The sequence below is a fragment of the Vibrio sp. K4 genome (genome assembly GCF_051122595.1).
Lineage (GTDB): Bacteria > Pseudomonadota > Gammaproteobacteria > Enterobacterales > Vibrionaceae > Vibrio > Vibrio owensii.
On the sequence record NZ_CP178582.1, the window covers coordinates 1 to 46,222 of the forward strand.

A 46,222-nucleotide genomic window follows, 5' to 3' on the forward strand; every position below is an offset into this window, starting at 1 on the left:
ACAGGGGATTTATTGGAAAACGGAAAATATCCTACGTTAAGGCTTCTTGTACGACTTTAAATCCACAGGCCTTAATGACCTAAATCTTTTCGGTGATAACTTGGTATTGGTGCGCCATATGTAATCACCACTGAGGTTAATATGTTCCCAACCAAGTGGCGATAGGTGAGCAATCAGATCTCCATCCGCTTCGATACCTTTTCGTTTAAGGGCCTCTATAGCTCTTTCTATATACACCGTATTCCATAATGTAATTGCTGCTGTAAGTAGAGTCAGTCCACTTGCTCGATAGCTTTGATTCTCAAGTCTTCGATCTCTTATTTCCCCAAGCCGATGCATAAAAACAGCTCTAGCAAGAGCATTACGTGATTCACCCTTATTCAAACCAGCTTGTACTCTGCGGCGCAAAGCCGGATCTCGAAGCCAATCAAGCATGAACAACGTTCTTTCTAATCTGCCAATTTCTCTTAATGCTTTAGCTAATCCATTCTGTTTGGGGTAACTAGCCAGTTTTTTCATCATCAGAGAAGCGGTGACTGTCCCTTGCCTAATTGATGTGGCAAGACGCAATACCTCATCCCAATGTGGCTCGATATCTTTTGGTTTCAAACTTGTTGGAGAGATAATGGATTTAAGTCCTGGGTATTGCTCCGGCTTTCCTTCTATATACAAGCGCTTATCATGAAGATCTCTAATTCGTGGGGCAAAGGCAAATCCTAGTAGATGCATTAAAGCAAAGACATGCTCTGTGAAGCCTGCTGTATCGGTGTAATGCTCGGCTATTTCAAGGTCACTTTCGTGATAAAGCAATCCATCAAGCACATGCGTTGAGTCTCTGACTCTACTGATTACCTTCGTGAAAAAAGGACTGTATTGATCTGAAATATGAGTATAAATCTGGACACCAGGCTCTTGGCCGTATTTAAGATTAACTTGACCTGCATAACGCCCATGGTTACCTACTCGAAAGTTTTGCCCATCAGAAGACGACGTTGAACCATCTCCCCAAAAAGTAGCCAGCGGACATTTTTTCTGAGCGTTGACGAGCTCAGCTAACGCTGACGAATACGTTTCATCCCTTATATACCAAGCCTGTATGCCTTCCAATGATGTTTTAGTTGTGCCTGGGCAGGATTCCGCCATTTTTGACAAACCTAAGTTTATGCCATCAGCGAGAATTGTCGTCATTAACAACTTCTTGTTCCTTGGCTTTCCATGCCTATTTTTAAGGTGAGTGAAGTGGTCAGTAAAAGAAGTCCAACGGTCTACTTCATCTAGTATCTCAGTGATTTTAGGGTGTGGCAGCATGCCGTAAACTAAATCAGCATAGGACGATACCTCTGGAGGGACACTGTTATCAAGAGGAGTGACTTTTAACCCTCTATCTGATACCTCAACATCTGGTAATTCACCAATCATAGCTAGCGTGTTGACTTCCTTTAATCTGGATGAAAGCAAGGCTATTCTGGACTGATAATACTCATGGAAATTCGTTGATACCGATAAAGGCAGTTGTTCATTATCTCGAGCTTTTTCAAAGTCTTGATATGGGGTTAGATAATCATCAAAATTTTTATAACGTCTTGAACCACTTACCCATATATCACCTGAACGTAATGCGCCTTTAAGTTCATTTAGAACGCAGAATTCGTAATACTTTCGATCAACTCCGGAAGGTGTCATCACCAGTTTTCTCCAGTTTTCCGGAATGAAGTCCAGTGGAGCTGAAGCGGGAACTTTTCTGAGCTGCTTTCTGTACATGTGTGTGAGTACATCTAAAGCACTCTTTAGTTGCACTGCACAAGGAGCTGCACTGAAATGCAAAGTAGACAACATTCGTGGCGCATATTTTCTTAATGTGCTGTATTTATCTATGATTAAGTGGAGAGGATCATAATTGTCTCTTTTCGCTAGGCTTTGAGTTTCTTCAATACTGGTAACGAACGCTTCCCAAGGAAGAATGTCTTCAATAGCCTCGTAAGGATCTTGACCAGACTGTCGCGCATTCAATAGTGCTTCACCTACTGATATGTATTGGCGTAGTTTATTCCTGATAAGTTTGCCGGATTGTTGAAGCCGCTCTGCTTGTGAATATTTTGCCTTGCTGAAAATACTCCCTAGTATTCGTTCATGTAGCTCAATGATCTCATCAGTTAATGTAGCTCGGGCTTCTTCTAGTACACAGACTAATGTTGCATATCGCCGTTTAGCGGAGAACTTGGCCAGATCTCTGCTACTCATCTTTTTCCCTTCACGTGCCAATTTTAATAAGCGATTTTGATGAACGCTTCTTTCTATCCCTTTTGGTAAAGCTATATTCTGTATGGTCGTTAGTCGATCGATATGTCGTAAGACACTCTTTCCATTTGCTGTCCCTGGCGGCTGCAACAACCACGCTAACCGTGAAGGTCGTCCCCCTTCGGATACGAGAAGATTATCAAGCGCATCTCGATGTTTCTGAGTTAAAGAAGTAGTGAGAGAAGAAAATACCGCTTTATCGGCAAGAGTTGTGGTTTCAGCTAATGTGCGTTCAATAACTTCAATTGTGGGAAAAATTATATGGTTATTATGTAGCCATTCAAGCATCTCTTCAGCAAGAAGAAATGCACGTTCTGTTCGCATTGCGTGGGGTAGAAGATGATTGATACAATCCTGTTTTCTCTGCTTGTTAAAGGGATTCAAACCGAGATAACGATATAGCTCTGCTAAATGTTCCCAGCGAGTTTCTTCTCTTTCTGCGTATTTCCCCCAAAGGTCAGAAGACAAGGACAGTCTCATCGAAACTCTAGATGCAATGCCCCCATGGGGAGGGTGCTGAGTATCAGGAAGAAACCCAGGCCCACGCAAGTAACAAAGCATGATAGCAAAGCCAAATCGGTTTTCTGATTTACGATGCTTGTTTATCAAACTGATATCTTGGTCGCTAAGGAAGCTGATCCGAGTCAAGATAATATCGTCATCAGGTATCACTAGCAGGTTTTCTTTTTCCTCGATACTCAATATTTGTCGTCTCGGCATAACATCTTCCTAACTTATTGGAGCTTGATAGAAAATACATGTACGAAACTGTTCGGTTTCGTACCCCTACCATATAATATGTACTAAACTATACCAAAGTAATTTCGTACACCCTTTGTAATTAGTACTCCCTTTTCGTACAGGAAAATGAACTATGTCACGTGTTTTTGCCTATTGTCGAGTGTCCACTTTAGAGCAAACGATAGAAAACCAACGGCAAGAAATTCAAGCCGCAGGATTCCATATAGAGAAACGCCGTATCATGGAAGAAAGCATCAGCGGCTCTGTTGCGGCAAATGAACGTCCTGAGTTTTCTCGATTACTCGATCGATTAGAACCAGGCGATGTGCTTGTTGTGACCAAATTAGATAGATTGGGGCGCAATGCTATGGACATCCGAAAAACTGTCGAGCATTTAGAAGAATTAGGTGTCCGTATTCATTGCTTGGCTTTAGGGGGCGTAGATCTAACAAGCTCGGCTGGAAAGATGACGATGCAAGTTATTTCCGCTGTGGCTGAGTTTGAGAAAGATCTACTTGTTGAAAGGACTCATGCAGGAATAGCTCGTGCAAAATCTGAAGGTAAGCGGTTTGGTCGCCCTCCATCACTTAACAAAGAGCAACAACAGGAAGTTTGTTTACGAATAAAGAACGGAGAAAGTATTAGTTCTATCGCTCGTGTATTCAATACAACAAGGCAAACCGTTATGAGGGTTCGTACAGCCAATGCCCTAATTTAACTTTGATTAGGGCTCTTTATCAGCGTTTAATGTCTCGATTTTATGTACATCAAATGAATACCGGTGGGGGTTATCTTAGTCAAATCCCGACTGTACACATACCCATATTTTTCTAACAAGTCGATAGAGTGATATGTCCATCCAGCAGCAAACGCCACACCTGCTAATGCAAAATAAAGACTAATTTTGTTAGCTAACTGCATAGCTCTTTGAGAATAAAGCTCATTGATTTTTTTCCCGTATAGCAACGCTTTAGGTGTCATAAAAAGCACACACACTAAAACCCCAAAAACACCAACAGGAACCCACAAAGTAATAATGGAGACTTGCACAGTATCGGCTCGATTCAATAGATCAAGGTAATCCAGATAAACCCCATAAGAAGGATAAAGCCAACACAGCAACATTAATGAAATAAAAAACAAGCCAGCCAAACGGATTTTAGTTTTATATCGCACCTTCTAACCTTTCAACTATCGTTTGAGAAATTTTGTATTCGCCCCAAGCCCATTCAATTAGAACATATGTCGCTGTTACAGCAATTGCACCGATAATTATGGGTTGACCTAAGAAAGCAGCAGCAAATAAGGCGGCTTCACCAACTGCGCTCTGGAGCATAAATTTGAACATGTCAGAGCCAACATTGCCGAACCAATCCACTAGGTGATAATCATCCTTAAATATTAAATCGGTTGTGGCTATGCTGGCCGATACCACAAACGTTAAGGCTCCGGCTCCTTTAAAGTTTGCAGCCCTAGATTGAGGGCTAAAGCCAGCTTGCATCGACTTAAACGAGTTAAGCGGATATTTTTTCCCATCCATATTGATGCGTGTACCATTCACAAACGCATGTTTGAGCCATGATTTCACTGTATTGATACTCATAGCAAGAGCAGCAACGTTTTTACCAGCATCAAGCCAAACGTTATGCAAAATTTTATGAGCATCCTCAAGATCAACAATCATTACATGCTGATGGTTCTTCGCCATTTCTTCTTCAAGAGAGCATTGCAAACCAATAGAATCACTCAACGCCAGCTGAGAGGCTAAACCTTCCGTATGTACGGGGATCCCGTAGATTTCAGCAATACTTTTGCCTTCAGCGTATTGCGAGGAGTGTTTCTGAGCCTCTTGAGAAGCCAATAAACTGTCACTGACATACGCATTTTCCTGTTGCACCGCTCTCTTTTGGCGCAACTCTTCTGCATCACGCTCCGCTAATGCCGCCTTGACTCGCTCGATGCGCCTGTCCACGTCCGGTTCAATCACTTTTCGTCCACCTTGCCAAAGCCCAAGCGATTTGCCGTATTGTAGATGTTTCTCTCTAGTTGCCATATGTACTACTCTCACTCCACTGACAGAGAAGAGAATAACAGCTAAAGCGTCGGGGCAAAAACTTGCTCAAAAGTTATAAATGGGGTTTGAGGTCCAACGGAACGAAAGTGTACGTTTAGAGGGTTATCTATCTGTATTTAATGAAATTTATTATTACCTAGCGCCTTTTCTTTATATGCACTACTATTTATAATAATTGAATAGCTTGAGTGGGAATATGGACATACAAAAGGCATCGAAAGAACTTTTATCCAATGCTCGACTACTTCCTAGACATACATTCACATTGTTCCGTAATGACGTCAGTCAGATCGTAAACCAACTCGACTCCTTGGAACGTTACATACAAAGTAGCGAAAACGCCTCACCTGAAAATGATTCTATTCAACTTCGCTTATCGGAAGTTCATTTCATACTCAGCGAATGCCGATACCATCAATTTTGTACTATCGTCATTTACTTATTGATTATCGTTTCTTTTAGTGCATTCTTATTCTGGATTTAGGCCTTTTTAAACAAAGACTTAGTTTGAGTCACTTTCATTTAACACTTTATATACTGTCGAGCGTGCAATGCCCAGTTGCCGCGCAATGTCAGTCGCTCCTACGCCTTGAGTATACAAATCGTTGAGCCGTTTTCGATCTACTGTTCGTTTACGCCCAAACTTAATCCCTTTCAATTTCGCTTCTATTCGCCCTTCATTGGTTCGTTCTAGTATTCGGTGGCGGTCAGCTTGGGCAACTGCAGATAAGATGGTGACCACCATCTTTCCCATTTCACCTTCAGTACTGATCCCATCATCTAGAAACTTGATGGCAACACCCATCCCATCAAATAATTTGATCAAACTGATCATGTCTGCTGTGTCACGGCCTAGTCGGTCCAGCTTCTTGACCAAGAGAACATCACCTTCTTCCACTTTCATCTGAAGTAATTCAAGCCCCTTTCTCTCATTGTTGCTGCCGGATGCCTTGTCACTAAAAATTCGGCTCGGCTTCACGCCAGCACTTTTTAGAGCCTTGAGCTGAATATCGAGGGATTGTTGACTGGTCGATACACGAGCATACCCAAATAATCTCAAAATCGTCTCCTATATCGAATAGTGGACAATATGTGTCTACTATCTCACTTTGTCGATTAAATAGACACTTATAAGTATCTGTTTTATGGTGTCTGATAAATTATAACATTTCGGACAGTTGCGAGATTGTTAAATTTTCAGTTTGTAGGAAAAGAATATGCCAGTCGATTTTTTGACCGAGGAACAAAAGCAAAACTATGGGTGTTATGCCGCCGAGCCAAATGATGTTCAATTAGCTCGTTACTTCCATCTTGATGAGCGCGATCTGGCGTTTATCCAGCAACGTCGAGGAAAGCACAATCGTTTAGGGATAGCATTACAACTGACCACGGTTCGGTTTCTTGGAACATTCGTTACCGACTTAGAGCCGATTTACCCCAGTGTGAAACAGTTTGTCGCCAAACAAATTGGGATCCGTCATCCGCAAGTGATCATGCGTTACGCTCAGCGTCCCACCACTCACCGAGAACACACCTTTCTAATTAAAGAGCATTACGGCTATCGAGATTTTGGTCGTTTTCCTTGGTCTTTTCGCCTAAAGAGACAACTGTTCGCTCGAGCATGGTTGAGTAATGAACGTCCAGGACTCATGTTTGATTTTGCTACTGCCTGGCTACTTCAAAATAAGGTCTTGCTCCCAGGCGCCACAACATTAGTTCGCTTGATTAGTGAAGTTCGCGAGCGAGCACAGAAAAGACTCTGGAAGAAGTTGGCCGCACTTCCCAACCAATGGCAAAAGGCTCAGTTGCTGGCGCTATTGGAAGTGCCTGAAGGTCAACGCTTATCACAACTTGAATTACTAAGAAAAGGCCCAACCACCATTAGCGGTCCCTCCGTTCTGAGTGCACTCTCTCAATATTCAACCTTGCGTAGTTTAGAGATCTCTAAACTAAATTTTACAGATCTCCCTCTCATACAACTGCGTAACTTGGCTCGCTATGCGGGGATGGTTTCAGTGAAGTATATTTCTCGAATGCCAGAGGAGCGAAAGCTTGCAGTACTGACAGCTTTCGTCAAAGCGCAAGAAATTATTGCTTTGGATGACGCCATTGATGTACTCGACCTCTTGATCACTGATATTACACGCGAAGCCAAAAAAATCGGTCAAAAAAAGCGACTCAGAACCTTAAAAGACCTTGACCGAGCAGCCTTGTTGTTAGCAAGAGCTTGCTCTGTTTTGCTTGACGAAAAAACCGGTGACACGGAACTGAGAACGTCGATATTTAAGCGAGTTTCAGAAGAGAATCTGCTTGAGTCTGTTGAAAAAATCAATGAGCTCGCTCGCCCCCAGAACAATCATTTTTATGACGAAATGGTTGAGCAATATGGGCGCGTTAAACGCTTTTTACCGACGGTTCTAGAGGAGCTTCATTTCTCAGCGGTTGCCGCTGGGGAGAGTACACTGGAAAGCATTCATTACCTTGCCGAGCTGAAAAAGACAAAAAGACGTTTTCTCGACGATGCGCCTGAGCACATCGTTAAGACATCATGGAAAAGGCTTGTATATGACGGGGATGGTCGTATCCAACGCGCCGGTTACTCTTTGTGTTTCTTAGAGCGTCTGCAAGATTCACTCCGCCGCCGAGACGTCTGGGTGACAAAGAGTGACCGTTGGGGTAATCCTAGAGAAAAGCTCTTAAATGGTGAAGCGTGGCAAGCTCAACGAGTGCCCGTTTGTCGAGCTCTTGGCCATCCAACGAACGGTCATGAAGCTATGCGGCAGCTCGCGCGACAATTAGACGATACATGGAGAGAAGTCGCTGACAGATTTGATGAAAACACCGAAGTGAGTATTTGTACCAATGGTAAGCACCCATCATTGACCATTTCGAATTTAGATAAACTTGAAGAGTCTCTGTCATTAAAAACTCTGAATCGCCGAGTAAAGCAGTTGATCCCGCCAGTAGACTTAACGGAGTTATTACTCGAAGTTGATGCTTGGACAGGCTTTACACAGGAATTTACCCACGTTAGGGAGTCCGAGGCAAGAGCGCAGGGGTTACACATCAGTGTATGTGCGGTATTGATGGCTGAAGCTTGCAATATCGGTCTAGAACCATTGATCAAATCGAATGTGCCAGCCCTAACTCGGCACAGATTAAGTTGGGTTAAACAAAATTATTTTCGAGCAGAAACATTAACTAACGCGAATACTAGGTTAGTTAATTTCCATATAAAACAACCATTAACAAATGCTTGGGGTGACGGAAATGTTGCTTCCGCGGATGGAATGCGTTTAATTTCCTCAGCAAAAACAGTGAATGCAGGTCCGAACCGGAAATTCTTTGGTGCTGGACGTGGGATCACTTGGTACAACTTCATCTCAGATAAATATTCTGGTTTTCATGGCATCGTCGTGACAGGAACGTTACGAGACTCACTTTATGTATTGGAAGGAATACTGGAGCAGCAAACAGGGCTCAATCCCATTGAGATCATGACAGATACCGCCGGAGCGAGTGATATTATCTTTGGTTTATTCTGGTTGCTAGGGTTCCAGTTCTCCCCACGGTTGGCGGATGCGGGAGAAGCGGTATTCTGGCGAGTAGATAAGTCTGCTGACTACGGGCCGCTAGATGATCTAGCTCGAAGTTGTACGGATCTTTCAAAAGCTGAAGAGCAGTGGGATGAAATGATGCGAACCGCTGGCTCATTGAAGCTCGGCACTATTCGGGCATCCGAGCTGGTTCGGTCTTTGCTCAAGAGCAGCCGTCCATCAGGTTTAGCTCAAGGCATTATGGACGTTGGCAGAGTGAACAAAACCTTGTACTTGCTTAACTATATAGACGATGAAGATTATCGCCGTAGGATCTTAACACAGCTCAATAGAGGAGAAGGTCGGCACGCCGTCGCTAGAGCGGTTTGCTATGGTCAACGTGGAGAAATTAAAAAGCGCTATCGAGAGGGGCAAGAAGATCAGCTAGGTGCTTTAGGTATCGTTACCAATGCCATCGTGTTATGGAATACTCTCTATATGCAGGAAGCATTAGATTGGATGCGGTCCAATAATGAAGAAATTATAGAAGACGATATATCTCGGCTATCCCCACTAATATACAAACATATCAATATGTTAGGTCATTACACATTTACCTTGCCAGAAGACTTAGAGAAAGGAGAGTTAAGACCTTTAAACCTTAATAATAGTGATAAATATTGAGTCGATATGAGAAAGATAAATTACGTCTTATCAATAACTTAACCCTCTAAACGTACACTTTCGTTCCGTTGGACCTCAAACCCCGTTATCGTCGAAGCAAAGGGCTGTGTTCGATGAACTGGTCGTTTCAGGACTTGTTGAGTTTCAAGAAGGAGATGACCAACCAAGACTCTCAAAGAGTGCTAAACAGTTGCTCACTCTCAATTCTAGCGCGGGGCGATATTTGTCCATGCCTGATTATGCAGAGCTCCAAGAGGCGCTATTTGTAGCGAAGGAAAAGCTGTTGATCGCACATGATGTAGCTCATGACTCTCAAACCGCTAAGTTTTTCCGACTTCGCCTAGCGACTATTCTGCAACAACATCTGTATGTATTGCGGATCAGCTTGGAGCAAGATGGGGTTTGTTACCCGCTGATCAAAGTCGGAATGACAACTCGAAGCATAGAAGAGCGAACGCCGGAGATCTGCCGTGATTTAGAGAAGTTTGGTCGCATACAGAATATTGAAGCGCTTGGGTTCTTTCATCACTTCGGAAGCCTAGAAAAGCGTTTGTTGAAGTTGATGCAACCACAACAACATAAACTAGGCTCTCTAACTGAATACAGTGACCTATTAAGTATTCCTCCACACTTACTAAACGAAGATATTCGCAACCTTGGTAAACGCAAGGTGAACGGTCACGAATGCTCTGTTACGTACCGCCATCACCAGAGAAAGGTTCGAGGCGGCCAGCGTCGTTCTCAGTTGCTCAATGATCAGCACTTGGGTCGGCCAAGCAAAAAAGCAGATACTCTACTGGAAGATTACCCCGATGTGGTCAGGGCTCATGAGAACGGGCTATCGCTTCGGAAAGCGAGCGCGGAAACTGGCCATGCTGTTAATACTGTTCGAAAGGTCTATGACGTTCTCAAAGCAATGAGTTGATGCTATTACGCTATGCTGCAAAGTGAGCGTTTTGATAGTGAAGTCGGCTATTTTCCATATGAACCATAACACCCACTTAAAAGAGCCGTTATGATGGCTTAATAGCGATATTTATTGGAAGTTAGGTGTCTAATGCCACATAATTTTTTGGATAAAAAGAAAAAGCCGTTGAGTTCTTCTGGGGGAGGGTACAAGCCTCTGCATGATGAAGAGGCACTAAAAAAACCACCAGTTCGAGAGGAAACGGTTAGAGAGCGTGCGGCACGTCAGCGACGAGAGCGTCAAGCCGAATTAACCTTTACCCAAGAAGACTACGACCGATGGGCGAGGAACCGTGAACGCGTCATTGCTGAGCGTCAACAGGTCACTTTTGAACTTGGTTGGATGCAATCGCCTGTAACACAGTCACAGAATGAACTGTGGGAAAGTCTTTTCACCTCAGAAACCACGGAAGAACAAAAGCAAACCATCAAACAGTGCAATGTTCATCTTAACGACCCCGTCCGTCAGGGGGAAATTGTTCTACTCCCTACCACGCAGCCACAAACATCAGAAGAGCAACGTTTGCTCGATAAATGGTTAGAAGAAGCCAAGATCGCCAGCACAGAGTTAGGCAAACTTCTGGATGAGGAAGTGGCCACCCTTAACCGTCATTTTGAACTTTTCTCTCATCAATTGGATGAAAGAATTCGCACAGATGGTTTGCCGACGGATTTTTATGCTCAAGTAGGTACAGGTGTTGGAGCAACGGCGGCACTTGTCGAACAAAACCTAAAGAACATCCAAAACGTACTATTAGAGATCAACAACCTCTATGTTTCTCAAGTTGCAATGGCGACTCGTACTGGAGGGATGGGGATGAATTATGGTGCATTCGTTGCTGACCGTGCTGATCTGTTTAAAAAGCTCGATGGCTCATTTGCGATGTTGTCCAAGCGAAGTGTTCAACTCCCTATTTACACGCAAATCAAGCGTAGTCTCAAACTCTCCACTAAGTCCGTCATTCATAATGCGGATGAAATCTTAAAAACAGGCTTTGTGAAAGAGCTTGGTAAGCGCATTGGCAACATTGCGATAGGTATTTCTGCTGCAAGAGGTTTGGGTTATGTCGGTTTAGTGGTTGGTGCAGCCAGCGGTATGAGTAGTATCTATGAGGCATGTAAGGTCGATAGTTCAGGGGATTGTGGTAAGACGACGACTAGAGAGATCGCTGGATTTATTGGTGGTTGGTATGGTGGAGTTAAAGGCGGAACTGCTGGCGTTGGAGTCGCGATTGCCTTGGCTATTGGTGTGACAGCTTCAGCTCCTGTTCTAGCGATCGCCACAATAGGTGGCGCAGTTATTGGAGGCGCCATTGGTGGTGTTATTGGATCTACTGCCGGTAAAGCTGGCGGTGATCTTGCTTATGATATCTATGAATGGGTGGTTGAATAAATGTCAAACGCTGTTTGGTGGGAGTTCTTTATCATGATCCCCGCAGCTATTTTTGGGGGATATGCCATCATTTGGGCAGTACCGGCTGTCATTATGAATGCAATCGTATCTTTAGGTAGCTTTAAGCACATTATTTTTATGGATAAGCAATTAGCGAAAGACCTAGATAAATATTATGACGAAAAAGGCTATATGCGCCCGAAGTACCAGCTATCTTGGGAGATTGGCAGTCGTTGTTTTGATTATTGGTTTAAATACCCATTCATTCGTAAGCGTTCAACAACGAATTCAACTAAATTTAAAGTATTTATGTGGGTTAATGCGTTAGGAATGTGGAGCTGGGTCGGTGTTTTTTGCTTTGGTTTAATAGGTAAATTATTTCATATAATTTAACTTAAATTCTTAAGTGCGAACTCAGTCCTTACTCGGTGAATAACGTCAAAATGTCATTGCCATTTTGACGTTATACTTCTTTAGATGTGTCCTTCCAACCGTTGCCATCGTCATAGCGCGTGAGTTCTCTTTCCATTAAGTCTTTGATCTCTATATATCGAGTGTCATCAGGAGCATGGTGAGACGCTGAGCGCTTTGCGGCCGCTAGATTCTTCATGAAGATGCTTTCTTCCTCAATTTTCTTCTCTTTCGCATTGAAGTACGTAACGTGAAAAGTTGGCATAGAATTGGTGTCCTTTGTTCGTGTGTCGCATACGTTTCTGCTGCATTACACCCGATAGTTAACGGGATGTACTAGGATATGCGCTTGATGTGTCTGGGCATTCCACTCCTTCATTTCAGCAAGGAACAGGCCGTGATGGTTGATGGACTCGATGAGCTCTGGTGCGCGTTCTAATTGGATGAGCATGGACAGTGGTGCCACTTGTTTATGCTCTTGATCAAAGCCGTGTTCGATTTGCTCTTCAATCATGTAAAGAATACCAGGTTCTGCTTCGCTGCCTTCTTCAAACAATCGTGACTCGATCCCTTCTTCGTCGTATAAATGCACCAGTAGGTTATACAACTTTTCAGCACCAACAAGTTTCGTTCGATTGGCTTGTGAGTTCAGATCATGCAATCGCATCTCTAAGTTTCCCCCTTGTTTTCTCGCCACATTGAGCATCAGCTTAATGTCTTTTTTGATGTTGGCTAAGCGTTTATCTTTTAACTTAGGTTTTAAGTATTTGATGAGAATTTCATTGCGAGTTTGCACCGGCACGTGGCGATTTGTCGTTGATACTTTACTGAGTAGGTGGAGCAGGGCGTGAGTGACGGTATCGTGAAGGTTATGGTAGTAGTCAAAATCTCGTTTGATTTGCATCGCTGTGTTTGGTTGTTTTATACATGATGTGAAATATGGGTGCTCGTTGGCCAGTCTCTTAACAATACTGAATCAGGGAGAAGGATCCTGTAACCTTCTCCCTGTCCAGCTTACTTCACTTCGTAGGCGAGTTTTGCCAGAACATTTGTATTCACGGTGTGGTACTCAAACTCACACAGTGAGTCGCGTACTAGCCACAACGCGCATAGCGCGGTAATACAAACAGTGATAAGCCCTAAAAGAGCGTATTTTTTATTCGGCATAACTTGCCTCCAGTTAGTGAAGAGGCTAGTATTTGTATTGTCTGATACATATACGTTGCCTCGTTTGAATTTATAGTTCATTCGGGGCTTTGTATTTTCTACCACTTACAAAACAGGTTTTGCTCATGGTAGAAAACCAAGAGCACCCAGCGACATTCTAAAGCTTTTCGGCTTCTCTCTCTATCCTTTTGTTTTTCAATCCCGTTTTAAAAATATCCTCTCTTAAACGTACGCATACGAATAAGAATTGAATTATTTATCCAGCTAATCGATGCTATGGTTCTGGTGTGTCAAGAAAGTATCTTTGTGTTTGTTCTGGGGCCGTTGTTGGAAAGAACAACATACTTTCGTAATACAGTAGGAATCTTGGGCGTTACCGCAAGCGGTCGGGCTTTTCGTCGCTTCGCTTCTCGTGCCGATAACTTAACTCAATACGAGCTGGCTAATACCAGGTTCATACTTCACTTGGTATTAGCCGGCTCTGTTCGTTTAAGTTCCTGTCACCCAATCCCATAACGCAACTTCGCTATGCGTCTGAGGCGACGCGCTGCGCCTCGTTCCTCGTTGCAAAAAACATCTTTCGTTTTAGCCTGCTAAGTGGCTGGTAATCGCACCTTACCTTCTCGTCAGTCATGCCGTTTCCTATGTGAGTTCCCATCTACGTCTCGTTTCTTCCTGTTAACCATCCTCAATCAGACCCTAAATGACAAGGTAAGGCAGAGCCGCTTCGCGCCCTTGTCATTTAGAACCATGCTTGAGGGCTGGACAGTCAGACGACGACGAAGATGAAAACTCAAACAAACATAGGAAACTTCACCATGACTGACTCAAACGTAATTTGCTCAACCATCACTAAGCAGCCTAAACCGACCAAGTTCTCGGACTTGGAGCCGAAGGCCAACTCTAAAGATGAGTTTTTAAAATCTTTTACGAGTCGTAAGTTACGTAAGAATGCGAAAAAGAAAATCGCTCAGTTACTTGCTTATGCTGACACCGTAACGCTAGAAACCCAATCTATGGGTATGGATGATTGTTTCCGTCACAATGAGCCAGTATCCATGCCTAAATCGGATTTTTGGGCGTGGTATGAGCGTGAATATTCGGACATGGTGATCATGTTGACAGTACAAGATGGTGTATTAACGTGCGCGAAGTTTTGCGACTGCATTTATCACTTTTCAAATGATGTGGTGATGACTTTCTCTCTAGAAAAAGAAGAGGTAGAGGAAGAAAATTCAAAGGTTGAAAAGCTTATGTTTACCTTTGCGCAAGTGACCGAAGCTCTAGAGCAAGGTTACATTTCACCACTTAATCACGACCAAAAGCACCCAGAGCCAACCCCACCAACGGACGACACCAAGACCCGCAAAGTTAGCAGTCTTGGCGATTATCAAGAGCGCATCGAGAGCAAAAAAGAGCGTTTAGAAGCGCGAGCGGAAAAAGCACAAGCACAATCTAATACCCGTTTTGAAACCGCTCACCAGTTGGGGAATGTTCTACCATTCGGACAACCAATTCTTGTTGGCCACCACAGCGAAGGTAAGCACCGTCGTTTGATTGAAAATATCGATAACAACATGCGCAAATCGGTTGAGGCGCAAGATAAGGCGGACTATCTAGAAGCGAAAGCGGCAAGTGTAGGAAGTGCAGGGATAGCGTCAGACGACCCAGAAGCGATCCAAAAGTTAAAAGATAAGCTGGCGAACCTTGAGCGCAGTCAGGAAATGATGAAAGCCATTAATAAGGTGATCCGTTCAAAGCACATGAGTAACACAGACAAAGTTGAGTACATGATACAAACTCATAAGCTCACCGAAAAACATGCAGCAGAGCTACTAGAAGGGGACTTTTGCGGTCGAGTGGGTTTTCCAAGCTACGCACTACAGAATAACAACGCAACCATTAGAACAACGAAACAGCGCATCGAGGAACTAGAAAAGCTGCACAATGAAGCGCCTTTAGATGATGCTGGCGAGGTAGAGGGCGTAAACTGGACGCTTTACGAGGAAGACGGGCGCATCAAATTTTCGTTTGATGGTATCCCATCGGAAGCGGTGAGAAAGGTGCTTAAATCTAATGGTTTTAAATGGTCACGTTATTCTAAAGCATGGGTACGTAAAATGACGGGGAACGCCGTGAGAGTGACGCAGTTTGTTGTTGAGGGACTGAAAGAAATGTAGTGGTCATATCCAGCCTTCGGGCTGGATTTTTTGCGAGCGCGGCTCATTCTTCGCCGCGTACCCAAGAGCCTATCGGCTTACTCGTACTTACTCACAAGCGGTTGGAAATAATCAATATGTGGTGTTGTCTCTAGTTGCAACTATCACTAGATGTTGGGCTTGAATTGGGCGTTACCGCAAGCGGCAAGGCTTTACGCTTGTATCTTCCATCTATGGACTAAGACCGTCATCGTCCCGAAACGTCACAAGTGCCGCCCCTGGTCGTGTCGCTCTACAGCCCCTACCTGAAAGGATATCGCTGCAATCCTAAACGCCTACGCTATGCGTCTGAAGCGACGCGCTGCGCCTCGTTCCTCGTTGCGAAAAAACTTTCACTTTAGCCAGCTAAGTGGCTGGTAAATCGCGCCTTACCTTTTCGCCAGTCATTGGTTTCCTATGTGAGTGTTCAACTCCGCCTTGCTTCTTCCTGTTAACCATCCTCAATCAGAACCTTATCTGCAAGGGTATATAAACGCTGCGCGCCCTCTGCAGAGAAGAACCATGATTGCGGAGTAGACAGTCAGGCAACGACGAAGATGAACACTCACTGACATAGGAACCCTGCCATGACTGACTCAAACGCAATTCGCTCAACCATCACTAAGCAGTCCAAAGCGACCAAGTTCTCGAACTTGGAGTCGAAGGCTGCCTCTAAAGATGAGTTTTTTAACGTGGCAAAGGGTAGCGATATTCGCCCGTATGAGCTTGTGAATGCAGGTTTTGAAATGCAGGACTTTAAATTTTTTTCGGCTGACTTTGAAGGGGTGCGCGAGCGTTTAAATGACTTTGTTGTGACTGACGAATCAACCACTTTTGACAAGGTTTATCGGTTTGAACGTCTGCCTTTTTGATAGGGCAGATACAAAAACGCCTTAGCTCCAACTTGCGACAGAAAAAGCTAAGGCATTTCTTAATTACTTACATAGGTATAAGCATGAAAAATGTAAACGAAAACAACCCTGATGTAAACACCAATACAGAGGAAAACTACACCCCAAACGCAAAACCTTTTGATTTTGGTCGTTTGGTCATGACTCGCGGCATTGCGAACATGATGCAAGAACAAGGCATTTTCGACGGGGCGTTGTTGCCGCTGCTGCTCCGTCATGCTGTAGGTGATTGGGGGGATGTTTGCACCGAAGACAAGATCGCTAACGATGAAGCCACGCACAACGGGTTGCGTGTGGTTTCTGCTTACCAGCTTGGCGGTGAGAAAGTCTGGATTATTACAGAGTGGGATCGCAGTGTGACCACTGTTTTATTCCCTCACGAATATTAACCGATAACAAAAACAGGCGAACCACTGCGTGGTTCGCCTCTAGGAAGTGACGATGATTACCGTTCAATGGTGGAGTGAAGAACGTCAGGCGTACTATTGTACGTGGGACGGCTCAGGTAGTGGCTACCTGAATGAAGAAGATTTGAAGTACGAGCAAGGGCGTGGAGAAGAAATTATTTGGGAATGTTCCAGCGTATAAGCTGTGCTGATTTTTAATCGCCGCGCCCCACTTCGTGGGGCGTCAATTTCACTAAGACACGGACTTACCCACAATTGGCGTGAGAGTAAATCCGGAGGTCTCACGTTCCTCATGATGGATAAGTCCGTGTCTCTTGCCTACCCAATTGTTGTTTTTGCGCCGTCCCCGCAAAAATGCTTCGCACAAGCAACAATTTTCCTGCGGAAGGCTTGTTGGTTGGTAAAGAGTAGACGTTTGCACATATACACATAAGGACAACTGGAGACCGCTAGGGAAAATCTCCAGTCCGATTGTGGGTATGTGTGAAGGTCGGAAGGTGTGCTCCAAACGAACTATTTTCTTATTCATTTGTTACCAGAAAACTACGCTGGTTCTAAAACGCTAAAGCGTAGAATACGCCCCCAATGCTTGCCCCAGTGACCAGTGCTGTTGCTAAAGTAAGCGTGAGCACTTGAGCAAAAGTGAGCGCTTTTTTAGTGCTTAATTTTTCATCAATGACCCGTTTAATGTGTCCAAGTTGCTGCACCTGACCAGTAGAAATTTGGTTGCTAATGGATTTATGAAAAGTGTCTTGATTGTCAGTAACCGATTGCTTGAAGAGGCGTTGCGCCTCTTCAATTTCGTTCCGCAGTTTTCTGGTGTGATGTTCGACTTCACTGGTGATATCGAGAACACGATTTGTCTTTTGCTGAAAAGAGGCATCATACTCACGAGGTACAGATTTAAGGGCTTCTGATAGCGACAAAATTTCTTCTCGAATGTCTTGAAGTTCCATGACGGTTAAGAGTTTCGTTAGTTTTGGGTAGGGTACTCCTTCACTCATGATGCTCACTCCTGCAAATCAAATAATGACGTCAGTTTTTTAAACTCGATATCAAGCTTTTCATCCAATGACTTCGCTAAACGGTGACATGATTTCTTTAAAGACAAACCAGAGCGCGTGTCTTTATCTTTAGCTTCACGAATGGCCTTACGGTAATCTGTATCATCATTAACAGCTTCATGGTAAGTCGTTTCCATGAGGTTAATTAGCGTGAACACTTCTGAATCAGGAATAATGACGCATTTGCGAATATTGTTTGTGGCGGTCTGTTCAAGTGCGCCAGATTCTAGCAATACATTAAATTGACTTTCTAGTGGTGCGGATGAATCCACACGGTTGAGTAATACACCGATACGTTGCGGTTCAATATCCATGTCATACAATTCAAAGATGGTGTTTACGGTATCTTTTTGTTGCTTAATGTCTGGTGTTACTGGCAGCAAGTAAATATCAATATCTTCATGAGCACCGATATTTTCTTTGATGCCTTTAATGAAGTTTTCGATGTTAGACGAACCGATATCAATAACGGCTTTATCGAGGATATCAATTTTCTCAATGACGTTAGTCATATCTTTAGCGGCTAACTTCTCACCTGTTGAACCATCTTCATTAATGGTTTCAACACGAATCAATTCAGAGCCTTCAATACGAGGTAAAAGCAGAGTATTACAGATGGTACTTTTACCAACATTACCAGAATGATTGAGAACGGCGATTTTGATGTAATCCATAGGATGAATCCTTGTTTATTTCTTTACTTTGAGTGCACTAAAGAAGCGTCTTAGCGCACTGGAATTAGGGATTTGATTTGCTCTAATCCACTCTTCAACATCGAGAGTGGAATAACCTTCACTAACAATGTCTCGAACTAACGTTTCGGAGATATCAGGCATAATCATTTTCCACTCGACGATATCTATCGACGAAGCTGGCTTATGAGCCTGTTGAGGTGATGCTTTTTGTTCATTTGCAGATGAACAGGATGCACTTTTACTTTCTGACGAGAGAGAAGCGGTTTTACTTTCGTCATTGGCGCGTTTTTTCTTTGCTCTCAGAAGTAAGTTGTGAAAGTGCGGCAAACTAATACCAAGCTCTAATTTTTGGTGAATGAATTGGTATTGAACGCCACTGTTCTTTAATGAAACAATCTCGTGAACATGCTTTGTGAATGAAGATTGCAAAGAATAGCCTTGCTGTTCAATTTCATTTTTTATATCAGTTTTTAACTTATTTAATGGTTCATTCATGGTATTGCTTTAGCTTTGCTTTATTTTTGTTGAATAAATGATTGTCGTTTGCTTCGGTAATAGTGAGGTTTTGGCTTCATTGCTTTATTAGTGTCCAGAAAAACGTTAGAAAAAGCTATAGTTCTGCTAAATTCTCTAGGGTCACTTTGACCCTAGAGAATTCCACAGGCACGCGGTCGAATGTATACATTCGCGTACTTAGGGGATAATATCCCCTAATACCCCTTCGGAACTCTACGAGTTATTCATGACAAAAGAACTGGCGACTGTTCATGTTCAAGCAAAACTGACTCCAACAGAATATGAACCATTTAAAAAGATTATTGGAATAACGGGATTAAAAAAGGCGACGTTATTTAGAAAGGTGATATTGTCTAATAAGAATAATGTGGTTTGCTTAAACCAATCGGCAGAGGAAGAAGAAAGCCGGAAACGGATGCTATTTCTTGCTAACAAAGCGTCAAATAACATTAATCAGTTAGCGAAAAAGCTTCACCAAGCCTATCGTGGCGAGGTGGTTAGTGAACGCAACTATATAAAAATCATGAATGATTTAGTGGGGGTACGTTCTGCTTTTGAGAAAGGCATCGATAAATGCTAGTTCGCGTTCGTGGTGGTAAAGATGGTATTGCCGAGTATTTACGTGATGGAATGAAATCTGACCGTGAACAGCATAGGGATGAACTAGATAAACGGATCTGTATTGATGGTGATTTATCATTAACAGATACTCTTATTAAAGACATGGCTAAAACGGATAAACCAGAGAATTATCTGCATGTTACTCTTAGTTTTGCTGAACGTGATATTGATGAAGAAAAAATAAGAACGATTTATGATGATTATAAAAGTAACGTCATGTCAGCTTATTTACCAGAAGAATACAATATCTATGCTGAAATACATGTCCCTAAAATAAAATCTTATACTGATAAAAGTACAGGGGAAATGGTAGAACGATTTCCCCATATTCATATGGTGATCCCTAGAAAGAATCTTTTGGATGGAAAAGACTTGAACCCAAGGGGATTGTTTCGTTCAAATTTAAAATATTTTGACGCGATACAAGAAAAAATTAATCATGAACATGATTTAATTTCTCCATTTGATAATCAACGTGTTTTCAAAATCGATCAATCAAAATTATTGGCCAGATACAAAGGCGATAATTTTAAAGGTGCCAATAACGAACTGAAATCGACATTATTTGATGCGATACAAGAAAAGAATATTTCGAGTATGGCGGATTTTAAACAGGAATTAGCGAATTACGGTGAAGTGTCAGTGGGTAAAGCTGGCAAGCCTGACGAATATTTAAAAATCAAACCTCATGGCAGTTCGCGTAATGTGCGCTTAACGGATCAATGCTTTCAACCTGACTTTATTGAACGCCGAATTTTAAAGCGTGAAAAACCGACTCAAGAGCAAGTCAATGACTTAGTTGACGAGTGGGTGAATGAACGAGCGCATGAAGTGAAATACATTCATGCTGGCTCCCCCAAGCTGCGTAAGCAGTATCAATCTCTCCCTAAAGAACAAAAGCGAGCCTTTTTAGATGGACAACGAGAACAACATTATCGACGATTTGACCTTAGCACCGGAACCCGACTTTCTGACCGAGCAGAGCGACCTATCCGAGTCGTTAAGCGAAGCCGAACTCATGCCCCAAGTCGAACCACAGAGCGCCACGGGGATATTTCAACGCGCAGACGGACGAGTGATCGAGAGCTTAGTGCTTCACGAACTGCCGCCAGAAGCGTTGCCAACCGTTCCAACCGCGTGTCAGGTGTGCCCCAATACCATGTGGCTACAGCAGGACGACAACGGCGAACTGGTTCTACAGAACTACTGCACAATCATGAATCGCATCATCTGGCAGAGCAACAATCCCGTCGAAGTCCTCAACTGCGACGGACTGGTGATGAACCTCGAAGATTAAAACGCTTCTCTACAAAACGTAGATTAGAAAAAGGGCTGCCAACATCATTTAATACCACGCCTCAAGGTTTGCCTCGTGTGTCTGATTTAAAGAGCAGCCATCAACCACGGAAAAGTCCGCCTTCTAACAAGGCTTCTCTTCCTCGTGCTCGCCGTCTTCCATCTCGATTGAAGTTACATCGTCACGCCACAGCGCCGCATCATACTCTATCAGCCGTTAGACGCTTGCGTGCGGATGCGCAGCATAGTGAGTCGTATGTCACGCAATTGATTGAGGACCACAAGGAGTACAAGCATTCACAAGATGAACTGGCTCGCTTTCGCCAGATACGGCAGCACTTGAAAGCGAATGTACTCCTTGATCATCTTTCCGATACGCACGGATTAGTTAAAGACCATTACCGTCATTTCAAAGCCAAAGATGGATCGGCGCGGATTAGTACGGGAAAACGCGCCTATAACGTCAGTGATTTTTGTACTCAGCATATGGGAATGAGTTGGGAAGAGACGAAACCCATTTTAAAACAGTTGTATGGTCAACAGCGCCATCAGCAGCGTGTACGTCATGAGCAACACGCGATCAATTCCATTGTGTTTGTCAGCAATCAAGTGACGCAAGGGTGGCGAAGTCGTTCTCCACTGGATGAGTCAATTCGTTTGCTTAAACACTTACAACGTAAAGAACGATTTGGAGGGCTACCGATGCCATTATCCAGCTTAGAACGATTTAGAACACCAGAGACGCAAGAGAATGCGATCCACTCAGGTAAAGAAGAATTCAGTTTGACGGAAACGGCCAAACGGATCATGAAAGCGCGAGAAACGGCTGCGCAACTGTCATTGACGATGAATGATTTGGTGGCGAGTAAGAATGAGAAAAAACAGTATGTGGATTTCTCAGATAAGAATACGGGCACGAAAATATTTCGTGATACGGGCGAGAAGTTGGTGATGCACAGTCGCAAACCCGATCTCAATCATACGGCGGTGGCGCTGACATTAGCGGCGGAGAAGTTCGGCACGGTCAAAATCACAGGGACAAAAGAATTTAAGCAGCAAGTGATGGATGTGGCCGTGAGCAAAGACTTGAACATTGTCTTTGCAGACAAAGCGATGGAGGCGGAGTTTGTGCGCCGCAAAGAAGAGTTGAAGCAAGCGAGTGCGGTTGAACATTCAACGGAACAAACGAAGTCTACCTCAACGGCAGTAGATGAAAATAATGCAATGGAGAAAGCCCACGTTAATCTGGCATCGTCTTCTGGCAATGAGACTTCAATACCTGATCGTCCGTCTACAAAAGAGGAAGTGAAAGAAGAACCGGTTACTTTGGTCGCGCATGGTCAGGCGCCGTATCAGCACAAAGAAGGGAACAGTCAAAGCTACTTTGTTGAATTGAGTAATGGTGAAACGAAGTGGGGCGTGAAGTTGAAAGACGCCATAGAAGAGAGTGGGGCGCAGATTGGTGATGAAGTGTCGGTGTCTAAAGCTGGCACAAAAGATGTTGAAGTGCAGGTGAAAAAAGAAGATGAGCAGGGCAACAAGCTCCCACCAGAGACGATATCGACACAACGTAATGAGTGGGTGGTTGAGGTTCAACGTTCGTCGGTTGAATCGAGCGTTCAAGCTGGTACTCAAACGGCATTGAGCATGAGCGAAGAGATCAAAGCGTTACGAAATACGCACCAATGGTCACAAAAAGCCCTTGCAGAGCAATTGGGCGTTTCATCATCGACAGTTGGTAAGTGGGAACGTGGTCAAGCGGAACCAGCGCAAGAGAACATTGAAAAACTGGAACAGTTGAAAGGGCGTGAGGTGGCTCAAGCGGTAACAGAAACCAACGTTTCGGATGTACTCAAACCTGCCACTTTCGCGGTGGATTATGGATGGGATAAGCTCAGCGGTAAAACCAGCGTGACCATAAACGGCGAAAGTCCAAATAAATTTGAGAAGACAACGGTGGAGCGCATCATTCGCAATGATCCGTTCTTGAAGCACTACAGCGTGGATGAAGTGCAGTTTGGGTTACTCGACCGCTCGAAAGCAAAAACCACTCAGCCCGTACCTAAGACGTATGACGTGAATGCGAATGTGGTGGAAGAGGTGAACACCAAACAACAAGGAATGAAGCTCAAATAGTTTTTCCAATACTGAAACGAAAAAAGCCCCAATCCGAAAGGATAGGGGCTTTTTAGTCGATAATGATTTTAGTCATTATCGTAGTCGTCTCGCAACGTACCGATGTGTTTGTCCCCTCTGGCATTCGAACCATCAGGATTTGTAATCACTACGCTTCCTTCTGGTAGGCCGTAGACTTCTTCAATATTTTCCTCAATAGTTGCAATATCGGCATCGGAACGAGCCTTTCTTTCTCGTGGCATAAGATTACTCTACGTGAATAAATTGGATAATTAATTTCGCATAATTCAATATCCAATACCAATCCTTTGAATAACTTGAATGACAAGGTGATTATTGGCTGGATGTACCCAATGACGGTTTGGCAGAGTTAAAATCTGGTCTGCCTTTGTGGTCAAAAAGCATGGTGGTGCAGTCTGGATAACCAGAGCAGCCCCAAAAATACTTACCTTTACCGCGATTGGTTTTACGGCGGATAAGCCCTTTGCCACATGTAGGACATTTGTGTTGGCTGACGACAGGTTTTGCGCGTGGCGTGAAATCTGGCTTGCCTTGCTTATCAGGGTACGCTTTCTCGCACTCAGGGTAGCCTGTGCATGACCAAAACTTGCCGTGTTTCCCCTGTCTTGGCACAAGCGGTTTACCGCAGCTTGGACAAGGGACAGTGTTAGCCGTGATATCAATGCCGTTTTTATCGAGCGCTTCAATGCGCTGCGCAATGTAGCTGTCTACCTCTGCAATAAACGCTTCAACGGTAAACTCGCCCGTTTTTATTAAGGCTTGCTTTTCCGCCCACATCGCAGAAATATCCGGTTGGGTGACTTCTTTAGGCAAGGCTTTGCAGAACTCTTGTCCTTGTTTAGTGGTTTTCCACACTTTTTCAGAATAGCCTTTTTCTTCCACAACACTAATGAGATTCGTGTTAGCAGCAAGCTTGCCTAAGATATCGGCGCGTGTGGCTTCGGTTCCGATGCTGCCACGGTCGCTGCTGTCTTTGTCCTTGGCTTCGAGCTTGGCGCGAAGCTCAGGGTTTTCAATGAAACTGGCAGCGCGAGTCATAGCTGAAAGTAGCGTTGATTCTGTGAAGTATTTCGGCGGTTTGGTTTTCTTCTTTTCAATGCTAGTATCGAGACAAGCCGTTGGCGTGTTGGATTTTAAGGACGATAAATCAAACCCTTGCGAGCTATCCGTTTCTTCTCTTTCTGCAGAATGAAGCACTTCCCAACCTTGCTCAACTAACACGCTTTGCGTGGCGCTGAACTGATGCCCCTCGACATTGAACATCACCTTGGTTTTGTCACGCACCGATTCAGGGTAGAACAATCCAATAAAGTAACGGGCAACCAAATCGTAAACCTGTTGCTCGTCTTTGCTCAGTGCGTTGCCATTGCCGCATTTGGTGGTCGGTATAATGGCGTGGTGCGCCTCAATCTTTTCGGTATTGAACGCTTTATGTTTGCGGCTCATATCGACGTGTTGAGTCGCATCAACCAATCCTGGCATGGTTACTTGAATCGCTGCCAGAATATCACTGCTTTGATAGTAATGTTCGTCAGACAAAAAGCGGTTATCAGTACGCGGATAAGTGAGTAACTTATGCGTTTCGTACAGGCTTTGCATGATATCGAGCGTTTGTTTGGCGCTGTAACCAAACTGCTTAGCACAAAGCTGTTGTAACGTAGACAGGTTGAGTGGTTGAGGTGGTTGCTTCTTCTCAGGTTTTGTCACCGCTAACGTCACCAGTCCCGATTGCCCCTTCACTTTCTGTTGAAGAAAGTTGGCGTGTGATTCAGAAATCAGGCGCTTTTTATCATCCACTTGGTCGTCGTCGGTGGTTTGATACTTGGCTTTCACCGAATGGCCGTTGCAATCAAATTGTGCGTAAACATCGTAATAGAAGCTTTCGGTGTGGTTTTGATTGGCAAGGGTACGAGCGTTGACGAGACCTAATACCGCACTTTGCACACGTCCCACGTTTAGAACGCCGTAGAAGCCTTTCTCACGCCCTTTTAAGGTACAGGCTCTTGTTAGGTTATAACCGAAGCTTTGGTCGCCCACCGAACGAGCAAGGGCGCTCATGCCTAATGGTACGTATTTCTCGTTAGGCTCCATGTTGGCTAACGCTTTTTGTACAGGAGCAAGGTTTAAGTCGGCCACCAGTAAGCGAAGAACCGGTTTGGTGTTCCCCGCGTAGTTCAACACTTCATCAACCAACAATTGTCCTTCATCGTCAGGGTCGCCAGCGTGAACGATGGTGTCGGCTTTTTTGATGAGGTTGAGTACGGTTTGTAGTTGCTGCTTGGTGTCAGGTTTCCCTTTGAGCTTCGGCGGGTAGTGTGTGGCGATGGGTAAATCGGCGTAAGACCACTTTTGATACTTTTCGTCGTAATCTTGTGGGTCAAAGAGTTCCATTAAGTGACCCACGCAATGGGTGACGCAATGTTCGTTATGTTGGTAATACCCTTCTCTTTTTTGGGTTTGAGGGTTGCCGCCCAAACCTTCAAAGATGGCTTTAGCCAGTGAGGGCTTTTCTGCAATGTAGACAATCATGTTTAATTCTCCAACTGTGTTGAGCCTTCGAGATACGTACCACCGTTATTGTCGTAGTAGTACGGTTCACCATAGAGTTGACCGTCGAGTTTGGTTTGGACGTAATTGATGGTTTTGGTGCAATAACGAGGGTTGCGTTCGCCCCCTTCTGCTCGTTTACATCGTTGGTTTTTCACAATGTGACTTGGGATGATTTCTGACTGCATACACTCATTACCAAACATGCCCCAACGTTTGCACTCTTCACGAGCAGGGACATAAGCGGCAGAGCCTGTGACCGAACTCATTTCAGAGCTATCAGGCGTCCCACTTGGTAGGTCTCCGGCGTACATACAGGAGGTAAAGCTTGGCAGTGGGGGCTTGAAGTGTTTGATGCGGTCAATAAAAGCATCTTTCGCTGCGCCGCAACCATCAACGGCAAAGGCGGCAGGAAGGCATAACCAAATGGCGCATTCGTTTTCACTGGCGGCGTAAGTGGAAGTGGTTGGCAATAAAAAAGCCGCACTCAGTGCGGCTGTCATCAATAACGGTTTCATGGACGTTATCCTTTTTGTCAGTTTGTAAATTCAATTAGGCTGCGGTATTGAGTGGCAGCAACGGAATGTCGGGGATATTCGCTTTGGCGTAGTTCACTCGACAAGCTAGTGTCGGTTCATCAAAGTAGATGATTTTGTTGGCGATAAAGGGGCGTTGGTTCTCTTTAAGAATGAGCGTCTTCACCCCCACTTTGGTGGCGACAGGGTGCTTCTCAAAACCCAACTCCACGACTTCATGAGGCATCATGAGAGGGCGCTTGATTTCATCATCGCTGATGGAGCGACTGGCGTGTTTACCAAGGCTGCGGCTGACCTTGCGTTTTTTAACCGTCTTTGTACCTAACGTGTCAGATACGCGCTTCGCGGTCTCGTCCACTTCTTTGGGTGGGTACACCACTCTGACGCCGTGGTTCTTACGGATGTTTTGAGCGTTTTCTCTTCCATAGACTTCTTCAAGTTGACTGTCATCTTGGTAGATGGTCAAAAAACGAAGGTTATAACCTGCGGTGTAGCTGATGGCTTTCTCAATTTGTTTGATGCGTCCAAGGGCGGTGAACTCGTCGAGCAGCAACAAACATTGATATTTCAAACTGCTGTCATGCTCTGGCAGTGTTTGGGTGTTTTGAGAGATAAGTTGCTCAAAGAACAGGTTAAGCAACTTGCCAAATTTAGGTAGGTTGTTTGGTGTACAACCTACGTAAATCGTCATTGGTTTTTTGCGTAGGTCACGAAAATCAAAGTCCGACTCACTCACGGCGGCGGCGGTGACATGGTCACTGAATATTGCCAATGGACTAAGCAGATTACTCTCGACACTGGAATAGGTTTCTTCCGCCATAGAGAGGCAGTTGTTGAACTCAAAACGCGCATCATCAGAGACGTAGTCGTTCCTTAGCTCGCGGCGCATCCATGCACGTAAGCCCCCATCCACACCAACGAGCTTTAGCACATAGGGCAATGACGGTTTAATGCCAGTAATGGTTTCGGTATCGAGCATCCAACAGCACAAGCCTTTAAACAGTTTACCAGCCAGTTCATTCCAAATATCGCCTTTGTCGCCGTTGGTTGGATATAAGCTGGCGGTGATGTTCAGGACGTCACCGACTCGATACGCACGACTACGACTGACGTAGTCAAAGCAGTTCCAGCGGTGAGAACGCACTTGCTCGGCGTCGCGGTCTTCGGGGGAAAGTGCAAAACCATCCGGTGCGAACAAAAATACGTCCTGACCACAGCGTTTTCTAAATCCTCCTGTCAGTATGAGGTTTTCGAATTTAAAGTCGGTGCACACCATGGAGTGCTGATAAGACACACCATTGGGAACGACCAATCCGACCCCTTTACCGCTCCGAGTTGGTGCTGCAACCTCAGCAAATTGTGCCCCGTCCAATTCAATGAATCGGTCTTTAAAGCGTCCCTTTGGCATTTTGCCTAATAGGATGGTAGGGGATTTGTTTTCATCTTTTAGGTCAGGGAATAATCCCGACTTGGCCAAGTCCATGTCAGTGGCAAACTTAGCGCTGCCGTGGATTTCTTCTTTTTCCTGAATCGCTATCAGAACAATGATGCTCATGAAGGTAGGAATGAGCGTGACAAGGCCGCAAACTGCAATGCCAGCAACGAGACGTTTCTTAATGTCAGGGTTGGTGTGATAAAGCTGCCACTGGTCAATCAGGCTGTGGTAACTCAAATGCTCCATAGAGATTTGAGTCAGTTTGTAATAAGCAGCACCGCCACCATACAGTCCAGCGACAAAAAATAATGCGGTAAAAAAAAGGAACATGAAAAACAATGCTCCTTTTTTCTGTTTTGATATTGCCATGAACTAGCCCTCACTCAGTAACCGGTTCTTCTCTAATGGATCGTAATGAATTTCCACTAAACGGGTGTGTTTGAAAAACGCAATCACATCAATGCTGGTTCGAATGGTGCGCATGATGTGTTCGTAATCTAAGGTTTGACCGACTTCGGATTGTTTGACCAATCCAGCAAGACGTGCTGGTGTGGAATAGCAGTCATTAGCGTGAATGGTGGTGATAGAACCTTCATGACCAGTGTTGAGCATTTCAAGGTACGTCCATGCTTCATCACCGCGTAGTTCAGCCAGCAACACATGGTCGGGTTTCATTCGCATACACGACTCGATGATTTGTTTAGGCGTTAATCCGCCTTGCTTATAGAACAGATGAAGGTGATTAGGATGGTAGGGTAAGTCCAGCTCGTGTACGTCTTCTATGGTGAACAAACGTTTATCGGTTGGGTACTCATCTACCATGGCTTTCATGACGGTGGTCTTACCTGACCCTGTTCCCCCGACAAGCAAGATGTTGAGTTTGCTTTTGACGGCGAGGTTAAAGAATGCCGCCATTTCGCCTTTTTGCTTGAGCGCAAGAAGTTGCTCTTGAACGGGCGTGAGTTCAACCTTGCTCATGTCCATGTCTTTGAAATCAGAAAAGCGACCGGACTCTTGATAGCTCGATAGTGAGAAGCGCGTTAATGACGGCTTACGAATGGTCATGCTGACAATGCCGTTTTCGGTCGCTGGCGGTATGGCGATTTGTCCCCGTTCCCCATCAGGGAAAATAACGGAAGCCACCGGATTGTTTTCACCGAGGGGAATAGGCAATCCTGCAAACGTGGCGAGCGCTTTAGCAAGGCTTAGGCATAGGTTCAACGTTAGAGTAGGAAGTGTTTCACACTCCCACCCGTTACCACGATCAAACCAAACCTCTTCTGGTCGGTTAATGGCAATTTCGGTAAGACCATCAAGGTCTAAGAAAGGGCGTAGCCCCGTCATCACCAAAAGTTGGTTAACGGTGGCGGCTTTATCAATGGTATTCATTTAGGTGACTCGAATGATTTGTTGATGAAGAGAAATGATGATTTATGAAAAACAATCCACGCAAGCGTGGTACTCCTTTTGGCTCTACATGCGAGCATATAGCAGCCAAAAGCGAGCTTAGATTTTATTGTTCGAATTTTGACAACTCATGACACGGTCAAAGAAACTCACGCTTGGAGAGGGTGAGACAACGGCTAAAGGTTTTGAACTGTGACAAGTTTGAAGCCATTGATAGCAATATAATCCAGCACAAAGCAGCATGATGATGCCGACGAAATAACTCATATTTATAATTTTTGCGTTCATTCAACTTCTCTCTTGTGATGCAAAGCTACGTAATCAGGTAATTGACATTCACCCAAAATGACAGGGCGAGGTCTGACGTACTTCCCCTCAAATACCGCTTTGTCTTGTCCTTGTTCTGAGGTGTCTGGGAAATGACCGTGCACAAGCTTAAATAGGCGCATCAGGTAATCATCTTGAATGGCGAGATGGTTAGCGTGCCAAGGGTGGGTTTGAAAAAATGAGGTATTGTTTTCAATCGCTTCAACCACTTCTCTGTGTTCATCTAGTCGTTTAGCGACACTGCGAGCAAAATTGAGCTGTGCGTTAAGCGTGGACGTTTTGATATAACCATGTGAAAGAAGCTGTTTTTCTATCCACGTTTTTACTTTGGCTTTCATGCTTACCTCCATTTTTGAGCAAGTCGAATGGCGCGCTTGGTGTCGATACGTTCACGCCAGTTCTCTTTCGTTAACGCAGAGCTAAAGCGTTTATCTGATGCAATCAGGGCGTAAAGCCCTTTTCTGTTTAACGCATTGGTCAGTGCGTCCATGTTGAACCAACGGCAATACGCGGTTTTAGCGTGTGTACTGCCAAACTCAAAGTCCTTGGGTAAGTACATCAATGCCGCAAATGCCACGTTTGGCGTGGCGTGAGGCTTGGGGCAATGACCGCAAGAAGTGGTGATGGTGACGTCATAAAAGGGCTCAATGTCTTCTATGGCGAGGTATTGCATTTGTGTTCCTTTGAGATGAACGAGCCAATGATTGATATCGGCTTTAATGTGACGTTTGATTTCATCTTTAGGGAACTCAAAATCTGGTTGTGGCATGTAAGCGCCGTAAACCAACACGGTTTCTAACGTTTGTTCGTAGTCTTCGTTAGGTTGATGGTCAATGAGGGCAGTTTCACCTTGCTCAAGCGCGTAGAGTTCTGCGGTATCTAATAAAGGACGAAATGGCGCGTTGTTGATAGGAAAGAGAGCGTATTGCATGGTGACTCCTTATTTCACAAAAAGAGATAGTGGAAACGCAACCGCGCTGATTTGTTTATCAGCGTGTTGTATTTGCGCCATTAGCGGATGTTCGATACACGTTGTTATTCTTTGAGCAGCTAAATGAACGCTGTTGGGGTCTACCGGATTGAGAGAAGTATCAGAATTCGATAGGCAAGTTTGGATAAATGCTTTCACTACTGGAGCTTGCTCAGGATGAACTTTAGCCCACTCGGTTAACGTATTCATGCGCAATACATCGTATGACGTATAAAGCTGCGCTACCTGCGCCAGTGCAGTAATGACAGTCACTAAAGCGACAAGAAAAAGTCCTTGAAGACCGTTCTTAACGAGTGTGGATTGAGTGTTCATTTGTGTTTCCATTTCTGCAAAAAGTCGATATTGATAAACTCGCACCCAAGCATTATCCAGTGTGTGAGTTGGGGTAAATTATCGGGATGGAGTAGCGGCTGTATGTGGTTTGAGAAAGTTTGAAGCGTGAGTAGAGAAGACAAATAGGGTACGTCATCGAGACGTTGTGAGCATGTTTGTAGATCGCCATCAATCACAACTAAGCGAACAAGTGCTTTGTCTTCTAATAACGCATCAAAAAAGGATTTGAAGGCATCTTTTTTAAACTTATAGGCTCTGCACCATGAATTAGTTCGTAAGTCACACGATTTAAACAATAGGGTGTGATTTCGATTTCCGCTTTATCCGCATCTTGCTCTGTTCCCCACGCTAAGCTTCGCATGGCTTCATTAATGTGTGTTTCTTTGATTTCTGTAAGCTGCTCACTTATCCAGTTAAGGTTGGCTTTGGTTAAGTCAAACGGCTTAACCAATTCAAATGTGTCATTCACATCAACGCTGGTATAGCCCTTGTCACAACCAAGTCCAAGTGAAGACTCTGAATTGGCGATTAAATCAGAGATGGTGATGATGTCGCCGTCAATCGGGCAACGAATGGTCATACCAACCATGAGTTGATGTGCGTTAATGGTCGTCATGCTGTTTCCTTGTTAATGAGAGGACGGCCAGCAAGAGTCTAAAATTTCACATAGATACCATTAATGTAAATTCGCTGACCGTCCAAATGAGGGTTACTGAAAAGTGTAAACGCTCGACATGTCGATATCTCGCGCCACAATGATGTTGATGCGTTGACCGATTTGGGTGTAACCAGTGGGTGAAATATTGATGCTGGCATCAAGGGCTTTTTCGGCCATATCAGTCGCATTGTCGGTGGAGTTATCAAACGAAATATCACTGTCTGAACTCGATGTTTTATTGGCTAATGCTTCAAAGGCATCGTCAATGAACGACAACAAGATAGCGCCGCCAAAGCGTTCCTTGAAGTGATTGTCTACCCACGCTTCGCTGCCGCTTGCACCTAGTCGTCCTGCACCAAGTGAATCGATACGAATAGAAATGCCGTTAGGCGTTTCTATGTCCGCCCATGTGGTGAATACACGACTTTTGCCCGGCTCCAGTTCAACATTTTGCGAGCCTGTCAGTAATGAACCTCGCTCAACCAACAATGCTTTACCGTTGGCGCTGTAAATATCTTGTGTGACTCTGCACATGACAATGCCTTGGTAGTCAGAAATAATCTGACTGTACAAAGCGCAAGGAATGACGCTGCCATGTTTGAGTAAGAAATCTAATGAGTGAGCTGGACGTTGGGTTGCGCTGCCTAGTGCAAACGTTGGGGCATCATAACTGGTGTCGTGCGCCTTTGGTGGCTGCGCTGGTGATTGAGACGACGAGCCCTTGTCACCACCATTGACCATTAAGCCCGCCATAAGGCGACGCTCTTGGGGTGTAGAAGGGGCATCCTTATCACGTTGATTGGAACGTTGAGTGTTTGACGTTGATGTGTTGACTGTGGGCGTTGGTACGTCATTGGTTGGAACGGTGGTTTTTTTATTGCGCTCTGCGTTGGCTTTTGCTTCTTCGAGTTGACGTTGCCTTGCTCGCTCTAGCGCTCTTTTTTCTTGCTCCTTCTCTTTTTCACGTTGCTGTTTCACGGCATCAAACCACGCCGCATCATTACCGACAGTGCCTTTCTCTACACCACTCACTTCTGCTTGTCCAACGGTGGTCGTTTCCGTTGTAGTAGTTTCTTCTTTAGTATTTGAGAATTGCTTGACGGCAATTGTCACACCGATAGCGACTACAATCAAAGCAATGGCAACCAAAGCCACAATCGCAATGATGTTCTTTTTCTTCGCTCGACCACTGACCATTAATTCACCACGGTCAAGGTTGGGCGTTTCGCCAGCACTTGGAATGCCTACGTTGTTTTCATCCATTACATCCCCTCCTTAATCACACGAGTTGCCTTAATGGTGCTGCCTTTTCGGTTGTATCCGGCGAACTCAACAAAGTCAGAGCGTATACCCACCACGCGATCTCCTAGGCGCAGACGATATTCGTTCGCGACCGACTGGATCACAATGGTGTCTTTCTCTATGTGATAATTAACTAAAGATTCTTTACCGTCGGCATTGATTTGGTAAATCACGGGCAGTTCAGCGTTTTTAGCGAACTTCATGCACGTAAAGCGCCCATCATCCCAAGCGTATTGGGGAGCCAATTCCTCCGCTCCCCACTTGCCATAGCGGAAGTTATACTTCCCATTGGTGCACGGCGCTTTATTAGGTGTCGTATCAACCGCTTTGGGTTTTGGGTACTTCATCTTCAACACATAAAATGGTTGTTTACTGGTGAACAGTTCAAACGAATAAGTACGGCCTAAATCGCTGACAATGGTTAAGTTGGTGTTGGGCTGCTTAGCTTGCGGTTTAAAGAAAATGTTATTACCACGGACATTAAAGCCCCAAGCGGCTGCATCCCCCATGGCTAAACCGGAGTGTTCACCGACGACGGTTTCATTTTTATCTAATTGGATAAGCGTTGCGACGCCAACTTTAGTACGAACCGCAATGACTTCACTCGGATCATACGTGGCATAAGTGATGCGACTGTCTTTACCTTGAGAGGAAGGCAGAGTTAAGGCGTTGGCAGAGAATGCCAACGCACAACTTAGAGAGAGTAAAGCGTATTTCATCATTGGATAACCTTATCTTCTCGATAACTGGTGACTCGAAAACCCAACGGGTTCAATAGACGTTCGGACTCTTTTTTAATCTCTTTGAGGTAGTCGAACGTGACCGTTGCACTCCATTTGGTCGGTTGGTAACTCACATCGGGCGTATCGTCGTTATTGAGTACCACACGAGTAAACGACACTTGCGCTAACACTTGGTCTTGGTTCGTTGGAAGAAATGAGATAGCGACGTCTCTCATGGCAATTTTTTTGTTCTCCTTGAACACACTCACAGGGGAACGTTCGCCTCGGAGCATGGCGTTATACGCGCTAAACACATCGTTGCGGCTCGTGAGCTTGATGTATTCCAATGCGTCTTGAACGGTCTGCCATTGATAAGAGCCTCGCGTGATGATGTAACGACTTAACCAATGCTTGTCTAACGCCTCGCCGTAGGTGATGCGCTTTGCATCAGCGAGAGGTTGAACGATTTCAGTTATGCCCGTTTGTTGATTGATGGTTAGCAATCGGTAGTCCACCGTTTTTAGGGGCATCATGACCACGAGCGCGATCGCAAGAAGGATAGCTAATACACAAGCGCCCGCCGCGACTTTCCAAGCGGTGCGGCGAGACTGAATAGCGAGTTCTACGCGGTCTTGCTCAAACAGCTTGATTTCCTCAAGGAACAAGTCGGCTTGTTTTTGGTGCTTGGCGTTTGGCTTACTTTCTACTTTTTGTCGATTGGCATCGAGCGCAGAATCAATGGTGGTTGTCATGAGTTACGTCCTTGAGTGTAAAGGTCGGCAAGATTGATTTTGGATGGGTTAACGGCTTGAATTTTGCCTTTTGGCTCAGGTGGCGGCGGCGGTGTAGAAGAGCAAGCTGATAATGCTAATATTGCCGTGAGAGTAATGAGTATTTGTTGCATAATACTTTTCCGTATAAAGAGGCCAGCTTTACGCTTATCAAATAGAAGCTGGTTTAGGTTAATTAAGGAGATCAGAATGGCTAGATACAGAGTCGGAGATAAATTTCTTTCTGAAAGTGAATACGAAGAGGAATCTCTTGCTAGTTGGGCTGGAGGTTTGTTTTTAATAGGTTGTATTTTGACAGGTATTATCTCAAACCAAATTTTGCTTGAGATTGACCTGCCTAAATGGTTGCGATTTTCTATTGTTGTTTTTTGCTCTATCTTATCTGGCGGCTTGTTAGCTGCATTTGCAAAATGGATTAGAGATATAATTTTCATATGCTTGTTTTGTGGGATCGTGTTCGTCATTGGAAGATTAATTTGGGAAGTTATTTAGTAATAATTAAGTTTCCAACCTAATCTGATTTCTCTTTCATCGTCATCTTGGTTTCTTTTTCAGGTGCAAAAAAACCGCAGAACGCGGCAAGATGAAAGAGTTGAGTTGTGGTTGGAGCTTATCCTGGTTTAACGTTATTTTTAAACTTGTCAGCAATGGCTCTGCTTAACTTGCCTCCGCCTTGCTTAGCTGCTTTACCCGCATTGTATGTACCTTTGGCCGCATTACTAGCGCCACGAAGACCTGCGCCAATGTTACTGACCAACCCGTTGATCCCGACTCCGCCAGAAAGAGACGAAGTGAACACCGGAATTTGGACAGAGATTAAGATGCAGCAGCCAAATAAAATGATGGTCATAATCACGGTTGAAAATCCGACTGTTGCAACACCTTCACCAAAAATGACGAACTCAATGGTTTCGGTGAACAGGTTGAACGCAATAGGATAAACGATGACTAATAAAACATAGTTTAAGCATTGTCCTGTCCACGACCTAAACATGTTCCGTGTGGAGGGGAAAAACGCGAACATGATGAACAGTGGACCAAGTATCAATAGGAAGCTGACCATTACCTTCGCGATCAATAAGTAGGCTGTTGCAATTGCAATAAACGGGATATAGCCAAGTAATATCAGTAATGCCATGATTGCAAAGAGTATGGATCTACCCCATGAATCTGCCATCCCAAAGTTAACTTCTTCCCATGTCTTAAAGAACTGTTTAGCCATTGTGTCGAACATGGTCTGTAGAGAACCACTGCCAGTTGAGCCTAGTAGTGCATCCGCAATATCATCCCCCGAATAGTAAACAATTGGGACTATGCTATCGAGATACCATGCGCTGTTTAAGGCGACAGTTGTGCAGAGTGCTAAAGAGCCGATGAATTTCATGGATTCCATGATCATCATATTTTCAGCGTCATACAAAGCTTGGTATGCAAGATAGATTGCATATAAAACGACACACGCCCCAAGAAGGGGCGTGATCGTGGCGGTAAATATCTCTACAAGGCGTCCAATGTTGTTTTGAGTTATTTGTTCTATGAACTCAAACAGCCGCTCAAACATATTACTCTCCTAAAGAAAGACCATCACCGTGCATAAATTTTTGATAATTAGCTTCAGAGACAGCATTTATTGCATTTTTGCAATTTTCTGAAAGTGTAGAAGTATCTTTTTTGCACTCCATCGCGATGTTCTTAGCTTCGTCTAAGTGTTTTGAATAATATTCAATACTTTTAGTATCTTCACCACAACCACTTAATAAAACAGTGAAAAAAATTAAAGATATGAATTGCTTCATAGTAAGTGTGTCCTTATTAATAGGCGATGCCATCGCCGTACATGAATTTTTGATAGCTGTCATTTAATCGTTGTTCGGTTTCAAGTTGCTTTTGTCTTTCTAGCATATCGGACATGGCAACCATCATTTGCTGATCGTTCTGCATCTGTATTTGTTCAAAATTGATGCTGTTACCCAGATCTTCTTTGGCGGCAGGTGTGGTTGCCGTTTCAAATTGACCGAGCAATCGACTCATACGTTCGCTGCGCTTGGCGCTGCGTTCGTACAACATTTCTTGAAAGCGAAATTGTTTCAGTTGCATATCATATCGACGTTGCACCAATGGATCATCAGATTTAAGTCCGAATTCATCACGTAAGTCTGAAATATCATCAACAGCGTCGTATAAATCGCTGTAATCACTCAAATCAATGATGTCGTTGAGATTTGGATCGGTGAGGATATCTTCAAAACTATAATGACCTTCGACCATCGACTTATAGTGCTCGGCTTGGTTTTTCATTTGATTGAGGCGATTACGCGCTTCGGTGATAGATTGCGTAAACTCATGCGCGCGCGCAGTGCTATCGGTGATCATTTGCGTGATACCTGCAACGTCAATGACAGGGATACCCGCGTAAGCCGGTGTCGCAAGAATAAGCGAAAGGGTTAATGTGAAAGTCGAACGTTTAAACATAGTGGATTATCTCCTTTTCATAAACTCCGGTATCCATACATCAGGGTTGTTCCCGACTTCGGCGCGGATAGATTCACACAACACAATGTCGGCCGTTTCACCCGATAAAATAGGGAAAACGTCATCAAATCCGACAAGGTCAAACTGCGCAAAACAACTGGTGTTCGATTGCTTGATGAGCATGGTACGACTGTCTTTGGCAAGCGCTTGCAGCTTGGTAAACTCCCCTTTCGTCAGGTTGCACTTTTTGTAAGCGGGATACTCAGCGTCAGGATTCGGTAAGTAAACCTTGGTGGCCGTTTGTTGAACGATTGCAGGGAAAATATCGCACTCAATGGCATCTTCTGGAGACTGTGAAGCAAGCACCATAAACTCATTCATCAGGCGTCCAGTTTTGAGTGCTCGTTTCATAACCTCTTGCGTCAGAGGGAAGTTTGCTGGCATCCAGAACTCTTCCACGATGGTTTGCAGCAATTTGCCTGACTCTTGCATCAAATCCTTCAAGAAAAATAGACACGCTAACAGTGGTTCACTCGCCGGATGAACTTGACCGCTTGAGTCTTTTTCCAGCATCAAGGTCGAATCAAAGCCAACTCGGTTCATTTCCTTTGGATTGAACTGATTTCTTGGCGAATCCAAACACCACGCCAGCTTGCCGTTTTCACTCCGACACCACTTACTTAACCGCAAACGTAGGTCAGGGTTTTGGATGGATTGCAGCATCATACTCAAACCGCGCATTGGCGCCTCGAAGTGCATTACACTATCAATCGCGTCTTTGATTTCGTTTTCATCATGTGCGTTGATGTGGCCGTGTTCATCTTGCGCCAGTCGGCACACCAATCGGTTCAAAAAACTCACCAATTTTGATGTAGGTTCAAGCTGAAACGGATTGATGCCAGTGTCTTCCCCTTCTTTAATCGAGAAGTATTCACCGTTAAATGCGCGAATAAACATTTCAGTAGAGCGCTTGTAATCGATGCAAAATATCTGCTGATGAAAGCGAGTAAAGAACCCCGTCAATGTCGCTTCAAACACCGTCTTACCTGTGCCCGATGCGCCTAATATCATGGTGTGGCCAGCAAGCTTTTGCCCTGTGACGTTTTTACCAATTTGGGATGCATGACAGTTAAAGTAGAACAAGGAATTCGATAGAGTTTTCAAAGGCAATATAGCGCTGCCATCTCCAATCGGGTTTCCTGTGGCTTTGCCAGTTGAGTAATTATGTAAAGACCAGGAGCACGCTAAATTGGTGATGGTCTTTGGCGCTGGTTTGATGCGCTCTTTGGACGCTGGCAAGGTACTCAAAAACGTGAACTGCGATTTGAGGTTCGAGCGTTTGAGTACCGTTCCTTTTGCTAAGAACTGACCGCTAAAGTCGGCGCTATTGGTAATCACTTTATCCGGTGAATCTCCCAATACGACCAGTGACGCATGGTAATCACCAAATGTAATGGTCTCAGACGCCACGTAATCACGCGCTTGTTGCAGTTCACCTAACTCATGCTCTGCCCCGTCACTGGACTCAATGAGGTTGACCTGCTTATCAATCATCTTTTGCGCTTTGAGTCCCTGCATCAAAATCATGGATTGCGTCAGGATGAACTCACACGGTTGATTTAAGATGAAGTCCCACATGCCTAATTCGGTGGTGATAGGTAAAGCGTCCACTTCAAAGAAAGTCGCAAACCGACTCGATTCACTGTTGGCGTTACGCACTTCTAAAATGTCGTGTCCAAAATGCCAATCGCTGTGACCGAGATAATTGCGCACTTTTTCTGCCGTTAATGGTTTGGCCTCGTCGTTGTAGTTGAGCAGATAAGACAAAAACTCAACATGCTCACAACGATGGTCGTCGCTAACTTTTAACGTGTTGCACCCAAAACGTTTCAATGCGGCGGTGACGGTTTTTAATATGTCAGCCAGCGTGTCTTCGCCTTCTTCCAACGTACCTTTGTAGTTGAGCACAAAGGTTAAGTAATAACGAACGTTGTAGAAGTCTTCACCGGAGAACTTCGCTAAGTAACGCTCAGCGAAATTTTGCATAAAGTCCCCTTCAAACTGGTAATCAGCATGAAAGTGTTCTTTGCGTTTAATGATGTGCGTCCATACACCAAGTGAGTTGCCGTACTTGCGAGAAAAGGTATTGAGTAACCCTTTCACTAAGTCGAACGCTTGTTTCAATGTTTCGTGCGACTCGGACTCAAAGGGAATGCCATTTAAGCAGATGGTTGCCATGAGTTTTGAATCATCCAACGCAATCATGGTGCGATTGATGGGATAGCCGTAGGCAGGTAATCGGTTAGTGAGGGGAATTGTTTTTAAACCATTCACTGACATGTTGCTTTCTCCTTAGAGGATTATCGTCAATGGAAGTGAAAGAGATGGTGGTTGATTGGCAACGCAGACGAGTTAAGAACCCTTTTAGCTCCCATTTCATGTCCTCGGTGGCTCGGCTGTCGTCCATGCAGCGAATGCGAATGTAGAGCAGCGTTGCAGCAATAAGGGCTGGTAAAACCAACCCTTTTGCACCAAAGAACAAACACCCTAAAAAACCAGTGAGCAGCATTGCGCCACATCCAGTGACTAAGGCAATCACCGGAATACCACCAATTAAGGGTTTACGAGCCAGCGAGTGATAGCTCGCAAACTGTTCACGTTCTTGGTCTGGCATGATTAGCTGCCCCAAATTGACCAAGCGTAAGTGGCAGCAACGATGATACCGCCAGCCCCAGCGGTTTTAGCCATACCGACGAACACATCGCCCCACTGCTTTTTCTCTAGCAGTGCCATAATCACAAGGTAGATACAGTAGAGCAGTACCGCAGAGCCAAGAAAGGTGTAAGCCCATGTTGTGATTTCATCGACCCAGATGGTAGCTTCATCCAGACCGCCAGCCGCAAACGTTGGGGCGCTCAGCATGGCAGGTACCGCGCAAGTGAACGCGGCTTTCAGGTTTTGAAGTTTTTGTTTTGCAGCATGAAGGTGTTTCATTGAAAAGTTTCCTTGATTAATAAGAAAAATCACCAAACACATCCCATGAGTGGGTTTGCTTTGGTGAGGTTGGTTGTGGTGACTCAACGGAGTCGTAAGATTCAGCTATCTTCTTTGAAGGAAGCTTTTCAGCACGATTGAATTTTTCAACGTAACTGACTTGCTTACTACCCTCTTTTTGATAGCCGCGAGAAAAGTTACCGGAGTAGTAACAAGAAGCAGCATCATCAAGCAGTTGTTGATGTGACTTATCAGGGGATTGTTTTTGTGCTCGGTGATAACACTGAGCGTAGATATCGGCACCGACCTCTATATTGGTGCAAGCGTCAAACGCTTTTTCAACGGTCAGCCCGTAGGCCGGAAAGTTCTTCTTATTGATTTGCATCAACCCTAAACTGTAGTTGAATCCGCCTTTATCCAAATCACTGACAATGTGAAGCGCATCTTCTAAGTTGTCAGGTTGATTCACGGCTTTGGCTCCAATTACCGCAATGGCGTAGGGATTTCGGGAGCTTTCGTTGTCGATGAGGCGTTTAAGGATGCTGGCATCCACTTGTGATTGACAGGTGTTGAGTAGAGGAAGCAGTGCGCTCAACTCAAGGAGCATGTCTTTCCTCCTGAACCACGCCAACAGCAGAGATAGTGGGATATCGCAATAAATGGTCTTTTAAGCGTCGAGCACATTCAACGCCGTACGTTTTGACTCGATAACGACCACGAAAAAGGCAAGGCAACACCTTTTCTTTTAGTTCAATGGGGATATGAACCTTAACGCTAGAGTTCGCGTCCTGAAAAGATGGCGTCTCATTCAAAGAAGGGAAGCGCGTGATGTGGTCAATGACTCGTAATGACGCTTCTTTTCTTAATGTTCGAAACGATAAGGCGGCGGCTTCTTCTAGGGCTTTCGTGGTTTCGGAGTCCAATAACAAATTGATGGACGATAAAGGCATTGTCCCTCCTTGCTTTAGTCCGAAAGTTGGATCTTTTTTGGGTAAAAAAAGCACTATGACTTAGTGCGTAATTTCATGTGGCTATCAAACTTTAATAAGTGATCGGCAAGTCGAACGCTGGCCTCATTCCGTTTTGACCTTTTGTTGTCTCTTGCGGATTCGGTTAATCGTTGATTTGTTTCAGCATCTAGCTCAAACCAGACGCCAGTTAACTTTTTAGTGGGTGGTGTTGGCATTGTTTCTCCTTTTTCTTGGGTTCATTCCAAATGCTGTATGGTGTGGGTTGTTGATTGTGTGCGAGAAAAAAAGCGTCTTTGAATGTTGGCATAAGCAGACATTCGACTTCACTTAATGCGGCTTTACGGTTGACGTGTTGCCGCCAATTTTTCTCTGTGAGAGTGAGGTTACGATGCTTACGATAAATACGGCTGGCTTTCTGTAGTTGCTTGATTTGCTCATTGGAAAGCTCGAACTGGTGATGCTTTTTTCGAGACAGGGTAGGACATTCTGTTATGTCAGTACGCACTGTTTTTTTCTTGTTAGGAATGGCGCGTTGCAACCAAGAAATGTCATCCGTATGGGGAGGAATTAATGAATAAGTCAGTGCGGCAAAAACCGCTTTGTTAGCAACGTGACCGATGGTTTTGACTCTTAAAATAGAAGTTTTTTGAATCAGGTGGTTAAAGAGTCTCGCTTTGTGTTGGTCTTCGCAGAAGCCATACACAATGTGGAGATTACTCATGCGCATTACTCCTCTTGCTGAGTGTGACATAGGTTTGCACTAGAGAAGCGCAAACCTATGTACTCTTATAAAAGAGTGCTCTTTAAGAGCGTAAAACTAGCTGGTACTCCCAGTCGCCTCAGTAAGAGGACATGGTCGCCGCCCCAGCATGACGCAGGCGGTAGTAGGTGATTTAAAAGTTAGGGATATTACGCACCCCGCGCCCCTCGGCGCTCTTTGCGGTCACTGATCTTTTGAACAGTGATCGGTTGTATAATAAAGCATCAAAAAAACACTGTAAACCTATACTTTAAATATAAAGTGATAATTCTTCATTGGAAGTGATGGTTTTTCTACAAGAGAGGAAAATAAGAATAGGTCTGTAAACTGTGAGTGAGATGGGGAAATGTCATTAGGCGGCAGAATAAAAAAATTAAGAGAAGAGTCGCTATGTATATCAAAAAAGGAGCTAAGCGCACTATTAGGTGTTAGCCAGTCTGCGGTGAATCAATGGGAAAACGGTATAAACTACCCATCTCAAAAGAGATTGATAGAGCTATCTCGAGTGTTAAATACTACCTATGAATGGTTGGTAAATGGGATAACGAACTCATCTAATGATGGTTCTGAGTTTGAAGTGCCATTTTATGAGGATGTAAGCTGTAGTGCGGGTTCTGGATTTGTAAACAATGGTGAGGAATCCATTCTAGTTAGTGGTCATTTTATTCCTTTGTTGGGCGACAAAGCGTTAGATAAGGTGATTGCACTCAGAGTCCATGGTGATTCAATGGAGCCAGCTATTTCTGATAAGGGCATTGTTTTTGTTGATACTTCAGATAAAAAAATCATTGATGGTAAGGTTTACGTTTATAAACAAGAAGATGTTCTAAGGGTTAAACGTCTCGAATATAGTGTTAATGGATTGATAATTAAGAGTTTCAATGACAGGTATTCAGATGAAAAAATTACTCAAAAAGAATTTGATAGCTTCTGTGTCATAGGCAGGGTTCTATACAGCATAAATAAGTTTTAAACCAAAACTTTGTTTGAAAAAGTTGATATAAGAGGTATAATCACTACAAGTTCTTGAAGTAAAAGTGCATTACATAGCACGCTAACTACATAGTTTTCTATGTAGTGTATTTTTCGAGGATTAGAATGTGTTAAGGGTGGTACCTTAACTACAAAGCATTCGCATAAAGCCGTTCGCCTGCTCGTGAGCGGCTTTTTTGTGTCTAAAATTTACTATTTGATCTTTAAGAAGATCTTCTGTAAATTGAAGTTTCATTGTTTGGACTACCAACCCAAGCAACCCTAAAAATCGAGCAGACTCATATTATGACCAACTTATATTTTTCTTGCTGTAAGCAAGACACCAACAGACTCAAAACTCAAGTAATGACCCCTATTGTGAATGGCTATCTCAATGAGATCCATTTAGGTCATAGCTTTGAGGGTGAGTCTCATGTTAACGACTAATATCCCATCACCAACAGTAGCTAAAGCACAGTACGATAAAGAATATCGTGCTAAACGTAAGTCGCGTAAGCATGAATTGATAGCCCTACATCATGAAGTCGTCTCTCGTGAGCAAGAAATCAACCCCAATTTTTCTTTTGGTTTTTCCAAGCGTCGCTTATTACGTTCCGGTGAGTGGGTTGATCTCCCGCATGAGTATGCTTTTATCTTAAAAGGCTGTGAGGAGTTCATTACCAATCCACAACGCTTCCCTAGTCTTTTTGCATGGGGTGGTGCTGCAATAAATAACATCCAGTGTCGAACTCTCATTGCAAAAGTGCTTGCATGTATCTTACCAAACACTGATTTGATAGGTGGACGTGTTGGCTTACCAACAGAAGCTGGACTGAGCACAATCAGTTACGATCAACTGCAAGAAGATTATGCCCTTCGTTGGGGGGAATACATTGCCCCAAAATCATTTGCAAAGGTAATGAAATACCTACGTCGAGCTTCATACATGTATACCGAGAGAATTAATGTGTGTGTCGATGATGAAAACGGTACAGTTCGCAGTGCCGCAGGCTACAAGCAATTTACAGCGAAGTTCTTTAACGATTTAAAAGTGACCACTCGCAAAAATATTTGTGATTTAATTATCGCATCGCGCGAGCGTGCCACCAAGAAAGGGTTGCGCTTTGAATGGTTGAACTTCCGAACCATCGCAGCAGGTATCCAAGAGATTTTCAATGCATCGAGGCTTAATGAGTATACTAGCGTTACATCAAGCTGGTTGAGTAGCCATCAAGGGCAATTACCCCTCTCCCCTCACTAACCCTATTCATTGTATCCGCTTTACGGCGGAGGTTTTCGCTCATCTAAAGTTCATTAACGTTCAAATAATCACCAGATTTAGCCAGTGTTACGTCTCTTTTTTATGTATAGATAAACCATTTCGATATCTTTCATCGATAGGAAGCATTTACTTTTTAAAAGGTAGTGCAATAAAATAATGTTAAGAATTACTGCTAAAAATCATCTCAATAGTCTAATGCGGTTATGTGTACTCCGTATCTAAACTTCGTATATACATAAATACTTAAATAAATATTTAATTATATTTAGTTCAGGTTCGTGCTGGCTGCTATATTGGAGCGTAGCGGAAATGTAGAGACAGTACGAAGCCGACAAGCGATAGCGCGTCAGTCTCATCCCCACGTCTAACTTGATCGATCCCCTAAAAGCAGTCGCTTCGCTCCATGATACCTACAGCCAGCATCAACATTAAATGCTTAATAAATAGGATCTAACTCCTAGCTGGCTGCGCTGCTCATCTATCAGCAAAGCTATAAACACTGCGATCGCATTAGCTTCATCGCATAATCTTACTCGCTTCGCTCGCGCATTCTAGCAAGGCGAAGGGCAATTTCTGTGCCGTTACCTTCATTAGACCATTAGGCTTCATCTGGAGTGGTTAGAGAGCTTCTTACTCGCTACGCGAGCGCGTTCTGGTATTCGTCGCGCAGCGACTAATTAGAAAAATAGTGACACTGTAATAGTTGCTTTGCGTTAAGGAATCGAGGGTGTGTGTTCTAACGGAACGGCTTTGTACGTTAAGCTGGTTAAGGGGTCTGAAGCCCAATGGAACGAAAGTGTACGTTTAGAGGATTAAGTTATTGATAATAATTCATTTATCTTAGTTGTGGATTACAAATGTAATTACATTTTGATTTACATTTGTAATGTTTGTGCTATGCTTGAGGGTGTACATATGTACTTACATTTGTAAAGGTTTTAACCATGAAGAGTATTGTTTTACTTAGTAGTAAAGGTGGTGTTGGTAAATCATCACTTATTAAACAGATCCATAGAGAGTTAGTTCGTCTTGGTTATCAGGTTTGGGGGAAAGATACAGATCCCCAAGCTACATATGAGTCATTCTTGAACTCACTTTCTGAACCTGATAATGCTGATTTTTATTTATATGATACTCAAGGTGCTGACTCAGCTATCAATAGAACGTTGTTAGAAGCTATTGCTCAGAACGATAATGATAGTTTGATCATAGTACCTGTTCAGCCTACAGAAACAGACTTAGAAAGAGCGCTGTCTGTAGCCCATCTTTTACAACAATTTAATGTAAGAGATAAGGCGGTTTTCGTTTTGAATCGCTGTTACAGAGAAGCCGATAAAGAAACATTGAAAGCTAAAGAAACATTAAAGTCGTTCAATATAAAAGTTGCCAAATCGGTAATTGTGAACAGGTTACGCTTTGATCAGATTCCTACTCCGAAAATCAGAAATGATGTATCTAAGCTCATACATGAGGTTATTTTATGAAAGATCCACTCTTATCAAATAGGAAATTAACAACTGAGCTTAGTGATGATAGTTCGCTTACCGTTGAACAAATGAAACAACTCAATAGAGATAAACAAAAAGAGTATGCAAACAAGTTATCATCTAATTGGAGAGATGCTAAGTCAGAAATTGAAGGTATGGAGCATGACGAGTTATTAGGTTTTATTGAAGCGAACAAGGATAATGGTTTGCTTGTGCGAGCTGGTACAGCCACCATTCGAGTTTCTGTATATGAATATGCGTTGATGCAATATGTTACAAAGGAAATGAAAGCCCGCTCAGTTCGAGAAGCTATTATAAAATTAATGGAAAATGAATTGTCATTAACTTTGTAATTGCATATGTAACTCTAAATGTAATTACAAATTTGTGTGCAAATGTAATTATGAATGTAAATACATTTGTAATTTAAAATAACCCCCCGATGTAGTTTTCGACGACCGACATCGAGGGGGCACTAAACCCCTAGGAGGAAATTTCAATGCAAGTGAATTGTAGCATTAACCACACCCTAAACCAAAACGCTACTGATGATGAACTCAGGTTACTCGCCAGTCTCATTGAGCGCGATTTTTTCCAACCAGCTCAGCGAACCGTCGTTGAGTCGTTTGTTTCTCGTAAGAGCATCGAAAATTATTTGACTGTTCATGCGAACCGAAAAGGGGAGGGTGTTGGCAGTTTTTAACCTGATACGAATGTGTTTTACCGTCCCTCATTTTGAGGGGCGCATTATGGAAAATATGTTAAATGACTAAATTTAGGGTGATTTTTGCCAGCTCCATTCTCTGATTGCTACAGAACGGCAGAAATCACCCGTCTTCTCTTTCAATTCCTTCCATTTTCATTCTGAAAGTTAATTACAGTTTTCGTCCAAATGTTAAGCGTTTGTGATGCGGTTTCATTTCATCGCGATCTCGACCTGTAACCCACAAAATGATCACTTTTCTACTCACCAATCCCTTAGGGCTTTTTATTAAGCAAAAGAAGCTCAACGTCTATAAAAACGGCATTTTCAAAATAACTAACAAATGTTGAGAAGTTATTGGAGCCCGACAGATAGGACTTATGGCAGTCACGAATAC

At 43.9% G+C, this 46,222-nt stretch carries 50 protein-coding genes; 17 read left to right on the forward strand and 33 right to left on the reverse strand.

The window, feature by feature from the left end:
• Window positions 1-36: 36 nt before the first annotated feature.
• Entirely contained in the window at window positions 37-3,018 is a 2,982-nt protein-coding gene (locus ACLIIY_RS29570; protein WP_024699795.1) for a Tn3 family transposase, read from the reverse strand.
• Between the two features lie 154 nt (window positions 3,019-3,172).
• Here ACLIIY_RS29570 and ACLIIY_RS29575 point away from each other — a divergent pair, with 154 nt between their 5' ends.
• The gene (locus ACLIIY_RS29575) at window positions 3,173-3,757 is read left to right on the forward strand and encodes a recombinase family protein (protein ID WP_024699794.1); all 585 of its coding nucleotides are present in this window, start codon (window positions 3,173-3,175) and stop codon (window positions 3,755-3,757) included.
• Window positions 3,758-3,783: 26 nt separating this feature from the next.
• On the opposite strand, the gene ACLIIY_RS29580 is transcribed toward ACLIIY_RS29575, so the two are convergent.
• The 3 genes from ACLIIY_RS29580 to ACLIIY_RS29590 all read right to left on the reverse strand — a co-directional run bounded on the left by ACLIIY_RS29580 (window position 3,784) and on the right by ACLIIY_RS29590 (window position 6,173).
• Entirely contained in the window at window positions 3,784-4,215 is a 432-nt protein-coding gene (locus ACLIIY_RS29580; protein WP_024699793.1) for a hypothetical protein, read from the reverse strand.
• Window positions 4,205-4,999 carry a hypothetical protein gene (locus ACLIIY_RS29585; RefSeq protein WP_371807222.1) on the reverse strand — a complete coding sequence of 265 codons (795 nt, stop codon included), beginning with the start codon at window positions 4,997-4,999 and terminating at the stop codon, window positions 4,205-4,207. Before ACLIIY_RS29585 ends, ACLIIY_RS29580 begins: the two co-directional genes overlap by 11 nt.
• Window positions 5,000-5,615: 616 nt before the next feature.
• Window positions 5,616-6,173, reverse strand: a complete 558-nt coding sequence (locus ACLIIY_RS29590) for a recombinase family protein (RefSeq protein ID WP_031419876.1) — start codon at window positions 6,171-6,173, stop codon at window positions 5,616-5,618.
• Between the two features lie 157 nt (window positions 6,174-6,330).
• Here ACLIIY_RS29590 and ACLIIY_RS29595 point away from each other — a divergent pair, with 157 nt between their 5' ends.
• The 4 genes from ACLIIY_RS29595 to ACLIIY_RS29610 all read left to right on the forward strand — a co-directional run bounded on the left by ACLIIY_RS29595 (window position 6,331) and on the right by ACLIIY_RS29610 (window position 12,085).
• The gene (locus ACLIIY_RS29595) at window positions 6,331-9,333 is read left to right on the forward strand and encodes a Tn3 family transposase (protein WP_085576793.1); all 3,003 of its coding nucleotides are present in this window, start codon (window positions 6,331-6,333) and stop codon (window positions 9,331-9,333) included.
• A 229-nt stretch (window positions 9,334-9,562) separates the two neighbouring features.
• Window positions 9,563-10,258, forward strand: coding sequence for a hypothetical protein (locus ACLIIY_RS29600; RefSeq protein ID WP_434529581.1), 696 nt, complete (start codon window positions 9,563-9,565; stop codon window positions 10,256-10,258).
• A 132-nt stretch (window positions 10,259-10,390) separates the two neighbouring features.
• The gene (locus tag ACLIIY_RS29605) at window positions 10,391-11,692 is read left to right on the forward strand and encodes a hypothetical protein (RefSeq protein ID WP_434529582.1); all 1,302 of its coding nucleotides are present in this window, start codon (window positions 10,391-10,393) and stop codon (window positions 11,690-11,692) included.
• On the forward strand, window positions 11,693-12,085 hold the full coding sequence (locus ACLIIY_RS29610) for a hypothetical protein (RefSeq protein ID WP_289882580.1): 393 nt from the start codon (window positions 11,693-11,695) through the stop codon (window positions 12,083-12,085).
• 70 nt (window positions 12,086-12,155) lie between these two features.
• Here the strand turns inward: ACLIIY_RS29610 and ACLIIY_RS29615 are convergent, their stop codons facing one another.
• From ACLIIY_RS29615 to ACLIIY_RS29625, 3 genes are all read right to left on the reverse strand, one after another.
• On the reverse strand, window positions 12,156-12,368 hold the full coding sequence (locus ACLIIY_RS29615; RefSeq protein ID WP_434529583.1) for a hypothetical protein: 213 nt from the start codon (window positions 12,366-12,368) through the stop codon (window positions 12,156-12,158).
• Window positions 12,369-12,413: 45 nt separating this feature from the next.
• Window positions 12,414-13,007, reverse strand: coding sequence for a DUF2913 family protein (locus tag ACLIIY_RS29620; RefSeq protein WP_228085892.1), 594 nt, complete (start codon window positions 13,005-13,007; stop codon window positions 12,414-12,416).
• A gap of 110 nt (window positions 13,008-13,117) precedes the next feature.
• Window positions 13,118-13,270 carry a Hok/Gef family protein gene (locus tag ACLIIY_RS29625; protein WP_434529584.1) on the reverse strand — a complete coding sequence of 51 codons (153 nt, stop codon included), beginning with the start codon at window positions 13,268-13,270 and terminating at the stop codon, window positions 13,118-13,120.
• 818 nt (window positions 13,271-14,088) lie between these two features.
• Between ACLIIY_RS29625 and ACLIIY_RS29630 the strand changes: the two genes are divergently transcribed.
• The 4 genes from ACLIIY_RS29630 to ACLIIY_RS29645 all read left to right on the forward strand — a co-directional run bounded on the left by ACLIIY_RS29630 (window position 14,089) and on the right by ACLIIY_RS29645 (window position 16,967).
• A complete protein-coding gene (locus tag ACLIIY_RS29630; protein WP_434529585.1) occupies window positions 14,089-15,450 on the forward strand; it encodes a DUF3560 domain-containing protein in 1,362 nt (453 codons plus the stop codon).
• A 605-nt stretch (window positions 15,451-16,055) separates the two neighbouring features.
• Window positions 16,056-16,340, forward strand: a complete 285-nt coding sequence (locus ACLIIY_RS29635) for a hypothetical protein (RefSeq protein ID WP_434529586.1) — start codon at window positions 16,056-16,058, stop codon at window positions 16,338-16,340.
• 83 nt (window positions 16,341-16,423) lie between these two features.
• On the forward strand, window positions 16,424-16,768 hold the full coding sequence (locus ACLIIY_RS29640; RefSeq protein WP_434529587.1) for a type I restriction endonuclease subunit M: 345 nt from the start codon (window positions 16,424-16,426) through the stop codon (window positions 16,766-16,768).
• A gap of 52 nt (window positions 16,769-16,820) precedes the next feature.
• Complete coding sequence (locus ACLIIY_RS29645) at window positions 16,821-16,967, forward strand: hypothetical protein (RefSeq protein ID WP_434529588.1); 147 nt, start codon at window positions 16,821-16,823, stop codon at window positions 16,965-16,967.
• A gap of 373 nt (window positions 16,968-17,340) precedes the next feature.
• Here ACLIIY_RS29645 and ACLIIY_RS29650 read toward each other — a convergent pair whose 3' ends face one another.
• The 3 genes from ACLIIY_RS29650 to ACLIIY_RS29660 are packed head-to-tail and all read right to left on the reverse strand — an operon-like array spanning window position 17,341 to window position 19,040.
• Window positions 17,341-17,790, reverse strand: coding sequence for a hypothetical protein (locus ACLIIY_RS29650; protein ID WP_434529589.1), 450 nt, complete (start codon window positions 17,788-17,790; stop codon window positions 17,341-17,343).
• 5 nt (window positions 17,791-17,795) lie between these two features.
• Window positions 17,796-18,524, reverse strand: coding sequence for a StbB family protein (stbB, locus tag ACLIIY_RS29655; RefSeq protein ID WP_434529590.1), 729 nt, complete (start codon window positions 18,522-18,524; stop codon window positions 17,796-17,798).
• Window positions 18,525-18,539: 15 nt separating this feature from the next.
• Window positions 18,540-19,040 carry a hypothetical protein gene (locus ACLIIY_RS29660; protein ID WP_434529591.1) on the reverse strand — a complete coding sequence of 167 codons (501 nt, stop codon included), beginning with the start codon at window positions 19,038-19,040 and terminating at the stop codon, window positions 18,540-18,542.
• A 247-nt stretch (window positions 19,041-19,287) separates the two neighbouring features.
• Here ACLIIY_RS29660 and ACLIIY_RS29665 point away from each other — a divergent pair, with 247 nt between their 5' ends.
• Both ACLIIY_RS29665 and ACLIIY_RS29670 read left to right on the forward strand, forming a co-directional pair.
• Window positions 19,288-19,641 (forward strand): relaxosome NikA, encoded by a 354-nt coding sequence (locus tag ACLIIY_RS29665; RefSeq protein WP_270052214.1) that lies wholly within the window; start codon window positions 19,288-19,290, stop codon window positions 19,639-19,641.
• Entirely contained in the window at window positions 19,635-23,114 is a 3,480-nt protein-coding gene (locus tag ACLIIY_RS29670; protein WP_434529592.1) for an LPD7 domain-containing protein, read from the forward strand. Before ACLIIY_RS29665 ends, ACLIIY_RS29670 begins: the two co-directional genes overlap by 7 nt.
• 68 nt (window positions 23,115-23,182) lie before the next feature.
• On the opposite strand, the gene ACLIIY_RS29675 is transcribed toward ACLIIY_RS29670, so the two are convergent.
• From ACLIIY_RS29675 to ACLIIY_RS29735, 13 genes are all read right to left on the reverse strand, one after another.
• Window positions 23,183-23,356, reverse strand: a complete 174-nt coding sequence (locus ACLIIY_RS29675) for a hypothetical protein (RefSeq protein WP_270052216.1) — start codon at window positions 23,354-23,356, stop codon at window positions 23,183-23,185.
• A gap of 91 nt (window positions 23,357-23,447) precedes the next feature.
• The gene (locus ACLIIY_RS29680) at window positions 23,448-25,664 is read right to left on the reverse strand and encodes a DNA topoisomerase 3 (protein WP_434529555.1); all 2,217 of its coding nucleotides are present in this window, start codon (window positions 25,662-25,664) and stop codon (window positions 23,448-23,450) included.
• 2 nt (window positions 25,665-25,666) lie between these two features.
• A complete protein-coding gene (locus tag ACLIIY_RS29685) occupies window positions 25,667-26,200 on the reverse strand; it encodes a conjugal transfer protein TraL (RefSeq protein ID WP_270052218.1) in 534 nt (177 codons plus the stop codon).
• A 34-nt stretch (window positions 26,201-26,234) separates the two neighbouring features.
• Window positions 26,235-27,983 (reverse strand): type IV secretory system conjugative DNA transfer family protein, encoded by a 1,749-nt coding sequence (locus tag ACLIIY_RS29690; RefSeq protein WP_434529556.1) that lies wholly within the window; start codon window positions 27,981-27,983, stop codon window positions 26,235-26,237.
• A 42-nt stretch (window positions 27,984-28,025) separates the two neighbouring features.
• Window positions 28,026-29,042, reverse strand: a complete 1,017-nt coding sequence (gene virB11, locus ACLIIY_RS29695; RefSeq protein ID WP_434529557.1) for a P-type DNA transfer ATPase VirB11 — start codon at window positions 29,040-29,042, stop codon at window positions 28,026-28,028.
• 302 nt (window positions 29,043-29,344) lie between these two features.
• Complete coding sequence (locus tag ACLIIY_RS29700) at window positions 29,345-29,725, reverse strand: hypothetical protein (protein ID WP_434529558.1); 381 nt, start codon at window positions 29,723-29,725, stop codon at window positions 29,345-29,347.
• A gap of 2 nt (window positions 29,726-29,727) precedes the next feature.
• On the reverse strand, window positions 29,728-30,318 hold the full coding sequence (locus tag ACLIIY_RS29705; RefSeq protein ID WP_434529559.1) for a hypothetical protein: 591 nt from the start codon (window positions 30,316-30,318) through the stop codon (window positions 29,728-29,730).
• A gap of 9 nt (window positions 30,319-30,327) precedes the next feature.
• Complete coding sequence (locus tag ACLIIY_RS29710; protein ID WP_434529560.1) at window positions 30,328-30,690, reverse strand: hypothetical protein; 363 nt, start codon at window positions 30,688-30,690, stop codon at window positions 30,328-30,330.
• 223 nt (window positions 30,691-30,913) lie between these two features.
• Window positions 30,914-31,327 (reverse strand): hypothetical protein, encoded by a 414-nt coding sequence (locus ACLIIY_RS29715; RefSeq protein WP_434529561.1) that lies wholly within the window; start codon window positions 31,325-31,327, stop codon window positions 30,914-30,916.
• Window positions 31,328-31,420: 93 nt separating this feature from the next.
• Window positions 31,421-32,632: a type IV secretion system protein VirB10 gene (virB10, locus tag ACLIIY_RS29720; protein ID WP_434529562.1), complete on the reverse strand. Its 1,212-nt coding sequence runs from the start codon at window positions 32,630-32,632 to the stop codon at window positions 31,421-31,423.
• Complete coding sequence (locus tag ACLIIY_RS29725) at window positions 32,632-33,393, reverse strand: TrbG/VirB9 family P-type conjugative transfer protein (RefSeq protein WP_434529563.1); 762 nt, start codon at window positions 33,391-33,393, stop codon at window positions 32,632-32,634. The genes virB10 and ACLIIY_RS29725 overlap by 1 nt, the downstream gene beginning before the upstream one ends.
• Entirely contained in the window at window positions 33,390-34,145 is a 756-nt protein-coding gene (locus ACLIIY_RS29730) for a virB8 family protein (RefSeq protein ID WP_434529564.1), read from the reverse strand. Before ACLIIY_RS29730 ends, ACLIIY_RS29725 begins: the two co-directional genes overlap by 4 nt.
• Window positions 34,142-34,297, reverse strand: coding sequence for a hypothetical protein (locus tag ACLIIY_RS29735; RefSeq protein WP_434529565.1), 156 nt, complete (start codon window positions 34,295-34,297; stop codon window positions 34,142-34,144). The genes ACLIIY_RS29730 and ACLIIY_RS29735 overlap by 4 nt, the downstream gene beginning before the upstream one ends.
• A 76-nt stretch (window positions 34,298-34,373) precedes the next feature.
• Here ACLIIY_RS29735 and ACLIIY_RS29740 point away from each other — a divergent pair, with 76 nt between their 5' ends.
• A complete protein-coding gene (locus ACLIIY_RS29740; protein WP_434529566.1) occupies window positions 34,374-34,676 on the forward strand; it encodes a hypothetical protein in 303 nt (100 codons plus the stop codon).
• Between the two features lie 118 nt (window positions 34,677-34,794).
• On the opposite strand, the gene ACLIIY_RS29745 is transcribed toward ACLIIY_RS29740, so the two are convergent.
• The 10 genes from ACLIIY_RS29745 to ACLIIY_RS29790 are packed head-to-tail and all read right to left on the reverse strand — an operon-like array spanning window position 34,795 to window position 41,342.
• Window positions 34,795-35,745 carry a type IV secretion system protein gene (locus tag ACLIIY_RS29745; protein WP_434529567.1) on the reverse strand — a complete coding sequence of 317 codons (951 nt, stop codon included), beginning with the start codon at window positions 35,743-35,745 and terminating at the stop codon, window positions 34,795-34,797.
• Window position 35,746: 1 nt separating this feature from the next.
• Entirely contained in the window at window positions 35,747-35,980 is a 234-nt protein-coding gene (locus tag ACLIIY_RS29750) for an EexN family lipoprotein (RefSeq protein ID WP_434529568.1), read from the reverse strand.
• Between the two features lie 16 nt (window positions 35,981-35,996).
• On the reverse strand, window positions 35,997-36,656 hold the full coding sequence (locus ACLIIY_RS29755; RefSeq protein ID WP_434529569.1) for a type IV secretion system protein: 660 nt from the start codon (window positions 36,654-36,656) through the stop codon (window positions 35,997-35,999).
• A gap of 6 nt (window positions 36,657-36,662) precedes the next feature.
• On the reverse strand, window positions 36,663-38,996 hold the full coding sequence (locus ACLIIY_RS29760; RefSeq protein WP_434529570.1) for a conjugal transfer protein TraE: 2,334 nt from the start codon (window positions 38,994-38,996) through the stop codon (window positions 36,663-36,665).
• Window positions 38,959-39,330: a conjugal transfer protein TraD gene (locus ACLIIY_RS29765; protein ID WP_434529571.1), complete on the reverse strand. Its 372-nt coding sequence runs from the start codon at window positions 39,328-39,330 to the stop codon at window positions 38,959-38,961. Before ACLIIY_RS29765 ends, ACLIIY_RS29760 begins: the two co-directional genes overlap by 38 nt.
• A 2-nt stretch (window positions 39,331-39,332) precedes the next feature.
• Window positions 39,333-39,650: a conjugal transfer protein gene (locus ACLIIY_RS29770; RefSeq protein ID WP_434529572.1), complete on the reverse strand. Its 318-nt coding sequence runs from the start codon at window positions 39,648-39,650 to the stop codon at window positions 39,333-39,335.
• Window positions 39,651-39,666: 16 nt separating this feature from the next.
• Window positions 39,667-40,257, reverse strand: coding sequence for a lytic transglycosylase domain-containing protein (locus tag ACLIIY_RS29775; protein ID WP_434529573.1), 591 nt, complete (start codon window positions 40,255-40,257; stop codon window positions 39,667-39,669).
• The gene (locus tag ACLIIY_RS29780) at window positions 40,247-40,600 is read right to left on the reverse strand and encodes a TraY domain-containing protein (protein ID WP_434529574.1); all 354 of its coding nucleotides are present in this window, start codon (window positions 40,598-40,600) and stop codon (window positions 40,247-40,249) included. The genes ACLIIY_RS29775 and ACLIIY_RS29780 overlap by 11 nt, the downstream gene beginning before the upstream one ends.
• 53 nt (window positions 40,601-40,653) lie before the next feature.
• Window positions 40,654-40,836, reverse strand: coding sequence for a TraY domain-containing protein (locus tag ACLIIY_RS29785; protein ID WP_434529575.1), 183 nt, complete (start codon window positions 40,834-40,836; stop codon window positions 40,654-40,656).
• Complete coding sequence (locus ACLIIY_RS29790) at window positions 40,809-41,342, reverse strand: hypothetical protein (RefSeq protein ID WP_434529576.1); 534 nt, start codon at window positions 41,340-41,342, stop codon at window positions 40,809-40,811. Before ACLIIY_RS29790 ends, ACLIIY_RS29785 begins: the two co-directional genes overlap by 28 nt.
• Before the next feature lie 385 nt (window positions 41,343-41,727).
• On the opposite strand from ACLIIY_RS29790, the gene ACLIIY_RS29795 reads away from it, so the two are divergent.
• The 5 genes from ACLIIY_RS29795 (at window position 41,728) to ACLIIY_RS29815 (ending at window position 45,825) form a co-directional block, all read left to right on the forward strand.
• Window positions 41,728-42,354, forward strand: coding sequence for an XRE family transcriptional regulator (locus tag ACLIIY_RS29795; RefSeq protein WP_434529577.1), 627 nt, complete (start codon window positions 41,728-41,730; stop codon window positions 42,352-42,354).
• A gap of 432 nt (window positions 42,355-42,786) precedes the next feature.
• A complete protein-coding gene (locus tag ACLIIY_RS29800) occupies window positions 42,787-43,614 on the forward strand; it encodes a hypothetical protein (protein WP_434529578.1) in 828 nt (275 codons plus the stop codon).
• Window positions 43,615-44,579: 965 nt separating this feature from the next.
• Window positions 44,580-45,119, forward strand: coding sequence for a ParA family protein (locus tag ACLIIY_RS29805; RefSeq protein WP_261918967.1), 540 nt, complete (start codon window positions 44,580-44,582; stop codon window positions 45,117-45,119).
• The gene (locus ACLIIY_RS29810) at window positions 45,116-45,475 is read left to right on the forward strand and encodes a hypothetical protein (RefSeq protein ID WP_434529579.1); all 360 of its coding nucleotides are present in this window, start codon (window positions 45,116-45,118) and stop codon (window positions 45,473-45,475) included. The genes ACLIIY_RS29805 and ACLIIY_RS29810 overlap by 4 nt, the downstream gene beginning before the upstream one ends.
• Window positions 45,476-45,621: 146 nt before the next feature.
• Window positions 45,622-45,825, forward strand: coding sequence for a hypothetical protein (locus ACLIIY_RS29815; protein WP_434529580.1), 204 nt, complete (start codon window positions 45,622-45,624; stop codon window positions 45,823-45,825).
• Window positions 45,826-46,222 lie beyond the last annotated feature (397 nt).

Bases quoted from the DNA above. Each gene is read 5' to 3' on its own strand.
- ACLIIY_RS29670 (WP_434529592.1), top strand. From the start codon at position 19,635: ATGCTAGTTCGCGTTCGTGGTGGTAAAGATGGTATTGCCGAGTATTTA.
- ACLIIY_RS29785 (WP_434529575.1), bottom strand. From the start codon at position 40,836: ATGCCAACACCACCCACTAAAAAGTTAACTGGCGTCTGGTTTGAGCTA.
- ACLIIY_RS29735 (WP_434529565.1), bottom strand. From the start codon at position 34,297: ATGCAACAAATACTCATTACTCTCACGGCAATATTAGCATTATCAGCT.
- ACLIIY_RS29710 (WP_434529560.1), bottom strand. From the start codon at position 30,690: ATGAACACTCAATCCACACTCGTTAAGAACGGTCTTCAAGGACTTTTT.
- ACLIIY_RS29730 (WP_434529564.1), bottom strand. From the start codon at position 34,145: ATGACAACCACCATTGATTCTGCGCTCGATGCCAATCGACAAAAAGTA.
- virB10 (WP_434529562.1), bottom strand. From the start codon at position 32,632: ATGGATGAAAACAACGTAGGCATTCCAAGTGCTGGCGAAACGCCCAAC.
- ACLIIY_RS29680 (WP_434529555.1), bottom strand. From the start codon at position 25,664: ATGATTGTCTACATTGCAGAAAAGCCCTCACTGGCTAAAGCCATCTTT.
- ACLIIY_RS29595 (WP_085576793.1), top strand. From the start codon at position 6,331: ATGCCAGTCGATTTTTTGACCGAGGAACAAAAGCAAAACTATGGGTGT.
- ACLIIY_RS29610 (WP_289882580.1), top strand. From the start codon at position 11,693: ATGTCAAACGCTGTTTGGTGGGAGTTCTTTATCATGATCCCCGCAGCT.
- ACLIIY_RS29635 (WP_434529586.1), top strand. From the start codon at position 16,056: ATGACTGACTCAAACGCAATTCGCTCAACCATCACTAAGCAGTCCAAA.
- ACLIIY_RS29805 (WP_261918967.1), top strand. From the start codon at position 44,580: ATGAAGAGTATTGTTTTACTTAGTAGTAAAGGTGGTGTTGGTAAATCA.
- ACLIIY_RS29605 (WP_434529582.1), top strand. From the start codon at position 10,391: ATGCCACATAATTTTTTGGATAAAAAGAAAAAGCCGTTGAGTTCTTCT.
- ACLIIY_RS29640 (WP_434529587.1), top strand. From the start codon at position 16,424: ATGAAAAATGTAAACGAAAACAACCCTGATGTAAACACCAATACAGAG.
- ACLIIY_RS29630 (WP_434529585.1), top strand. From the start codon at position 14,089: ATGACTGACTCAAACGTAATTTGCTCAACCATCACTAAGCAGCCTAAA.
- ACLIIY_RS29755 (WP_434529569.1), bottom strand. From the start codon at position 36,656: ATGTTTAAACGTTCGACTTTCACATTAACCCTTTCGCTTATTCTTGCG.
- ACLIIY_RS29775 (WP_434529573.1), bottom strand. From the start codon at position 40,257: ATGCTCCTTGAGTTGAGCGCACTGCTTCCTCTACTCAACACCTGTCAA.
- ACLIIY_RS29715 (WP_434529561.1), bottom strand. From the start codon at position 31,327: ATGACGACCATTAACGCACATCAACTCATGGTTGGTATGACCATTCGT.
- ACLIIY_RS29665 (WP_270052214.1), top strand. From the start codon at position 19,288: ATGACAAAAGAACTGGCGACTGTTCATGTTCAAGCAAAACTGACTCCA.
- virB11 (WP_434529557.1), bottom strand. From the start codon at position 29,042: ATGAATACCATTGATAAAGCCGCCACCGTTAACCAACTTTTGGTGATG.
- ACLIIY_RS29690 (WP_434529556.1), bottom strand. From the start codon at position 27,983: ATGTTCCTTTTTTTTACCGCATTATTTTTTGTCGCTGGACTGTATGGT.
- ACLIIY_RS29745 (WP_434529567.1), bottom strand. From the start codon at position 35,745: ATGTTTGAGCGGCTGTTTGAGTTCATAGAACAAATAACTCAAAACAAC.
- ACLIIY_RS29795 (WP_434529577.1), top strand. From the start codon at position 41,728: ATGTCATTAGGCGGCAGAATAAAAAAATTAAGAGAAGAGTCGCTATGT.
- ACLIIY_RS29770 (WP_434529572.1), bottom strand. From the start codon at position 39,650: ATGAAACACCTTCATGCTGCAAAACAAAAACTTCAAAACCTGAAAGCC.
- ACLIIY_RS29615 (WP_434529583.1), bottom strand. From the start codon at position 12,368: ATGCCAACTTTTCACGTTACGTACTTCAATGCGAAAGAGAAGAAAATT.
- ACLIIY_RS29645 (WP_434529588.1), top strand. From the start codon at position 16,821: ATGATTACCGTTCAATGGTGGAGTGAAGAACGTCAGGCGTACTATTGT.
- ACLIIY_RS29675 (WP_270052216.1), bottom strand. From the start codon at position 23,356: ATGCCACGAGAAAGAAAGGCTCGTTCCGATGCCGATATTGCAACTATT.
- stbB (WP_434529590.1), bottom strand. From the start codon at position 18,524: ATGGATTACATCAAAATCGCCGTTCTCAATCATTCTGGTAATGTTGGT.
- ACLIIY_RS29650 (WP_434529589.1), bottom strand. From the start codon at position 17,790: ATGAGTGAAGGAGTACCCTACCCAAAACTAACGAAACTCTTAACCGTC.
- ACLIIY_RS29810 (WP_434529579.1), top strand. From the start codon at position 45,116: ATGAAAGATCCACTCTTATCAAATAGGAAATTAACAACTGAGCTTAGT.
- ACLIIY_RS29660 (WP_434529591.1), bottom strand. From the start codon at position 19,040: ATGAATGAACCATTAAATAAGTTAAAAACTGATATAAAAAATGAAATT.
- ACLIIY_RS29765 (WP_434529571.1), bottom strand. From the start codon at position 39,330: ATGCCAGACCAAGAACGTGAACAGTTTGCGAGCTATCACTCGCTGGCT.
- ACLIIY_RS29740 (WP_434529566.1), top strand. From the start codon at position 34,374: ATGGCTAGATACAGAGTCGGAGATAAATTTCTTTCTGAAAGTGAATAC.
- ACLIIY_RS29760 (WP_434529570.1), bottom strand. From the start codon at position 38,996: ATGTCAGTGAATGGTTTAAAAACAATTCCCCTCACTAACCGATTACCT.
- ACLIIY_RS29685 (WP_270052218.1), bottom strand. From the start codon at position 26,200: ATGAAACCGTTATTGATGACAGCCGCACTGAGTGCGGCTTTTTTATTG.
- ACLIIY_RS29625 (WP_434529584.1), bottom strand. From the start codon at position 13,270: ATGCCGAATAAAAAATACGCTCTTTTAGGGCTTATCACTGTTTGTATT.
- ACLIIY_RS29725 (WP_434529563.1), bottom strand. From the start codon at position 33,393: ATGATGAAATACGCTTTACTCTCTCTAAGTTGTGCGTTGGCATTCTCT.
- ACLIIY_RS29705 (WP_434529559.1), bottom strand. From the start codon at position 30,318: ATGCAATACGCTCTCTTTCCTATCAACAACGCGCCATTTCGTCCTTTA.
- ACLIIY_RS29800 (WP_434529578.1), top strand. From the start codon at position 42,787: ATGTTAACGACTAATATCCCATCACCAACAGTAGCTAAAGCACAGTAC.
- ACLIIY_RS29780 (WP_434529574.1), bottom strand. From the start codon at position 40,600: ATGCCTTTATCGTCCATCAATTTGTTATTGGACTCCGAAACCACGAAA.
- ACLIIY_RS29575 (WP_024699794.1), top strand. From the start codon at position 3,173: ATGTCACGTGTTTTTGCCTATTGTCGAGTGTCCACTTTAGAGCAAACG.
- ACLIIY_RS29570 (WP_024699795.1), bottom strand. From the start codon at position 3,018: ATGCCGAGACGACAAATATTGAGTATCGAGGAAAAAGAAAACCTGCTA.
- ACLIIY_RS29620 (WP_228085892.1), bottom strand. From the start codon at position 13,007: ATGCAAATCAAACGAGATTTTGACTACTACCATAACCTTCACGATACC.
- ACLIIY_RS29790 (WP_434529576.1), bottom strand. From the start codon at position 41,342: ATGAGTAATCTCCACATTGTGTATGGCTTCTGCGAAGACCAACACAAA.
- ACLIIY_RS29700 (WP_434529558.1), bottom strand. From the start codon at position 29,725: ATGAAAGCCAAAGTAAAAACGTGGATAGAAAAACAGCTTCTTTCACAT.
- ACLIIY_RS29750 (WP_434529568.1), bottom strand. From the start codon at position 35,980: ATGAAGCAATTCATATCTTTAATTTTTTTCACTGTTTTATTAAGTGGT.
- ACLIIY_RS29600 (WP_434529581.1), top strand. From the start codon at position 9,563: ATGCCTGATTATGCAGAGCTCCAAGAGGCGCTATTTGTAGCGAAGGAA.
- ACLIIY_RS29815 (WP_434529580.1), top strand. From the start codon at position 45,622: ATGCAAGTGAATTGTAGCATTAACCACACCCTAAACCAAAACGCTACT.